Source organism: Accumulibacter sp., assembly GCF_029255145.1.
Lineage (GTDB): Bacteria > Pseudomonadota > Gammaproteobacteria > Burkholderiales > Rhodocyclaceae > Accumulibacter.
In genome coordinates this window covers 1-54,137 of sequence record NZ_JAPUVQ010000138.1, presented here as the reverse complement: position 1 = coordinate 54,137, position 54,137 = coordinate 1, and the positions used below count along the sequence as shown (strand labels likewise).

At 64.8% G+C, this 54,137-nt stretch carries 61 protein-coding genes, 1 pseudogene and 1 riboswitch (1 of these 63 running past the window's edge); of the genes and pseudogenes, 39 read left to right on the top strand and 23 right to left on the bottom strand.

What is annotated here, in order from left to right:
* The 10 genes from gshA to Q1L50_RS16855 form a co-directional block, all read left to right on the top strand.
* Positions 1–39: the end of a glutamate--cysteine ligase gene (gshA, locus tag Q1L50_RS16900; RefSeq protein WP_300340966.1), read on the top strand. 1,272 nt of this gene lie to the left of the window's left edge; only the last 39 of its 1,311 coding nucleotides appear in the window; its start codon lies beyond the left edge, outside the window; the stop codon is at positions 37–39.
* Positions 30–983 (top strand): glutathione synthase, encoded by a 954-nt coding sequence (gene gshB, locus Q1L50_RS16895; protein WP_300340963.1) that lies wholly within the window; start codon positions 30–32, stop codon positions 981–983. The genes gshA and gshB overlap by 10 nt, the downstream gene beginning before the upstream one ends.
* Positions 965–2,002 carry an FAD:protein FMN transferase gene (locus tag Q1L50_RS16890; RefSeq protein ID WP_300340960.1) on the top strand — a complete coding sequence of 346 codons (1,038 nt, stop codon included), beginning with the start codon at positions 965–967 and terminating at the stop codon, positions 2,000–2,002. The genes gshB and Q1L50_RS16890 overlap by 19 nt, the downstream gene beginning before the upstream one ends.
* A gap of 90 nt (positions 2,003–2,092) precedes the next feature.
* On the top strand, positions 2,093–2,515 hold the full coding sequence (locus tag Q1L50_RS16885; protein WP_300340957.1) for a PTS fructose transporter subunit IIA: 423 nt from the start codon (positions 2,093–2,095) through the stop codon (positions 2,513–2,515).
* Positions 2,502–2,771, top strand: coding sequence for an HPr family phosphocarrier protein (locus Q1L50_RS16880; protein WP_300340954.1), 270 nt, complete (start codon positions 2,502–2,504; stop codon positions 2,769–2,771). Before Q1L50_RS16885 ends, Q1L50_RS16880 begins: the two co-directional genes overlap by 14 nt.
* Before the next feature lie 7 nt (positions 2,772–2,778).
* The gene (ptsP, locus tag Q1L50_RS16875) at positions 2,779–4,521 is read left to right on the top strand and encodes a phosphoenolpyruvate--protein phosphotransferase (protein WP_300340953.1); all 1,743 of its coding nucleotides are present in this window, start codon (positions 2,779–2,781) and stop codon (positions 4,519–4,521) included.
* Between the two features lie 31 nt (positions 4,522–4,552).
* Positions 4,553–4,627, top strand: a riboswitch (SAM riboswitch).
* 53 nt (positions 4,628–4,680) lie between these two features.
* Positions 4,681–5,808, top strand: coding sequence for a homoserine O-acetyltransferase (locus Q1L50_RS16870; protein WP_300340950.1), 1,128 nt, complete (start codon positions 4,681–4,683; stop codon positions 5,806–5,808).
* Positions 5,805–6,428: a methionine biosynthesis protein MetW gene (gene metW, locus Q1L50_RS16865; RefSeq protein WP_300340948.1), complete on the top strand. Its 624-nt coding sequence runs from the start codon at positions 5,805–5,807 to the stop codon at positions 6,426–6,428. Before Q1L50_RS16870 ends, metW begins: the two co-directional genes overlap by 4 nt.
* Complete coding sequence (locus tag Q1L50_RS16860) at positions 6,428–7,687, top strand: AmpG family muropeptide MFS transporter (protein WP_300340945.1); 1,260 nt, start codon at positions 6,428–6,430, stop codon at positions 7,685–7,687. The genes metW and Q1L50_RS16860 overlap by 1 nt, the downstream gene beginning before the upstream one ends.
* Positions 7,654–8,385, top strand: a complete 732-nt coding sequence (locus Q1L50_RS16855) for a uracil-DNA glycosylase family protein (RefSeq protein WP_300340942.1) — start codon at positions 7,654–7,656, stop codon at positions 8,383–8,385. Before Q1L50_RS16860 ends, Q1L50_RS16855 begins: the two co-directional genes overlap by 34 nt.
* A gap of 4 nt (positions 8,386–8,389) precedes the next feature.
* On the opposite strand, the gene Q1L50_RS16850 is transcribed toward Q1L50_RS16855, so the two are convergent.
* The 4 genes from Q1L50_RS16850 to Q1L50_RS16835 all read right to left on the bottom strand — a co-directional run bounded on the left by Q1L50_RS16850 (position 8,390) and on the right by Q1L50_RS16835 (position 10,447).
* A complete protein-coding gene (locus tag Q1L50_RS16850) occupies positions 8,390–8,713 on the bottom strand; it encodes a YqjK-like family protein (protein WP_300340940.1) in 324 nt (107 codons plus the stop codon).
* 15 nt (positions 8,714–8,728) lie between these two features.
* Positions 8,729–9,133: a phage holin family protein gene (locus Q1L50_RS16845; RefSeq protein WP_300340937.1), complete on the bottom strand. Its 405-nt coding sequence runs from the start codon at positions 9,131–9,133 to the stop codon at positions 8,729–8,731.
* Between the two features lie 15 nt (positions 9,134–9,148).
* Positions 9,149–9,472: a DUF883 family protein gene (locus tag Q1L50_RS16840; protein WP_300340934.1), complete on the bottom strand. Its 324-nt coding sequence runs from the start codon at positions 9,470–9,472 to the stop codon at positions 9,149–9,151.
* A 177-nt stretch (positions 9,473–9,649) separates the two neighbouring features.
* Positions 9,650–10,447 carry an exodeoxyribonuclease III gene (locus tag Q1L50_RS16835; RefSeq protein WP_300340932.1) on the bottom strand — a complete coding sequence of 266 codons (798 nt, stop codon included), beginning with the start codon at positions 10,445–10,447 and terminating at the stop codon, positions 9,650–9,652.
* 43 nt (positions 10,448–10,490) lie between these two features.
* On the opposite strand from Q1L50_RS16835, the gene pyrE reads away from it, so the two are divergent.
* Together pyrE and Q1L50_RS16825 are read left to right on the top strand one after the other, a co-directional pair.
* A complete protein-coding gene (pyrE, locus tag Q1L50_RS16830) occupies positions 10,491–11,138 on the top strand; it encodes an orotate phosphoribosyltransferase (protein ID WP_300340929.1) in 648 nt (215 codons plus the stop codon).
* Entirely contained in the window at positions 11,122–11,748 is a 627-nt protein-coding gene (locus Q1L50_RS16825; RefSeq protein ID WP_300340927.1) for a hypothetical protein, read from the top strand. The genes pyrE and Q1L50_RS16825 overlap by 17 nt, the downstream gene beginning before the upstream one ends.
* 56 nt (positions 11,749–11,804) lie before the next feature.
* Here the strand turns inward: Q1L50_RS16825 and gatB are convergent, their stop codons facing one another.
* The 3 genes from gatB to gatC all read right to left on the bottom strand — a co-directional run bounded on the left by gatB (position 11,805) and on the right by gatC (position 15,086).
* The gene (gene gatB / locus Q1L50_RS16820) at positions 11,805–13,256 is read right to left on the bottom strand and encodes an Asp-tRNA(Asn)/Glu-tRNA(Gln) amidotransferase subunit GatB (RefSeq protein ID WP_300340925.1); all 1,452 of its coding nucleotides are present in this window, start codon (positions 13,254–13,256) and stop codon (positions 11,805–11,807) included.
* A gap of 67 nt (positions 13,257–13,323) precedes the next feature.
* Positions 13,324–14,793: an Asp-tRNA(Asn)/Glu-tRNA(Gln) amidotransferase subunit GatA gene (gene gatA / locus Q1L50_RS16815; protein WP_300340923.1), complete on the bottom strand. Its 1,470-nt coding sequence runs from the start codon at positions 14,791–14,793 to the stop codon at positions 13,324–13,326.
* On the bottom strand, positions 14,790–15,086 hold the full coding sequence (gene gatC / locus Q1L50_RS16810; RefSeq protein ID WP_300340921.1) for an Asp-tRNA(Asn)/Glu-tRNA(Gln) amidotransferase subunit GatC: 297 nt from the start codon (positions 15,084–15,086) through the stop codon (positions 14,790–14,792). Before gatC ends, gatA begins: the two co-directional genes overlap by 4 nt.
* A 99-nt stretch (positions 15,087–15,185) precedes the next feature.
* Between gatC and Q1L50_RS16805 the strand changes: the two genes are divergently transcribed.
* From Q1L50_RS16805 to Q1L50_RS16780, 6 genes are all read left to right on the top strand, one after another.
* Positions 15,186–16,229: a rod shape-determining protein gene (locus Q1L50_RS16805; RefSeq protein WP_300340920.1), complete on the top strand. Its 1,044-nt coding sequence runs from the start codon at positions 15,186–15,188 to the stop codon at positions 16,227–16,229.
* Between the two features lie 99 nt (positions 16,230–16,328).
* The gene (gene mreC, locus Q1L50_RS16800) at positions 16,329–17,210 is read left to right on the top strand and encodes a rod shape-determining protein MreC (RefSeq protein ID WP_300340918.1); all 882 of its coding nucleotides are present in this window, start codon (positions 16,329–16,331) and stop codon (positions 17,208–17,210) included.
* A gap of 4 nt (positions 17,211–17,214) precedes the next feature.
* Entirely contained in the window at positions 17,215–17,736 is a 522-nt protein-coding gene (gene mreD, locus Q1L50_RS16795) for a rod shape-determining protein MreD (RefSeq protein WP_300340916.1), read from the top strand.
* A 78-nt stretch (positions 17,737–17,814) separates the two neighbouring features.
* Positions 17,815–19,710, top strand: coding sequence for a penicillin-binding protein 2 (gene mrdA / locus Q1L50_RS16790; RefSeq protein WP_300340914.1), 1,896 nt, complete (start codon positions 17,815–17,817; stop codon positions 19,708–19,710).
* A gap of 3 nt (positions 19,711–19,713) precedes the next feature.
* Positions 19,714–20,820 (top strand): rod shape-determining protein RodA, encoded by a 1,107-nt coding sequence (rodA, locus tag Q1L50_RS16785; RefSeq protein ID WP_300340912.1) that lies wholly within the window; start codon positions 19,714–19,716, stop codon positions 20,818–20,820.
* Positions 20,817–21,965: a septal ring lytic transglycosylase RlpA family protein gene (locus Q1L50_RS16780; RefSeq protein ID WP_300340910.1), complete on the top strand. Its 1,149-nt coding sequence runs from the start codon at positions 20,817–20,819 to the stop codon at positions 21,963–21,965. The genes rodA and Q1L50_RS16780 overlap by 4 nt, the downstream gene beginning before the upstream one ends.
* Here Q1L50_RS16780 and Q1L50_RS16775 read toward each other — a convergent pair whose 3' ends face one another.
* The gene (locus Q1L50_RS16775) at positions 21,966–22,826 is read right to left on the bottom strand and encodes a GAF domain-containing protein (protein WP_300340908.1); all 861 of its coding nucleotides are present in this window, start codon (positions 22,824–22,826) and stop codon (positions 21,966–21,968) included. It lies immediately after the preceding gene.
* A gap of 253 nt (positions 22,827–23,079) precedes the next feature.
* Between Q1L50_RS16775 and Q1L50_RS16770 the strand changes: the two genes are divergently transcribed.
* From Q1L50_RS16770 to lipA, 5 genes are all read left to right on the top strand, one after another.
* Positions 23,080–24,213, top strand: coding sequence for a D-alanyl-D-alanine carboxypeptidase family protein (locus tag Q1L50_RS16770; RefSeq protein WP_300340906.1), 1,134 nt, complete (start codon positions 23,080–23,082; stop codon positions 24,211–24,213).
* Between the two features lie 136 nt (positions 24,214–24,349).
* Positions 24,350–25,210: a D-amino acid aminotransferase gene (locus tag Q1L50_RS16765; RefSeq protein WP_300340904.1), complete on the top strand. Its 861-nt coding sequence runs from the start codon at positions 24,350–24,352 to the stop codon at positions 25,208–25,210.
* Positions 25,203–25,472, top strand: coding sequence for a DUF493 domain-containing protein (locus Q1L50_RS16760; protein ID WP_300340903.1), 270 nt, complete (start codon positions 25,203–25,205; stop codon positions 25,470–25,472). Before Q1L50_RS16765 ends, Q1L50_RS16760 begins: the two co-directional genes overlap by 8 nt.
* Before the next feature lie 41 nt (positions 25,473–25,513).
* On the top strand, positions 25,514–26,170 hold the full coding sequence (gene lipB / locus Q1L50_RS16755) for a lipoyl(octanoyl) transferase LipB (RefSeq protein ID WP_300340901.1): 657 nt from the start codon (positions 25,514–25,516) through the stop codon (positions 26,168–26,170).
* On the top strand, positions 26,167–27,150 hold the full coding sequence (gene lipA / locus Q1L50_RS16750) for a lipoyl synthase (RefSeq protein WP_300340898.1): 984 nt from the start codon (positions 26,167–26,169) through the stop codon (positions 27,148–27,150). The genes lipB and lipA overlap by 4 nt, the downstream gene beginning before the upstream one ends.
* Positions 27,151–27,213: 63 nt before the next feature.
* On the opposite strand, the gene Q1L50_RS16745 is transcribed toward lipA, so the two are convergent.
* On the bottom strand, positions 27,214–27,732 hold the full coding sequence (locus Q1L50_RS16745) for a hypothetical protein (protein WP_300340895.1): 519 nt from the start codon (positions 27,730–27,732) through the stop codon (positions 27,214–27,216).
* 506 nt (positions 27,733–28,238) lie between these two features.
* Here Q1L50_RS16745 and Q1L50_RS16740 point away from each other — a divergent pair.
* The 5 genes from Q1L50_RS16740 to pssA all read left to right on the top strand — a co-directional run bounded on the left by Q1L50_RS16740 (position 28,239) and on the right by pssA (position 33,539).
* Positions 28,239–28,769 (top strand): septal ring lytic transglycosylase RlpA family protein, encoded by a 531-nt coding sequence (locus Q1L50_RS16740; protein ID WP_300340892.1) that lies wholly within the window; start codon positions 28,239–28,241, stop codon positions 28,767–28,769.
* Positions 28,770–28,997: 228 nt separating this feature from the next.
* Complete coding sequence (gene prpC, locus Q1L50_RS16735; RefSeq protein WP_300340889.1) at positions 28,998–30,164, top strand: 2-methylcitrate synthase; 1,167 nt, start codon at positions 28,998–29,000, stop codon at positions 30,162–30,164.
* A 93-nt stretch (positions 30,165–30,257) separates the two neighbouring features.
* Positions 30,258–31,700 carry a bifunctional 2-methylcitrate dehydratase/aconitate hydratase gene (locus tag Q1L50_RS16730; protein ID WP_300340886.1) on the top strand — a complete coding sequence of 481 codons (1,443 nt, stop codon included), beginning with the start codon at positions 30,258–30,260 and terminating at the stop codon, positions 31,698–31,700.
* A 92-nt stretch (positions 31,701–31,792) separates the two neighbouring features.
* Entirely contained in the window at positions 31,793–31,978 is a 186-nt protein-coding gene (locus tag Q1L50_RS16725; protein ID WP_300340883.1) for a DUF5668 domain-containing protein, read from the top strand.
* A 142-nt stretch (positions 31,979–32,120) separates the two neighbouring features.
* Positions 32,121–33,539, top strand: coding sequence for a CDP-diacylglycerol--serine O-phosphatidyltransferase (gene pssA / locus Q1L50_RS16720; protein WP_300340881.1), 1,419 nt, complete (start codon positions 32,121–32,123; stop codon positions 33,537–33,539).
* Between the two features lie 86 nt (positions 33,540–33,625).
* Here pssA and Q1L50_RS16715 read toward each other — a convergent pair whose 3' ends face one another.
* From Q1L50_RS16715 to Q1L50_RS16705, 3 genes are all read right to left on the bottom strand, one after another.
* Entirely contained in the window at positions 33,626–34,465 is an 840-nt protein-coding gene (locus Q1L50_RS16715; protein WP_300340878.1) for an ethylbenzene dehydrogenase-related protein, read from the bottom strand.
* A 110-nt stretch (positions 34,466–34,575) separates the two neighbouring features.
* Positions 34,576–35,184 (bottom strand): NapC/NirT family cytochrome c, encoded by a 609-nt coding sequence (locus Q1L50_RS16710; RefSeq protein ID WP_300340876.1) that lies wholly within the window; start codon positions 35,182–35,184, stop codon positions 34,576–34,578.
* Positions 35,185–35,353: 169 nt separating this feature from the next.
* Positions 35,354–35,527, bottom strand: coding sequence for a hypothetical protein (locus tag Q1L50_RS16705; RefSeq protein ID WP_300340873.1), 174 nt, complete (start codon positions 35,525–35,527; stop codon positions 35,354–35,356).
* Between the two features lie 533 nt (positions 35,528–36,060).
* On the opposite strand from Q1L50_RS16705, the gene Q1L50_RS16700 reads away from it, so the two are divergent.
* The 3 genes from Q1L50_RS16700 (at position 36,061) to Q1L50_RS16690 (ending at position 37,781) form a co-directional block, all read left to right on the top strand.
* The gene (locus Q1L50_RS16700) at positions 36,061–36,897 is read left to right on the top strand and encodes a hypothetical protein (RefSeq protein WP_300340871.1); all 837 of its coding nucleotides are present in this window, start codon (positions 36,061–36,063) and stop codon (positions 36,895–36,897) included.
* Between the two features lie 432 nt (positions 36,898–37,329).
* Complete coding sequence (locus tag Q1L50_RS16695) at positions 37,330–37,560, top strand: hypothetical protein (RefSeq protein ID WP_300340868.1); 231 nt, start codon at positions 37,330–37,332, stop codon at positions 37,558–37,560.
* Positions 37,557–37,781 carry a hypothetical protein gene (locus Q1L50_RS16690; RefSeq protein ID WP_300340867.1) on the top strand — a complete coding sequence of 75 codons (225 nt, stop codon included), beginning with the start codon at positions 37,557–37,559 and terminating at the stop codon, positions 37,779–37,781. Before Q1L50_RS16695 ends, Q1L50_RS16690 begins: the two co-directional genes overlap by 4 nt.
* A gap of 30 nt (positions 37,782–37,811) precedes the next feature.
* On the opposite strand, the gene Q1L50_RS16685 is transcribed toward Q1L50_RS16690, so the two are convergent.
* The 10 genes from Q1L50_RS16685 to ccmA all read right to left on the bottom strand — a co-directional run bounded on the left by Q1L50_RS16685 (position 37,812) and on the right by ccmA (position 45,473).
* Entirely contained in the window at positions 37,812–38,102 is a 291-nt protein-coding gene (locus Q1L50_RS16685) for a nucleotidyltransferase family protein (RefSeq protein ID WP_300340865.1), read from the bottom strand.
* Positions 38,103–38,136: 34 nt separating this feature from the next.
* Positions 38,137–39,357 carry a c-type cytochrome biogenesis protein CcmI gene (gene ccmI / locus Q1L50_RS16680; protein ID WP_300340862.1) on the bottom strand — a complete coding sequence of 407 codons (1,221 nt, stop codon included), beginning with the start codon at positions 39,355–39,357 and terminating at the stop codon, positions 38,137–38,139.
* Positions 39,354–39,839 (bottom strand): cytochrome c-type biogenesis protein, encoded by a 486-nt coding sequence (locus Q1L50_RS16675; RefSeq protein WP_300340859.1) that lies wholly within the window; start codon positions 39,837–39,839, stop codon positions 39,354–39,356. The genes ccmI and Q1L50_RS16675 overlap by 4 nt, the downstream gene beginning before the upstream one ends.
* On the bottom strand, positions 39,836–40,420 hold the full coding sequence (locus Q1L50_RS16670) for a DsbE family thiol:disulfide interchange protein (protein ID WP_300340856.1): 585 nt from the start codon (positions 40,418–40,420) through the stop codon (positions 39,836–39,838). The genes Q1L50_RS16675 and Q1L50_RS16670 overlap by 4 nt, the downstream gene beginning before the upstream one ends.
* 10 nt (positions 40,421–40,430) lie before the next feature.
* Positions 40,431–42,434, bottom strand: coding sequence for a heme lyase CcmF/NrfE family subunit (locus tag Q1L50_RS16665; RefSeq protein WP_300340853.1), 2,004 nt, complete (start codon positions 42,432–42,434; stop codon positions 40,431–40,433).
* Between the two features lie 26 nt (positions 42,435–42,460).
* Positions 42,461–42,940: a cytochrome c maturation protein CcmE gene (gene ccmE, locus Q1L50_RS16660; RefSeq protein WP_300340850.1), complete on the bottom strand. Its 480-nt coding sequence runs from the start codon at positions 42,938–42,940 to the stop codon at positions 42,461–42,463.
* Positions 42,937–43,155 (bottom strand): heme exporter protein CcmD, encoded by a 219-nt coding sequence (gene ccmD / locus Q1L50_RS16655; protein WP_300340847.1) that lies wholly within the window; start codon positions 43,153–43,155, stop codon positions 42,937–42,939. Before ccmD ends, ccmE begins: the two co-directional genes overlap by 4 nt.
* 4 nt (positions 43,156–43,159) lie before the next feature.
* On the bottom strand, positions 43,160–43,909 hold the full coding sequence (gene ccmC / locus Q1L50_RS16650) for a heme ABC transporter permease CcmC (protein ID WP_300340845.1): 750 nt from the start codon (positions 43,907–43,909) through the stop codon (positions 43,160–43,162).
* Between the two features lie 245 nt (positions 43,910–44,154).
* The gene (ccmB, locus tag Q1L50_RS16645) at positions 44,155–44,823 is read right to left on the bottom strand and encodes a heme exporter protein CcmB (protein ID WP_300340843.1); all 669 of its coding nucleotides are present in this window, start codon (positions 44,821–44,823) and stop codon (positions 44,155–44,157) included.
* A complete protein-coding gene (gene ccmA, locus Q1L50_RS16640; protein WP_300340840.1) occupies positions 44,817–45,473 on the bottom strand; it encodes a cytochrome c biogenesis heme-transporting ATPase CcmA in 657 nt (218 codons plus the stop codon). Before ccmA ends, ccmB begins: the two co-directional genes overlap by 7 nt.
* 163 nt (positions 45,474–45,636) lie before the next feature.
* Here ccmA and Q1L50_RS16635 point away from each other — a divergent pair, with 163 nt between their 5' ends.
* The 8 genes from Q1L50_RS16635 to Q1L50_RS16600 all read left to right on the top strand — a co-directional run bounded on the left by Q1L50_RS16635 (position 45,637) and on the right by Q1L50_RS16600 (position 54,025).
* Positions 45,637–46,056 carry a hypothetical protein gene (locus tag Q1L50_RS16635; protein WP_300340837.1) on the top strand — a complete coding sequence of 140 codons (420 nt, stop codon included), beginning with the start codon at positions 45,637–45,639 and terminating at the stop codon, positions 46,054–46,056.
* Positions 46,049–46,390, top strand: a complete 342-nt coding sequence (gene hypA / locus Q1L50_RS16630) for a hydrogenase maturation nickel metallochaperone HypA (protein ID WP_300340836.1) — start codon at positions 46,049–46,051, stop codon at positions 46,388–46,390. The genes Q1L50_RS16635 and hypA overlap by 8 nt, the downstream gene beginning before the upstream one ends.
* Positions 46,391–46,407: 17 nt before the next feature.
* On the top strand, positions 46,408–47,454 hold the full coding sequence (hypB, locus tag Q1L50_RS16625; protein ID WP_300340833.1) for a hydrogenase nickel incorporation protein HypB: 1,047 nt from the start codon (positions 46,408–46,410) through the stop codon (positions 47,452–47,454).
* Position 47,455: 1 nt separating this feature from the next.
* A complete protein-coding gene (gene hypF / locus Q1L50_RS16620; protein ID WP_300340831.1) occupies positions 47,456–49,759 on the top strand; it encodes a carbamoyltransferase HypF in 2,304 nt (767 codons plus the stop codon).
* A 13-nt stretch (positions 49,760–49,772) separates the two neighbouring features.
* Entirely contained in the window at positions 49,773–50,021 is a 249-nt protein-coding gene (locus tag Q1L50_RS16615) for a HypC/HybG/HupF family hydrogenase formation chaperone (protein ID WP_300340828.1), read from the top strand.
* A gap of 63 nt (positions 50,022–50,084) precedes the next feature.
* On the top strand, positions 50,085–51,242 hold the full coding sequence (hypD, locus tag Q1L50_RS16610; RefSeq protein ID WP_300340825.1) for a hydrogenase formation protein HypD: 1,158 nt from the start codon (positions 50,085–50,087) through the stop codon (positions 51,240–51,242).
* Positions 51,239–52,288, top strand: a complete 1,050-nt coding sequence (gene hypE, locus Q1L50_RS16605; RefSeq protein ID WP_300340823.1) for a hydrogenase expression/formation protein HypE — start codon at positions 51,239–51,241, stop codon at positions 52,286–52,288. The genes hypD and hypE overlap by 4 nt, the downstream gene beginning before the upstream one ends.
* Positions 52,289–52,300: 12 nt before the next feature.
* Positions 52,301–54,025 (top strand): hydrogenase maturation protein, encoded by a 1,725-nt coding sequence (locus Q1L50_RS16600; protein WP_300340821.1) that lies wholly within the window; start codon positions 52,301–52,303, stop codon positions 54,023–54,025.
* Here Q1L50_RS16600 and Q1L50_RS16595 read toward each other — a convergent pair.
* Positions 54,022–54,137, bottom strand: a pseudogene (locus Q1L50_RS16595) (IS1595 family transposase); the annotation flags it as partial. The gene Q1L50_RS16600 and the pseudogene Q1L50_RS16595 overlap by 4 nt on opposite strands.

Here is a 54,137-nt window from a genome sequence, read left to right as displayed (position 1 = left end):
CGCACCGCCCCACTGCCGGAGCACCTGATATGCGCATAGCGTTTGTTGTCGATCCGCTGCCGTCACTCAAGGCGTACAAGGACACCAGCATTGCGCTGATGCGCGCCGCGCAGGCCGCCGGGCACGCGATCTGGGTGGTGCAGCAGCGGGCGATTCACTGGTCGGCGCTGCATGGCGTGTGTGCCGAAGCGGTGCATCTGGAAATGCTCACCGACGACCACGACTGGTTCGTCGAGGTCGATCGCCACGTCGTCGCGCTGCGCGATTTCGCCGCCGTGCTGATGCGCAAGGATCCGCCTTTCGACGCCGAATACGTCACCACCACCTGGCTGCTAGAACGTGCCGAGGCCGAGGGCGCGCGCGTCTTCAATCGGCCGCGGGCGCTGCGTGATCATTCCGAGAAGTTGTCGGTCGCCGAGTTCGCGCAGTTTGGCGTGCCGGGCGTGGTCGCCCGCGACCCGGCCCTGATCCACGCCTTCGTAGACGTCGAGCGCGACACCATCCTGAAACCGCTCGACGGCATGGGCGGCAGCGAGATCTTTCGCGTTCGTCATGATGACCCTAACCGCAACGTGATCGTCGAAACGCTGACCCACAATGGTGCGCGAACGATCATGGCGCAGCGCTACATTCCCGAGATCGCCGACGGCGACAAGCGGATCCTGATCGTCGGCGGTGAAGTCGTTCCCTACTGTCTGGCGCGAATTCCCAAAGCCGGCGAAACGCGCGGCAATCTGGCGGCTGGCGGCCGCGGCGTGGCGCGCGAGTTGACCGCCCGTGACCGGGAAATTGCCGGCACCCTGGCGCCGGTGCTGGCGGCGCGCGGCCTGCTGCTGGTCGGTCTCGACGTAATCGGCGACTGGCTGACCGAGATCAATGTCACCAGCCCGACGTGCATCGTCGAGATCGCCGAGCAGACCGGTTACGACGCCGCCGAACTGTTCGTCGTCGCGCTGGAACGTGCGTGCGCGGCCGCCGCCTAGTTCTGCTGCTCGTTCTGGTCTGGGGTCTGGCCGCCTGCGGCAAGGCGCCGCTGCATCAGCAGCAAGCTTTCGTCTTCGGTACGCGTGTCGAAGTGTTGATCGCCGGGTTGCCGGAGGCGGTGGCGCGTCCGGCAACCGCCGCGGTGCTGCGCGAGTTCGACCGCCTGCATCGCAGCTACCACGCTTGGCAGCCGTCCGAGCTGAGCGTGCTGAATCAATCCATCGCCGCCGGTAGACGACAAGCCGTGACGTCCGAGATGGCTGCCCTGATCGGCGAAGCGCAGCGTCTGGCGAGCGCCAGCGAAGGCCTTTTCGACCCCGGCATCGGTCGCCTGATCGGCCTCTGGGGCTTTCAGTCCGACGACCTGCCGGCGGCGCTTCCCGATGCCGGCGCGCTGGCCGCGTGGCGATCTGTCCGGCCGGGAATCGCCGACCTGCAGGTCGAAGGCACCGAGATCAGCAGTCGCCAGCGCGAGGTGGCACTCGATTTTGGCGGTTACCTCAAGGGCGTTGCCCTCGACCGTGCGGCGAGCATCCTGAAGGCGCAGGGGGTCGATAACGCCTTGATCAACATCGGCGGCAATGTCCTGGCGCTGGGCAGCAAGAACGGCCAGCGCTGGCGGGTCGGCATCCAGCATCCGCGGCAGCCGGGTCCACTGGCGACGCTCGAACTCGACGACGGCGAGGCGGTCGGCACTTCGGGCGACTACCAACGTTATTTCGAGGTCGACGGCCGCCGCTACTGTCATCTGCTTGACCCGCGCAGCGGTCGGCCGGTGATGCATACCCAGGCCTTGACCGTGCTGGTCACCGCACGCCTTGCCGCCGGGACGCTTTCCGATGTCGCCTCCAAACCATTGTTCATTACTGGCGGCGATTGGCCGCGTCTGGCGCGTCAGTTGCAAGTCGAGCACGTCCTGCGGGTCGACGCTGACGGGCGCGTGCAGGTCAGCCGCGCCCTGCACACCCGTCTTGAGTACGCCGGCGGTCAGCCGAAATCTCTCGAAGTCATTCCCTGATCCGCTGCGCGCCGCCGCGGGTTGTTCGGCGATACTGCCGAGCAGCCCGGAATGACTTAGAATGGCGGCCTGTTTTGATGGGTGGGCGCAATGATCGGCATTCTTCTGATAACGCACGGTTGCTTCGGCGAAAGCCTGATCCAGAACGTCTGTCATGTGCTCAACAAGCGTCCGCCGTTGCTGGCCCAGCTCGGCGTCGCCTGGCAGGATGACCCGCTCGATGTCTTGCCGCTGGCTCGACTGCGGCTGCAGGAAGTCGACGGCGGCAACGGGGTATTGGTGCTGACCGACATCTTTGGCGCGACGCCGGCCAACCTGGCGCTCAAGCTGCTCGAGCCTGGCCGTGTCGAAGGCGTCTCGGGGCTCAGCCTGCCGATGTTGCTGCGCGCCCTGACCTATCGCGAGAAGGGCATGGAAACGATGTTGCTGAAAGCGGTCAGCGGGGGCCGTGATGGGGTCACGAAGCTGCCGCCGACACTGGCGAGAACTGGAGATTCGGATGGTGCGGGCTGAAGCGGCAATTCTCAACAAGCTGGGCCTGCATGCCCGCGCCTCGGCCAAGCTGACGCAACTCGCCGCCAGCTTCAGCAGCGAGGTGTGGATGGAGAAGGGCGAACGGCGGATCAACGCCAAGAGCATCATGGGGGTGATGATGCTGGCGGCCGGCAAGGGCTCGACGGTGGTTGTCGAGACCACCGGCAAAGACGAGCAGGCAGCCAGCGAGGCCATCCTGGCATTGGTTGCCGACCGGTTTGGCGAGGCGGAGTGAATCGTTCATGAGTTTTGTGCTGCATGGGCTGCCGGTATCCGGCGGCATCGCGATCGGTCAGGCGCACCTGATGTCGCACGCGACGCTCGAGGTGTCGCACCTGCAACTCGCTCCGCGCCAGGTGGAAAAGGAAGTCGCCCGCTTCGAGGCGGCGCTGGCGGAGGTGCGCGACGAGTTCGCCAGTCTCAAGGAGCGGATGCAGCATGCGCCCGGAGAGTTTGGCGCTTTCATCGACCTTCATTCGATGATCCTGTCCGATCCGGAGCTGGCCGAGACTCCCAAGCAACTGATTCGCGAGCGCCGCTGCAACGCCGAATGGGCGCTGGTGCAGCAGATGGAGGTGCTGGTCGGGCAGTTCGAGAGCTTTGACGACCAGTACTTGCGTGAGCGGAGCTACGACGTGCGCCAGGTCGTCGAGCGGGTGATCAAGGAACTCGTCGGCCAGCCGGGCCGGATGGCGCTGCGGACCGGCAAGGGAGTCAGGGAAGAGGAACTGATCGTCGTTGCCCACGACCTCTCGCCGGCCGACGTCATTGCCTACAAGGATCATCACTTCGCGGCCTTCGTCACCGATGTCGGCGGTTCGACCTCGCACACCGCGATCCTGGCGCGCAGCCTGCGCATTCCCGCGGTGCTTGGTCTGCACAACGCCCGGCAACTGATCCGCGACAAGGAAGTCCTGATCGTCGACGGCACCCGCGGGGTGCTGATCGTCAACCCAGACGCGCGGGTGCTCGACGAGTATCGACTGCGGAAAAGCCAGGTCGAACTCGAGCGGTCAAAGCTTCGGCGTCTCAAGACCGCCAGGTCGTCGACGCTCGACGGAGTCGACATCGCCCTGCACGCCAACATCGAGCTGCCGGGAGACGTGGCCAACGCGCTTGACGGCGGCGCCGAAGGGATCGGCCTGTTTCGCACCGAATTCCTGTTTCTCGACCGCGGTGACATGCCGACCGAGGACGAGCAGTTCGAGGCTTACCGCACGGTGGTCAAGGGCATGGCCGGTCGGCCGGTGACCATCCGCACCTTCGATCTCGGTTACGACAAGGACCTGCATCCGGAGAAGGTCGTCGGCGATCGTCTGCAAAGCAATCCGGCGCTCGGCTTGCGCGCCATCCGGCTGTCGCTGGCCGAAGCAAACATGTTCCAGACGCAGTTGCGGGCGATCCTGCGCGCATCGAAGCACGGCAAGATCAAGTTACTGATCCCGATGCTCTCGCAGGCACACGAGATCGACCAGACGCTGGCGGCGATCGAACGCGCCAAATCGAGTCTGCGCGGCGAGAACTTCGCGTTTGACGAGGCGATCGAGGTCGGCGCGATGATCGAGATTCCGGCGGCAGCGCTGGCCGTCGGTCTGTTCCTGCGGCGCCTGCATTTCCTGTCGATCGGAACCAACGACCTGATCCAGTACACCCTGGCCATCGATCGCAGCGACGAGCAGGTCGCGCATCTTTATGATCCCCTGCATCCGGCCGTGCTGATGCTCCTCGCGCACACCCTGTCCAGCGCCGAGAAGGTGCACATTCCGGTTTCCATCTGTGGCGAGCTGGCCGGCGACCCCGTGCTGACGCGCCTGCTGCTGGGCATGGGACTTCGCCAGTTTTCGATGCATCCGGCGCAGATCCTCTCGGTCAAGCAGCGCATCATGCAGAGCAACTGCTCGGAACTGGCGCCGCTTGTCCGGCGCCTGCTGCGCCACGAGGAGCCGGGGAAGATTCGCGAGCAACTCGAGAAGCTCAACGCGTGAATTGACTTTTTGCCGGGCTGCGGGTAACTTTCGCCGCCTTGGCGCCGATTTGAACGATCAGCTTGCGGGCGCCTTACAAATACGGCTAAAGCGTGGCAGGCCCGGTCGGCATTGCCAGCTGACCGGGTTTTTTCTGCCCCTGTTACCGAACCAATTGCGATGTCACCAGAGAATTCTGTCGGGCTCGTCGTGCCGCGGCGAATGCAGTTCGACGCGCCACTGACGCTGAAGAGCGGCGCCCAGCTAGCTGGCTTCGAACTGGTCTTCGAAACCTATGGCACGCTCAACGCCGCGCACTCCAACGCCGTGCTGGTCTGCCACGCGCTCGCCGGCAGTCACCACGTGGCCGGCCATTATGCCGACGACCCGGAGAACATCGGCTGGTGGGACAACCTGGTTGGTCCCGGCAAGCCGCTCGATACGCGCAAGTTCTTCGTCGTCGGGGTCAACAATCTTGGTGGCTGCTACGGATCGACCGGCCCGCTGTCGATCAGACCGGATACCGGCAAGCGCTACGGTGCCGATTTTCCGCTGCTGACGGTTGCCGACTGGGTGGCGGCGCAAGCCCGGCTGGCCGACCATCTTGGCGTCCACACCTGGGCCGCCGTGATTGGCGGCAGTCTCGGCGGGATGCAGGCGCTCGAGTGGTCGCTGCAGTTCCCCGAGCGCATCCGTCACGCCATGGTCATCGCCTCGGCGCCCAAGCTGTCGGCGCAGAACATCGCCTTCAACGAGGTCGCGCGGCAGGCGATCATTTCCGATCCGGATTTTCATGGCGGCCATTACGCGGAGCACGGCGTCATCCCGACCAGGGGATTGCGCCTGGCGCGAATGGTCGGCCACATCACCTACCTGTCGGATAGCCAGATGGCCGAGAAATTCGGCCGGCAGCTACGCCACGGCGAGCACAAGTTCAGCTACGACGTGGATTTCGAGATCGAGTCGTACCTGCGCTACCAGGGCAACAAGTTCGCCGCTTTTTTCGACGCCAATACCTACCTGATGATGACCAAGGCGCTCGACTATTTCGATCCTGCCTACGACTTTGACGGTCACTTGGCCAGCGCGCTGGCCCGCGCCAGGGCGAGGTTCTTCGTCGCCAGTTTTTCGACCGACTGGCGCTTTGCCCCGGCACGCTCGCGCGAGATCGTCTTTGCCCTGCTGCATAACCGCCTGCGCGTGGTGTACGCGGAGATCGACTGCGATGCCGGCCACGATTCCTTCCTGCTTGACGACCAGCACTACCACGCCTTGCTGCGCGCCTACCTGGGAAACATCGCCGTATGACCGAGTACGAGAGGAGAGCCAGAGCCGAGCAGCGAGAGCGCTTCGATTTCGCGGTGATCGCCAACTGGCTGTCGCCCGGTGAGCGCGTTCTCGACCTGGGTTGCGGCGACGGCCGGCTGTTGCGCTACCTCAACGAGACGCGCGACGTCACCGGTTACGGGGTCGAGATCGACCATGAAAGCGTTCTCGGATGCATCCGCAATGGCGTCGATGTGATTCAGATGGACATCGAATGCGGGCTGCTGGGCTTCGAGGATCGATCCTTCGACCACGCCGTCATTTCGCAGGCCCTGCAGACCATGCATACCACCGAGCGCATCCTGACCGAGATGCTGCGCGTTGCCGCCGAGGCGGTGGTCAGCTTCCCGAACTTTGCCTACCGCGCGAACCGCGCGGCGATTGCCGCCGGACACATGCCGGTTTCGGAAGATCTGCCATACGACTGGTTCGACACCCCGAATGTGCGCTTCTTCACCATCGTCGATTTCGAAGACCTGTGCGCCCGGCTCGAGATCGAGATTCGCGAACGCCTGGCCTTCGACGAAGCCGGGCGCGAAGTCTCCGACGATCCCAATCTGAACGGCAGCCTTGCTTTCTATCGGCTCGGGCGAAAGTCCTGATGCCCGCCTGGCTGCGCCTGCTGCTGACCCGGCAGATGCTGATTTGCGTGTTCACCGGTTTCAGTTCCGGCCTGCCGCTGTACCTGCTGCTGAACCTGTTGCCGGCATGGCTGCGCAGCGACGGCGTTGACCTGAAGATCATCGGTTTCTTCGCGCTGATCCAGTTTCCCTACACCTGGAAATTCCTCTGGGCACCCGCGCTCGATCGCTATCGCCTGCCGCTGGGTCGTCGGCGCGGCTGGATGCTGCTCTCGCAAGTCGGACTGCTGCTGTCGATCGGGCTGCTCGGCGGCTTCTCGCCGTCGACCAATCTGACGCCGGTGATCTGGCTGTCGGTGGCCCTCGCTTTCCTGTCCGCGACGCAGGACGTGGCGCTGGACGCCTTTCGGCGCGAGATTCTCCGTGACGAGGAACTCGGGCTCGGCAATTCGGTACACGTGAACGCTTACCGGGTTGCCGGACTGGTACCGGGGTCGCTGTCGCTGATCCTCGCCGACCTGATCCCCTGGGCGCAGGTGTTCTGGATTACCGCCGCCTTCATGGTGCCGGGAATGGTGATGGTGTTGCTGGTGGACGAACCGGTCGCTCTGGCCGCGCCAAAGACCTTGCGGGCAGCGGTCGTCGAGCCCTTCCACGAGTTCATCGGCCGCAAGGGCTGGCTGGGCGCGGCACTGGTACTCGGCTTCATCTTCCTCTACAAGCTGGGTGACTCGCTGGCCACCAGTCTGTCGACGCCGTTCTATCTTGACCTCGGCTACAGCATGACCGACATCGGGATGATCGCCAAACACGCCGGACTCTGGCCGGCAGTATTCGGCGGTCTGCTCGGCGGGCTGTGGATGGTACGCCTGGGGATCAACCGCGCGCTGTGGCTGTTCGGGGTGGTTCAGATGGTGACTATTCTCGGCTTCGCCTGGCTGGCATCGCGTGGTGTGCAGCCGGCGATCGACCTCCTTGACCGCGTCGCGCTGGCCGGCGTGATCGGTGCGGAGTATCTTGGCGTCGGGCTTGGAACGGCGGCGTTCATCGCCTTCATCGCGCGCGCCACCAACCCGGCCTTCACGGCCACCCAGTTCGCGCTGTTTACCAGTCTGGCCGCTGTACCACGGACCTTCATCAACGCCACCGCGGGCGCACTGGTCGAGTCCCTGGGGTGGGTCAACTTCTTTCTTTTGTGCTTCGTGCTCGCTGCGCCGGGGATGTTGCTGCTGTACAGGGTTGCCCCATGGAACGAGATCATCGCATCGCCAAAACGCTGACCGCCGCCGCCCGGCAGTTGTCGGCAAGGCTGGCGACGCTGAGCTTCGCGCCACCCGTCAGCCACACCTATGACCCGCTGACTTACGCCCGGGAGCCGCACGAATCTTACTTGCGTCGCTACGCTGCCGGTCGCCGGCGGGTGGTCTTTCTCGGGATGAATCCGGGGCCTTTCGGGATGGTTCAGAGCGGGGTGCCGTTCGGTGAAATTGCCGCGGTGCGTGACTGGCTGGGGATCGAATGCGCGGTGCGCAAGCCGGCGCTGGAGAATCCCTGGCGGCCGATCGAAGGTTTTGCCTGCACCCGTTCGGAAGTCAGCGGCCGGCGCCTGTGGGGGCTGTTTCGCGAACGCTTCGGCACCGCCGAGTGTTTCTTTCGCGAACACTTTGTCGCGAACTACTGCCCGCTTGCCTTCTTCGAGCGCGGCCGCAACCTGACACCGGACAAGCTGCCGGCCGCCGAGGCGGCAGCGCTCCAGGCGGTGTGCGACGCGCATCTGAAGACGCTGGTCATGGCGCTGCAGCCTGAATGGGTGATTGGCGTCGGTGCTTTCGCCGAAACGAGGGCACGCGAGGCGCTGGCTGGAACGACGGTCAGAGTCGGGCGCGTGCTGCATCCGAGTCCAGCCAGCCCGGCAGCCAACCGCGGTTGGGCAGAAGCCGCCAGCACGCAGCTTCGCACGCTCGGCGTTTGGGACTGACTGGCTATCGGCGGGGGGTCAGCAGGCCAAGATCGGCGATCTGGCTGCGTACCATCCGCCAGGTACGCCAGGCGACGAAGCCGCGTTTGCTCCAGCGCCAGACGCGACGGGGCTGTACGACGATCAATAGCGCCACCCCGACGGCGACCACCTCCGGGTGTTCCTGAACGTAACCGCAGCCCTTGCGCACGCTGGCCAGGACGCGATCGGCGCCTTGCAAGGCCTCGCCGATCGGTTGCAGTTCCTGGCCGAGGCGTTGCCGCTGGCTGCTGATTCGTTCGATCAGCCGGCCGCGCTCGACGGCAAGGTCGATCAGCTCCTGATTCATCGCGGGCAGCGCGTGTCAGGCTTCATCGCGGGCAGCGCCCTTGAGCTGTCGAAGGTCTTCGCCAAGTTCGGCAACACTGGCTGCGAACAGGCGGTCGGGGCGATGCATGGCCCGTTTCAGAGCGGCGTAGGCAAAACCGCTGCCAACGACGAAGAGCCCAAGGGCGCAGGCCAGGACGATCACTCTGCTCTCCCAGAAGATGACCACCAGCATGGCGACCAGCAGGATCGTGCCGACCGCCAGACAGAACGCCAGCAGTTGCGACAGGAGCAGCAGGCGGACTGCCCGCAGCTTTTCCTCCTTGAGTTCGTTGCCCAGGAGTTCGAGCCGCGTCTTGCCGGTGCCGAGCAGTGCAGCCGCACCGTTCCTGGCTCTGCCAAACAGGCCGTTGCTCCCGGTGCGGGCAGGAGTCTCGCTCATCAAGAAGGCGGATACCTAGCGGCGGCTGATGACCGCACCAAGCAGCAGGCCGACGAAAGCCGCAACGCCGACTGCCCGCCACGGATTCTCGTGGACAAAATCGTCGGTGGCGCGCGCCGCAGCCTTGGTTCTATCGACCACGGCGACCTCGGCATCCGCCAGACGGAGCTTGGCGTCGCGCAGGCGCTCACCGATGCGCTCGCGCAAGTCGCCCATCTTTTCGCCGGCAACACCAGCGGTAGCGCGCAGGATTTCCTCTGCATCGGAAACGACGATCTTCATATCGGAGACCAGTTTCTGCTTGCTAGAGGTGGAAAGTTCGTTATTGGCGTCGGGCATGATGGACCTCGCAGTGGACAGTAAGATTGAAAGGGGCGTGATGCTACAAGAGCGTCGTACAACACCGGATGATCGTCCAGCAACTCTTTCAGAGTATAGAAATTACCGGTGGAGATCAATGCAAACGATCAAGAGCATGACTCGTTGCGAGTTGCAGGTCCTGCTGAAGGACATTATTCAGCTGCTGGCTGTGTCGAAGTCATAGTCGTAGTCGATGGTCAGCGGCGCGTGGTCGCTGAAGCGCTGTTCCTTGAAGACCTCTGCGCTTCTGGCCCGCGCCGCAATGGCGGGTGTTGCCAGCTGGTAGTCGAGCCGCCAGCCGACGTTCTTCGCCCACGCCTGGCCGCGATTTGACCACCAGGTATACGCGTCGTCGGTGCTGGTCGGGTGCAGGTCGCGGAAGACGTCGCACCATCCGCCCTGGTCGAGCAATCGGCTGACCCACGCGCGCTCCTCGGGCAGGAAGCCTGAGTTGTTGCGGTTGCCGCGCCAGTTTCGGAGATCAATTTCCCGATGGGCGATGTTCCAGTCGCCACCAACGACGACGTCTCGCCCACTCGATGCGAGTTCAACGAGCTGCGGGTAGATGAACGCCATGAAGCGGAATTTGGCCTCCTGGCGTTGTTCGGAGCTGGATCCCGAGGGCTGGTACAGCGAGATCACCGACAGGCGGCCGAAATCGGCACGCAGAAAACGTCCCTCGACGTCGAACTCGGCACTTCCGAGCAGATCGATGACCCTGTCGGGTTTCTTGCGGCACCAGAGGCCGACGCCGCTATAGCCCTTCTGCGCTGCGCAATGGTAGTAGGCGTCGAAGCCATCCGGCGCCTTCATCTCCTCGCTGAGGTCTGCGTGCTGGGCTTTCAGCTCCTGCACGCAGATGAAGTCCGCATTCTGGGCGGTGGCCCAGGGCAGCAGGCCCTTGCGCCAGGCCGAGCGAATGCCGTTGAGGTTCAGGGTAATGATGCGTAACATAGGGCACCGGGCCGGAAGCGGCCTTGTTCCAGAAAAAGGCTTTATGGACTTTCGTCAGGAATTCATCGAGTTTGCCGTCAGGCAGGAGGTTCTGCGTTTTGGTGAGTTCACGACCAAGGCCGGGCGGCAGTCGCCGTATTTCTTCAATTCCGGTTTGTTCAACAACGGTGCCGCGTTGGCTCGCCTGGCGGAATTCTACGCGAAGGCGATCACCAGCAGCGGTGTCGCCGTCGACGCGCTGGTCGGACCGGCCTACAAGGGCATCCCGCTGGTCGCGGTGGTCGCCGTCGCGCTGGCACAGGCAGGATTGAATCTGCCGTTCTCGTTCAATCGCAAGGAGACCAAGGATCACGGCGAAGGTGGCTGTATTGTCGGCGCTCCGCTGGCCGGCAGGGTGCTGATTGTTGACGACGTGATTTCAGCCGGGACGTCGGTGCGCGAGTCGGTCGAACTGATTCGTGCCGCCGGGGCGACGCCCTGCGGGGTGGTCATCGCACTCGACCGAATGGAGCGGGGCCGCGGCGAATTGTCCGCGGTGCAGGAAGTCCGGCGCGATTACGGGATTCCGGTGGTCGCCGTGGCCAGCCTCGACGACCTGCTGGCTTTCCTTCATGGCCGCCCGGATTTCAGCCATAACGAAGCGGCCGTAGCGAGCTATCGGCAGGAATATGGCATTGCGCGCGGCGATTAGGCTCGTGCTGCAACTGCTGCTGGTGACGGGCGTCGGTTCGGGTATCGCCGCACCGCGCATCTTTTGCTGCCACGACGAATCGGGCAAGCAGGTTTGTGGCGACATCTTGCCGTCAGCGTGCTATGGGCGCGCCTATCGAGAGCTCGGTCAGTCGGGACGGACTTCAAGAGTGGTCGAGGCACCGCTCAGCGCCGACGAGCGTGCGGCGAAGGCGGCTGCGGAACGGCGGCGTCAGGAGCAGGAGCGCGTGCTGAGCGAGCAGCGGCGAAAGGATCAGGCGCTGCTCAATACCTATGGTAGTGAGAAAGATATCGAAGTGATGCGCAGTCGCGCCCAGAGCGATCTCGCGGCATCGGTCCAGGCCTCCGAGGAGCGCATCGCTGAAATACGCAAACACCGAAAAAAGTACGAGAACGAGGCCGAGTTCTACAAGAACCGGCCGTTGCCCGCGGAGGTCGCCAAGGGCTTGCGCGATGCCGACTACGAGATCCGCGCGCAGGAGTCGGTGATCGAGTCCAAGCGCAAGGACATGGAGGCGACCCGGCTCAAGTACGACGAGGATCTGCGCCGCTTCATCGATATCTCGAAACGCGCCTCGGAGCGCCGCTGAGGCGCTGGCGGCGGCCACCGCCGGCGCCACGCCTGCACGTTGGCTGCCGTTGGCCTTCAGCCGAGTTTCTTGCGGAGCAGTTCGCTGACTTGTTGCGGGTTGGCCTTGCCCCGGGTCCGCTTCATCGCCTGACCGACCAGGGCGTTGAAGGCCTTTTCCTTGCCGGCCCGGAACTCGGCGACCATCGCTGCATTGTCGGCGAGCAGTTCGTCAAGGGTGGTCTCCAGAGCGTTGCCGTCGGTGATCTGCTGCCAGCCGTGTCTGGCGATGATCTCGTCAGCCGATGTGCTCTCGCCGTTCCACAGCGAATCGAATACCTTCCTGGCAATAGTGGTCGAGATCGTGGCGTCGCCGACGCGGGCGACGATGCCGCCGAGTTGCTCGGCCGATACCGGCGACTGATCTATTTCCCGGTCGTCCTTGTTCAGTCGGGCGGTCAGGTCGACCATCACCCAGTTGGCGCAGGCCTTGGCGTTTGACCTGCCGGCCGCCGCTACGCTCGCTTCGTAGTAGGCCGCCAGTTCGAGCGAACTGGTCAGGAGCTTCGCATCGTAGGCCGAGAGCCCGTAGTCGGCAAGCAGGCGCTCGCGCTTGGCTGCGGGCAGTTCGGGCATCTGCGCCGCGACCCGCTCGATCCACTGCCGGTCGATCAGCAGCGGCAGCAGGTCGGGGTCGGGGAAGTAGCGGTAGTCGTGGGCGTCTTCCTTCGAGCGCATGGCGCGCGTTTCGCCGGTCGCGGCGTCGAACAGGACCGTCGCCTGTTCGACCGTGCCACCGTCTTCGAGAGTGGCGATCTGCCATGACACCTCGTAGTCGATCGCCTGCTGCATGAAGCGAAACGAGTTCAGGTTCTTGATTTCGCGCCGAGTCCCGAGCGCTGCCTGGCCGACCCGGCGTACCGAGACGTTGGCGTCACAGCGGAACGATCCCTCCTGCATGTTGCCGTCGCAGATGCCGATCCAGCGCGTGAGCGCGTGCAAGGCCCGCGCGTAAGCCACCGCTTCCGTGGCAGAACGCATGTCGGGCTCGGTGACGATCTCCAGCAGGGGTGTGCCGGCGCGGTTGAGGTCGATCCCCGAGCGTCCGTGGAAATGGTGGCCGAGGCCGTCGTGCAGCGATTTGCCGGCGTCTTCCTCGAGGTGGGCGCGGGTAAGCTTCACCTCTTTCTCACTGTCGCCGAGCTGAATCGCCAGCTTGCCGCCAAGCACCACCGGCAACTCGTACTGGCTGATCTGATAACCCTTGGGGAGGTCCGGGTAGAAGTAGTTCTTGCGTGCGAAAACCGATCGTGGCGCGATCGTCGCGCCGACCGCCAGCCCAAACCTGATCGCGCATTCGACGGCGCCCTTGTTGAGTACCGGCAGCACCCCGGGCAGGGCGATATCGACGGCGCTGGCCTGGACATTGGGCGCCGCGCCGAAAGCCGTCGAACTGCCGGAAAAAATCTTCGCCTGCGTCGACAACTGCGCGTGCGTTTCGATACCGATGACCACTTCCCATGCTTTCATCACTTCGTGCTTTCTTCTCAAGAACGGCGACTGCCGATACCGCGCCAGCGCGGGTACGGTCCGGTCATCAGGCGAACCCGCCCGGCTGCTGCAGATGCCACGAACTGGTCTGCTGGTAGCGGTGGGCGACGTTCAGCAGCCTGGTCTCGGTGAAATAGTCGCCGATCAGCTGCAGGCCAGCCGGCAGGCCGCCGGCAAATCCACAGGGGATCGAGATCGCCGGCAGGCCGGCCAGGTTTACGGCGATGGTGTAGATGTCCGACAGATACATCTGCACCGGGTCGGCCGCTTTCTCACCGAGCTTGAAGGCGGTGCTCGGGCTGGTCGGCCCGACGATCACGTCGCATTGCCGGAAGGCCTTGGCGAAGTCGTCGGCGATCAGCCGACGAATGCGTTGCGCCTGCAGATAGTACGCGTCGTAGTAACCATGCGAGAGGACGTAGGTGCCGATCAGGATACGGCGCTTGACTTCCGCACCGAAGCCCTGCGCGCGGGTCTTGCTGTACAGGTCGTTGAGATCCTGGTATTGCGGCGCCCGATAGCCATAGCGTACGCCATCGAAACGCGCCAGGTTCGAGCTGGCTTCGGCGGGTGCGATCACGTAATACGCGGCGACCGAGAGGTGCGTGCTGGGCAGGCTGATGGCGACCGTCTCGGCGCCGAGCTGGCGGTAGTCGGCGATCGCTGCTTCGACCAGTCGCATCACCTCAGGGCTGCATCCTTCGCCAAAAAACTCGTCCGGCAGGCCAATCCTCAAGCCAGCCAGTGGTTTGTCGCCGGGGGGCACGTTGAGCTCGCGGCTGTAGTCTTCGAGCGGTCGGTCGAGGCTGGTCGAATCGCGCTCGTCGAAGCCGGCCATGGTGTTGAGCAACAGCGCGCAGTCGGCCGCCGAGCGCGCCAGCGGGCCCGCCTGGTCGAGTGAGGAGGCGAAGGCGATCATCCCGTAACGCGAGACGACGCCATAGGTCGGTTTCATTCCGGTCAGGTTGCACAGGGCGGCCGGCTGGCGGATCGATCCGCCGGTGTCGGTGCCGGTGGCTGCCGGCGCCAGGCGCGCGGCGACCGCCGCCGCCGAGCCGCCGGACGATCCGCCGGGAACGCAACTGGCGTCCCAGGGGTTCTTGACTGGTCCGTAGAACGACGTTTCGTTCGAAGAACCCATGGCGAACTCGTCCATGTTGGTCTTGCCGATCAATACCGCTCCCGCCGCCGCGAAGCGGGCAATCACCGCCGCGTCGTAGGGGCTGACGAAATTGCCCAGGATCTTCGACCCACAGGTGGTCAGCCAGCCGCGGGTGCAGAAGATATCCTTGTGGGCGATCGGGATGCCGGTCAGCGGGCCGGCCTCTCCCCTCGCCAGTTGTTCGTCGGCGGCGCGAGCCTGGGCCAGGCTTCTGGTCTGGTCTACGGTGATGAAGGCGTTGAGCTGCGGGTCATGCCGCGCGATGCGATCGAGGTAGAGTTGCGTCAGTTCGACGCTGGAAATCTCTCTTGCGGCCAGTGCCTGTCGCAGGGCCTGCAGGCTGCGCTCGATCATTCGATGACCTTCGGCACGAGGTAAAGGCCAGCCTCGGTCTCAGGGGCGATGGCCTGGAAAGCGGACCGTTGATCGAGTCCGTCAGGCTCGCTGACGTGGTCGGCACGCAGGCGCTGCGCCAGGTCCTGGGCGTGCGCCATCGGTTCGACGCCTCGCGTATCAACGGCCTGCATTTCTTCGATCAGGGAAAAAATGCCATTCAGGTGGGTGAGCGTGCTCTGCCCCTCGGCCTCGCTGATTTCGATGCGGGCGAGGTGGGCAACGCGGTGGACCTGTTCTAGGGTCAGCGACATGGTTGGGAAATCACTAAGGTGTTAAACGAGGTAGCCATATAAGGTATCATAAAAGTTTTTCCCACCGCAGCCCTGCGGGCCATCACGGATTTCGCAAGCATGTTCAGTTTTCTGCGCAGTTATTTTTCGAACGATCTCGCCATCGACCTTGGCACGGCCAATACCCTGATCTACGTGCGCTCCAAGGGAATCGTCCTCGACGAGCCGTCCGTGGTCGCCATCCGGACCGAGGGTGGGCCCAGTTCCAAGAAGACCATCCAGGCTGTCGGCAAGGCAGCCAAGGAGATGCTTGGCAAGGCGCCTGGCGCGATTACCGTCATCCGGCCGATGAAGGACGGCGTGATCGCCGACTTCACGGTCACCGAGCAGATGCTCAAGCAGTTCATCAAGAAGGTGCACGACTCACGACTGCTGTCACCCTCGCCGCGAATCATCATTTGCGTGCCGTCGGGGTCGACCCAGGTCGAGCGCCGCGCCATTCGCGAGTCGGCGATCGGTGCCGGCGCAAGTCAGGTGTTCCTGATCGAGGAGCCGATGGCGGCGGCGATTGGCGCCGGCCTGCCGGTGTCCGAGCCGACCGGTTCGATGGTCGTCGACATCGGTGGCGGGACCACCGAAGTCGGCGTCATTTCGCTTGGCGGCATGGTCTACGCTGGTTCGGTGCGCGTCGGTGGCGACAAGCTCGACGAGGCGATCATGAACTACATCAGCCGCAACTACGGCATGTTGATCGGCGAGAACACGGCTGAAAACATCAAGAAGAGAATCGGTTCGGCGTTTCCCGGAGCCGAGGTGCGCGAGATGGAGGTCTCGGGGATCAACAAGGCCGAAGGCATTCCGCGCAAGTTCACCATTTCTTCGAATGAAATCCTCGAGGCGCTGACCGAACCGCTGAACAGCGTGGTTTCGGCGGTAAAGTCGGCGCTCGAGAAGACCCCGCCGGAACTCGGTGCCGACATCGCCGACAAAGGCATGGTGCTGACCGGTGGCGGTGCCTTGCTGCGCGACCTCGATCGCCTGCTGATGGAGGAGACCGGTCTGCCGGTGATCGTTGCCGAGGAGCCGCTGACCTGCGTGGCCCGGGGCTGTGGTCTGGCACTCGAAAAGATGGATAATCTCGGCAGCATTTTCGCTTCCGACTGAAGACGCGCGGCCTGAGTGCCGCGAGTCGCCGACTTCGATCCTCGATTGATAGACCATCAGCCGCCACCGTTTTTCAAGCGCGGGCCGGCGCCCGTAGCGTTGCTTTCGTTCTATGTGGCGCTTTCGATCGCGCTGCTGGTCGTCGATGTGCGCTTTCGCACGCTTGAGGTCTTGCGCCAGGGCCTGTCGATGTTCACCCACCCCGTACAGCACCTCGCCCATTTTCCGGCGCAGTTCCTGGACAACGCCGGCAGCTATTTCGCCACCCTGACGCGTTTGCAGGATGAAAACGCGGAACTGAAACGTGCTCGCCTCGAGAACGTCGCGACGCTGCTCCGCAGCCAGCAGATCGAGGTCGAGAACCAGCGTCTGCGCAAGCTGCTTGGCGTCAAGGAGCGGCAGCGGGTCAGTGGTCAGGTGGCGCAGATCCTTTATTCGGCGCGCGACCCGTACGCGCGCCGCGTCGTCATCGACAAGGGGCAACAGGACAAGGTCGTCGCCGGGCAACCGGTGATTGATGACGCTGGAATCGTCGGCCAGGTAACCCGGGTATTTCCCTTCGTGGCGGAAGTCACCCTGATTACCGACAAAGAGCAGGCGGTACCCGTTCAGGTCGTGCGAACGGGCCTGCGCTCGGTCGTTTTCGGCCTGGGCAGCGGGCAGCTGGAACTGCGCTTTGTCCCGGCCAATGCTGATATCCAGAATGGCGACGTGCTGGTGACCTCGGGGCTGGACGGGATCTTTCCGCCGGGTTTCCCGGTGGCCAAGGTGGTACACATCGAAAGCGACACCGCTTACTCGTTTGCCCGGATCTTCTGCGTGCCCCTGGCGGGCGTCGAGCACTTCAGCGAGGTGATGGTGCTCGATCCCCGTCCGCCGGTGGTCTTGCCGGAGGAGCTGGCGAGCGAGGCGACGGGCAAGGATGGCAAGGCTTCGGCCCGATCAGGACAGGCGAAGAAGAAACGCCTGAAAAGGGACTGAGGCGGTGCAGACCAGCTACTCGTCATCGCGCATCCTGCTGCCCGTAAGGCCGTGGTTCATCGGCTTCACGTTGCTGGTCGCGCTGGTGCTCAACTTCCTGCCGACTTCGGTGTGGCCCGCGGTGCCCGACTGGCTGGCGCTGGTGATCGTTTTCTGGAGTGTTCGCGAGCCGCGCCTGGTGGGCATGGGGCTGGCCTTTGTCTTCGGCCTGGCAATGGACGTTGCCGATGCCAGCGTGCTGGGTCAGCACGCGCTGGCCTATGTGCTGGTGGCCTACGGGGGGGCTTCGCTGTCGCGTCGCATTCTGTGGTTTCCGCTTGGCCAGCAAGCGTTGCAGGTCTTTCCGTTGCTGCTGCTGGTGCAGTTGGTGCAACTCGGCGTGTGGGCCATGGTTGGTGCCGACTTCCCCGGCATGGCTTATCTCCTCGGACCGTTCTTCGCCGCCCTGTTGTGGCCGCTGCTCACTTTTGTCCTCCTGCTACCGCAGCACCAACCCGTCGACCGCGATGCCAACCGCCCGCTGTGAGCCAGCGTTAGCCAGGTTGCGCGTCGCGCGACCCTCGCCTTCGGCCGCGGGCGGGGCACCGTCGTTGAGGGAGTGACCGTGCCCGCCCATCATTCGACGCTGAACGCTCCGGATGGTGAGCTTCATCGCTTCCACTTCCGAATCATTCTGGCCGGCATCGCCGTGCTGGGGGCACTGGCACTTCTGGCTACCCGGTTTTTTTACCTGCAGGTGGTCCAGCACGACTACTACACCACCCGTGCCGAGGACAATCGGATCTCGGTGGTGCCGATCGTCCCCAATCGCGGAGTGATCGTCGATCGCGCCGGTGTCGTCCTGGCGCGCAACTACTCGGCCTTTACGCTGGAAATCACGCCATCGAAGGTCGCCGACCTTGAAGCGACGATCGATGGACTGGGCCAGCTGATCGAAGTGCTGCCCAAGGACCGCAAGCGCTTTCGCAAGTTGCTGGAGGAGAGCAAGAGCTTCGAAAGCCTGCCGATTCGGACCCGATTGAGCGAGGAAGAAGTGGCCAGGTTTGCTGCCAACCGCTACCTGTTCCCGGGCGTCGAGGTCAAGGCACGCCTGTTTCGCCAGTATCCCCTGGGGCCAATCGCTTCGCATGCCGTTGGCTACATCAATCGCATCAACAAGCGCGACCTGGAGATGATCGACGAAAGCGAGCTGGCGGCGAACTACCGGGGCACCGACCACATCGGCAAGACCGGAATCGAGCAGAAATACGAGTTTCAGTTGCACGGCGAAACCGGTTACGAGCAGGTCGAGATCGACGCTGGCGGCAGAGCGATTCGCAGCCTGTCGCGCACCGCGCCGATTCAGGGTAGCAGGCTGACGTTGACGCTGGACGTCAAGTTGCAGGAAATGGCCGAGAAGGCTTTTGGCGACCGCCGCGGCGCCCTGGTGGCGATCGAGCCGGCGACCGGCGGGATTCTGGCGCTGGTCTCCAACCCGTCCTTTGACCCGAATCTGTTCATCGATGGCATTCGCAGCGATGACTGGGAACTGCTCAACAATTCGCCGGAAAGGCCGATGCTCAACCGGGCTCTCAATGGCACCTATCCCCCGGGTTCGACGTTCAAGCCGTTCATGGCCCTGGCGGCGCTGGAGACCGGCAAACGTACGCCTGGTCAGGCAATTTCGGATCCCGGGTTCTTCAACTTCGCCGGCCATCATTTTCGCGATGACAAGAAGGGCGGGCACGGCACGGTCGACATGTACAAGTCGATTGTCCATTCCTGCGATACCTACTACTACATGCTGGCCAACGACATGGGCATCGATGCCATCGCCCGCTTCATGGGTCAGCTTGGATTTGGCCAGAAGACCGGGGTAGACATCGAGGGCGAGTCGGAAGGTGTGCTACCGTCACCCGAGTGGAAAAAGCGCCGCTTCAGACGGCCCGAGCAGCAGAAATGGTTTGCCGGGGAAACGATTTCGATCGGCATTGGCCAGGGCTACAACTCCTACACGCCGATCCAGCTGGCGCAGGCAACGGCCGCTGTCGCCAACAACGGCGTGATGTTCCGGCCGCATCTGGTCAAGTACATCACCGACAGCCGGACTGGCGAGAAGACGATGATCGAGCCCGAACCGATGCGGCGCCTGGCATGGAAACCGCAGCATGTCGAGACCATCAGGAACGCCATGGTTGGCGTCAATACCCAGGGCACCGGCGCGCGCGCCTTTGCCGGTGCCGGCTACACGTCTGGAGGAAAGACCGGGACAGCGCAGGTCTTCAGCCTCAAGGGGAGCGAGTACAAGTCGTCCAGGCTGAAGCAGGAACTGCGCGACCATGCCCTGTTCATCGCCTTTGCACCGGCGGACGCGCCGAAGATTGCGCTGGCCGTGGTCGTCGAGAACGGCGGTTTTGGCGCCCAGTCAGCGGCGCCGATCGCGCGCATGGTTTTCGATTACTATCTGCTTGGCAAGCTACCCAAGGGGGCTGCCCCGGAAGACGATGTCGAGGAGGACTAACTGATGCTGCGTGAGTTCCTGGCGCGCGTCTGGCGGCGTCTGGTCGAGCATGTCGACGTGCCGCTGCTGCTGATCACGGCGGCGATCATGGCGGCCGGTCTGGCGACCGTCTTCAGCGCCACCTACGACGCCAACAACCGCTTGCTGGCACAGGCCCTGAACATGTTGGTCGGGCTCGGCGCGATGTGGGCGGTCGCGCAGTTGCCACCGCAGAAGCTGATGCGTTTCGGTGTCCCGCTCTATCTCATTGGCATTGTTCTGTTGATCCTGGTGTACTTTTTCGGGATCAAGGTCAATGGCGCCAGGCGGTGGCTGTCGCTGGGCTTCACGCGAGTCCAGCCATCCGAACTCTTGAAGATCGCGGTGCCGCTGATGCTCGCCTGGTACTTTCACAAGCACGAAGCGCTGCTCAGGTTTCGCCATTACGTGATCGCCTGTCTGCTGTTGCTGCTGCCCTTTGCTCTGATCGCCAAGCAACCCGACCTTGGAACGGCGATTCTGGTCGGCGCCGCCGGTTTCTACGTCATTTTTTTTGCGGGCCTGCCATGGGGCGTGATGGTCGGGCTGTTCGCCGGCGCCGCCGGCGCCGCACCTTTCGTGTGGACCATGCTGCATGACTACCAGCGGAAACGTATCCTGACCCTCATCGACCCGACGACCGATCCGCTCGGATCGGGTTACCACATCATTCAGTCGACCATCGCCATCGGCTCGGGAGGCAGTTTTGGCAAGGGCTGGCTGGCCGGTACGCAGACCCACCTGGAGTTCATCCCCGAGCGTCATACAGACTTCATCCTCGCCGTCTTTTCCGAGGAACGCGGTTTGCTGGGCAACTGCATCCTGCTGTTGCTGTACCTGCTGCTGATCGGCCGTGGGCTGATGATCGCCGCCAAGGCGTCGACACTTTTCGCTCGGGTGGTGGCCGGATCGGTGACGCTGAGCCTGTTCACCTACGTCTTCGTTAACATGGGGATGGTCAGCGGGATTCTGCCGGTGGTTGGCGTCCCGCTCCCGTTCATGAGCTATGGAGGGACTGCGCTGGTGACCCTGTCGGTCAGCATCGGCATCCTGATGAGCATCCATTCGCACCGCATGTTGGTCCGAACATGAGGCGTGCCAAGGCGGGATGGGCTGATCGTTGGCTGTGCCCGGCGCTCTGGCTGTTGAGCGTACCGCTGCTGCTTGCCGCCTGTGCTTCGCAGCCGTCGGGCGTGCCGGAAACAGCTGCCCGGAGCACCGCGCAGGGCAAGGCGCCGGCCAGGAAGTCCGGCGTGGTGCAGAAGCGGGGAGGGGCTTACTACAAGGACGACGGTCCAGGCGACGATATTCCGGACAATCTCGACGAGATTCCGGAGCCGCAACCGCAGCTCGAGCCCTTGCACCGCTTTGCCAACCGGCCTTATGTCGTGCTCGGCAAGGCCTACCAGCCGAACACCAGCCTTTCGCCGTATCAACAGCGCGGAGTTGCCAGCTGGTACGGGAAGAAGTTTCACGGCCAGAAGACGTCGATCGGCGAGCCCTACGACATGTTTTCGATGACCGCCGCCCACCCGACGCTGGCGATCCCGTCGTATGCCCGGGTGACCAATGTCAGCAATGGCAAATCGGTGGTCGTTCGGGTCACCGATCGCGGCCCCTTCCACGCCGACCGCATCATCGACCTGTCGTACGTCGCCGCCCACCGTCTGGGTTACGTGGACAACGGCAGCGCCCAGGTCCAGGTCGAGTCGATCCTGCCGGATGGTGCGACGACGATGACCTACGCGCAAGTGATGCCGCCGCCGCGCCCGCCGTTGGCGTCTGGTGCTCTTGCGGCTCAGTTTGCGCCGACAGCGGTGCCTGCCGACGGGCGTGACGAGATCGAGCTGCTGGCGGCAAGCCTGGGCCTGGAAGTGGCATCGGCGCCTTCGCCGACGCCGCAACTGCGGCCCGTTCCAGAACCGCCGTCCCAGCCAGTGCCACAACCACCGCCGGTGCCTCGCTCACCATCGACAACGGTGCTTGCCGGCACGGCGCCGGCGCAACCCGGAGTCTTTCTGCAGCTGGGCGCTTTCTCCAGCGCCGACAACGCCGAAAGTCTACGCCTGCACCTGATGCGTGAACTGGACTGGCTCAACGAAGGGATTCAGATCACTGCCGGCGGCGGCATGCACCGGGTGCACATGGGTCCCTATCACAGCCGAGCCGATGCCGAACGCGTCGCCGAAAGGATTCGCCTGGCGCTTGGCTACAAGCCGACCTTCGTGGCGCGCTGATCAGTCGCCGCCCGCGTCCACCGATCGCGGGCGGAACACGCCCTGGACGACCTTCCTGCCTTTTTCGAGCTGCACCTCCTGGCCGACGATCTCCACCGGGATGACCGTGCCGTCGAGCTTGACCACGTCGCTGTGGACCGCTTCGCCCGCATCGGCCTTGGCCAGTGTCAGCAACTGGCGAATATCCAGGCCGTCACCGGCGGCATGAAGCTCGCTTTGCAGAACGCCGAGCAGCTGCTGCAGTTGTCGACCGAACAGTCTCTCGGCCTGCGGGTTGGCGTCGAGAATATGCCCCGTGCGCGCGTCCGAAATAAGGATCGCGTCGCGCGCGCCAGCGAACAGTGCCTGGCGCAGGCTGTTCGCATCACGAAGCTCTTCTTCGATCAGGTGTAACTGGTGTTGCACCAGCGCCAGGCTGACCAGGCTGGCGACCGAATGCGCGAACAGTCGTTGCACCGAAGTCCAGGCGGAGTGGGGCCCGACCTGCTCGACGCAGAGCACCCCCTGCAGTTCTCCATCGACGTGGATCGGCGAGCCGATCAATGCGCTGATGCCGTTCATCAGCAGGTAGTCCTCCGTAAAAGCCTGCGTCGTCGGGTGTTTCATGGCATCGTCGGCGACGATCGGCTCGCCCCGTTCGAGTGCCCTGAAGTAGTCCGGGTAGCGTGTGGCGTGCAGAGTTATCCCGATGCTGTGCCGGTCGCGCGACAACTCATAGAGATCGATGCATTCGAGACTGGCGTGCTCCGCCGTCAACCCCCACAAGCTGACGCGCTCGATGTTCAGCATCCGCCCTGTCGCGGCGGTGAGCTGGCGCAAGGTTTCGTCTAGGCTGTTGCCGGGAAACCCGCGTCTTGACAACTGGGCAAATGCGCCTTGCAGGTCAAGAGAGCTTGAAAGTTGTCGAAAGGGTGGCAGCATGGGGTCCGGACGAATCGACCTTCACGTGGGTCGGCATACCAGCAAGTGATCGCCATGGTACGTTCCGGTCAGCTGCCCACGCTGTGCGTTACTTCACGGAGGTGTCAAATTGGTGGCCGGATCGCGTCACAAAATCCGCACAGGCCAGATCGGGCCGGCTTGCTATAATTCGCGCTTTGCCAAGAATCCAGACATGCTCAAGCTTCGATCCCTACTCTTCGTGCTGTTTTGTCTTCCCGTTCTGGCGCTCGCCCAGCAGTTGCCGACGCCGCCGTCGCTGGCCGCCAAATCGTGGCTGCTGGTCGACATGACGGCCGGGCAGGTACTGGCCGCGCAGGCGCCAGACGAGCGTCTGGAGCCGGCGTCCCTGACCAAGTTGATGACCGCTTACCTGAGTTTTGCGGCGCTCAAACAGGGCACCATTAAGCTTGACCAGGACGTGCTGATTTCCCAGAAGGCCTGGAAAACGGGTGGCTCGCGGATGTTCATCCAGGTCGGCACCGAGGTCAAGGTCGACGATCTGCTCAAGGGGATGATCGTGCAGTCGGGCAACGACGCCTGCGTCGCACTCTCCGAGGCCATTGCCGGTGACGAAGAGAACTTCGCGCAGATGATGAATCGCGAGGCGCAGCGGCTGGGCATGAAGGGCTCGCACTTCCGCAATTCGAACGGTCTGCCCGACCCCGAGCACTACACCACTGCCCGTGATCTGGCGATCCTCGCCGGGGCGCTGATTCGCGACTTCCCGGAGGAATACGCCAAGTATTACTCGCTGAAGGAATTCCGCTACAACAACATCACGCAGCCGAACCGCAACCGCCTGTTGTGGATCGACCCGACCGTTGATGGTCTGAAGACCGGGTACACCGCTGCGGCGGGCTATTGCCTGGTTTCGTCGGCAAAACGCGGTCCGCGCCGCTTGTTGTCGGTGGTACTCGGCGCCGCATCGTCCAATGCCCGCATGCAGGAATCGCTGAAGCTGCTCAACTACGGCTTTCAGTTCTATGACGGCGTGCAGCTCTATGCGAAGAACGATCCGGTGACCACCCTGAAGGTCTGGAAGGGCCAGGAAAGTGCGGTCAAGATCGGTTTCGCGAATGATCTGGTGATTGTTGTTCCCAAGGGTTTCGGGCCCAAGATCAAGACCGAACTGGTTTCACAACAGCCTCTGATGGCGCCTGTGACGCTGGGACAGACACTGGCCACGCTGAAGGTCAGCCTGGACGGCAAGCCCTACGGCGACTATCCGGTGCTGGCGCTCGAAGCAGTGCCGGCGGCGGGAATCGTCGGGCGGATGGTCGACACCGTCCGGATGTGGTTCAACTAGCAGAAGCCGCATCGCCACGGCGCATCGCCTGCGGGCGGGGCACCGTGGTCGGCGCGTAGGCGCTCCCGCTCCCGCCCGGCCGCGCGCTGCGCATCCGGCGGCTGAGCCGGAGTCGTCGCCAGGAGAAAGGTCGCCAATGACCGCCTATCTGAACGGGCAGTTCCTGCCGCTCGAGGAAGCCAGGATTTCGCCGCTGGATCGAGGATTCCTCTTTGCTGACGGCGCCTACGAGGTCATCCCGGTGTACCGACGCCGGCCGTTCCTCCTTGATTCGCACCTGGCGCGTCTGCAGCGCACGCTGGCTGGCATCGCCTTGCCGAACCCGCACACCGCCGGCGAATGGAACGAGCTGCTGCAGCGGGTGATTGCCGACAGCGCCTTCGCTGATCAGGCGCTATACCTGCAGGTGACTCGTGGTGCAGACGGCAAGCGCGACCACGCATTCCCCAGCGCCGTGTCGCCAACCGTCTTCATCTGCTCGACGGCGCTGGTGGCGCCATCGGCGGCGCAGCGCGAGTTCGGCGTCGCAGCGCGCCGCGCGGTTGATAACCGCTGGCTGCGGTGCGATCTGAAGACCGTCTCGCTGTTGGCCAATGTCCTGCTGCGCCAGCAGGCGATCGATGCCGGCTGCGCCGAAGCGATTCTCCTTCGTGACGGCCTGCTGACCGAGGGTTCGTCATCGAACGTCTTCGTGGTCAAGGATGGCGTACTAGCGACGCCGCTGCGGGACCACCGGATACTGGCCGGCATCACTCGCGATCTGGTGCTCGAACTGGCGGCGCAGCACCGCATGCCGTGCGAAGTTCGCGACATTTCGGATGCCGAATTGCGCAGCGCCGACGAGCTCTGGTTGACCTCCTCGACTCGCGAAGTGCTGCCGATCACCTCGCTCGACGGCCAGCCGGTCGGGACGGGCCGGCCCGGGCCGGTGGCAAGGCAGATGTATGACTGGTACCGCGCCAATCGTGAACAGGCGACGAGCGGCGCCGATGTCTGAGGAGCCAGAGAGCCTGTTCGAATTCCCGTGCCTGTTCCCGCTGAAGATCATGGGACTGGCCAACGCCTCGCTGGCGCAGGCGGTGCTGGATGTGGTGCGGCGGCACGCGCCGGATTTCGACGGGGCGACGATGGAAATGCGGGCCTCGACCGGCGGCAAGTACGTCAGCCTGACCTGCACCATCAACGCCACCAGCAGAGCGCAGCTCGACACCCTGTACCGGGAACTGAGCGGCCATCCGCTGGTCAGCATCGTTCTATGACCAGCTCGGCGAGCGGCTGTATTACAGGGAACTCCGGAAGGATGGCCGACGGCCAGAGCGTGGCCCTCGACACCTCGCCGCCATCGCCGCCGCTGGTTCGCTACCTGGGGCGTACCGACTACCGGCACACATGGTGCGAGATGATCGACTTCACGGCCGCGCGCAGCGAGCTGACGCGCGACGAACTGTGGTGTTGCGAGCATTCGCCGGTGCTCACCCTGGGGCAGGCCGGCAAGGTGGAGCACCTGCTGGCCGACCTGGGCATTCCGCTGGTGAACACCGATCGCGGTGGACAGATCACCTACCACGGCCCTGGTCAGGTCGTGATCTACCTGCTGCTCGACCTCGGCCGGCGGCGCCTGAAAGTCCGCGAACTGGTATCGGCGATCGAGCAGGCGGTGATCGACCTGCTGGCCGGGCACGGCGTATGCGCCGAGCGGCATGGCGGCGCTCCGGGGGTCTACGTGGGGTCGGCAAAGATCGCCGCGCTTGGTCTGCGCGTCCGCAAGAGTTGCACTTATCACGGCGTCAGCCTCAACGTCGACATGGATCTGTCGCCGTTCGCGGCGATCAATCCTTGCGGCTACCCCGGCTTGCCGGTCACCCAGACCAGGGATCTCGGCGTCGCCATGACCCCGGCGGCAGCGGCGACGGCGTTGGCAGGACATCTGGTGGCACAACTGGAGAGCAAACAATGAGCAGTCAGTACGAAGAGCGTGGAGAAGAGAGGCCGGGCGCCAGAATCGCCGGCGTCAAGGAACGCGGTGAACTGAAGACTTCGCGCATCCCGATCAAGATCGTCCCGCACACTCCCCAGCGCAAACCAGACTGGATTCGCGTAAAAGCCGGCAATGCTGCGGGCCGCTTTGGCGAGATCAAGAAGATGCTGCGCGAGCAGAAGCTGCACACCGTCTGCGAAGAAGCCGCCTGCCCCAATATCGGCGAGTGCTTCGGTCGCGGCACCGCGACCTTCATGATCCTCGGCGACATCTGCACCCGCCGTTGCCCCTTCTGCGACGTTGGGCATGGCAAGCCACTGCCGCCGGATGTCGACGAGCCGGCCAATCTGGCCGACAGCGTCGCCAGGCTCAAGCTGCGCTACGTGGTGATCACCAGCGTCGATCGTGACGACCTGCGTGACGGCGGCGCGCAGCACTTCGTCGACGTGATCAGCGCGGTGCGCCACAGTTCCCCGGCGACGACCATCGAAACGCTGGTCCCCGACTTTCGGGGACGCATGGAAATCGCTCTCGAGGTGCTCGGCAAATCCTTGCCCGATGTCCTTAACCACAACCTGGAAACGGTGCCGCGGCTCTACCGGCAGGCCCGCCCGGGTGCCGATTACGCCCATTCGCTGGCCTTCATGAAAGGCTTCAAGGCACGCTATCCGCAGATTCCGACCAAATCGGGCCTGATGGTCGGCCTCGGGGAAAGCGATGACGAGATTCTCGAAGTCCTGCGCGATTTGCGCGCCAACGGCGTCGAAATGCTGACCATCGGCCAGTATCTGGCACCGTCCGGCCACCATCTGCCGGTGGCCCGCTACGTTCATCCGGAAGTCTTCAAGATGTACGAGGGGCAGGCTTTGGCGATGGGGTTTACCGGTGCTGCCTGCGGGCCGATGGTACGTTCCAGCTACTGGGCCGATGTCCAGGCCGAAAGCGCTGGCGTCGCCTGAACGGTCAAGCCGTCGATGGTGGATGGGTCCATGGCCGGCGCATTGATGGATGCGCGACAGCGATCAGTTGTAGCCGACAAAGCGCGCCGGAAAGCGCGCCGTGGCCCAGCCCATGAACAGATACTTGGCCGTCTTGCCGACCGCCACCGCGACCAGGATGCCCAGCGAGGAGACGTTGGCGAGCGCGCAGAAGAGCAGGGCGGGGGTCTGCGGCATCGGCGATCCGGCGATGATCAGGATCGCCAGCAAGCCCCAGCGCTGCAGCCATTCGCTGGCCAACTGCCAGCCTTCCATGGTCTGCAATTCGGGGTATCTGGCGAGCACCAGTTCGCCGCCGAGGAACTGAAAGATCTCGACCAGCGCGGCGGCGCCGCAGCCGCTGGCGACGCCGGAGAGCAGGCCAAGCGATCGCCAGCGCCGCGGGGACAGCAACACCGCGGGAATCAGCACGGCAACGAAGGGGAAGCTGAAGGTGATGGTCGTGACAAAGGCGATGACCGCCACCACCAGCGAATAGTAGCGATGAGCGACGCTGCGGATCAGCAGGCCTCGCAGCCAATCGGGAACCAGGTGTGTGTTCACGGCAGGGCCCCTGTCGGGTACTGCAGGATGCCCGAGTGGCATACATCGCGGCGGGGAGCGTGCCAGCTCTGGCACCAGAGCGATCGTCGGCTGGCTTGTACGAACGTCGGTCGGCAGGCTATCCTTGGGTGCTCGTGCACTCGATCGTTGCCAATTTCCACCGGGGGTATCCTTGTCATGCGCGGTAGCAGAACGGTAGTCGTCATTCTAAGCGCTCTTCTCGCCAGTGCGCGCGCCTTGCCGCCTGCCGTCGGCGATTTGTCGCAGGAGACTGCGTCTGGCCGCCGGGCGGGGCCCGCGAGAGGCATGCGGGTGTCGCTTCACGGCCTGATCCGGTCCCGCCCGGCGCGGCAGAAGGCGATTGGTGACGCACCGGTCGGCAGCGGCTCGCCGCTCCTGCGGACGGTCTTTGGCGCCCTTGGCCAGTAGGCGGAGCCGGCCGCGCGCCGACCAGCGCGTCGGACAAGGCGCCTGGCGCTGGTGGCCGCCGTGAGAGGCGCGACGTGGTGAGGCTGATCATTGGGTTGTTGGCGTCGACCTTGTCCGGAGGGGCGCTCGGGGAGGCCGCACGCCCCCCGTACAAGGCAAGTGATTGGCCGGATACGCCGGCCATTGTTTCCGGCCGGGCGAGCTTTTACGGGAAGCGCTTCACTGGCCAGAAGACCGCCTCCGGCAAGCATTTCCATCATCGGGATGTCTCGGCGGCCAGCAACCGCTTTCCCCTGGGTACGACGGTGGCGGTCCGTCGTCCCTCGTCCGCTTATTGCATTGTCGTCCGCATCAATGACCGGATGGGGCACAAGGGGCGTGTGATCGACCTCTCCCGAGAGGCAGCCGAGCGCCTGGGAATGATCGACGTGGGCGTCACCGATGTGGAGATCGTGCTGCTGCCCAAGCCCCTGCTCGGGCATGAACGCGCCTGCACGCTGGCCTTTTCGCCACCGGTTCGCCTGCCGGCCGCCGAGGGCCGGCTGTCTGACAATGGTGACGACGGGCAGTCGGTCGACGGCCTGGCCGGTGGCGTTGGCGTCAGATAGTCCGGAGACCGCTTTCGGGCCGGCGAGCGACTGGCCGCCAGGGCTCGCTGGCGCCGTCGGCCAGCGTCGCTGGTCAGCCGTTGACCTGCCTTGGCAAACTCGGGAATACTGCTTTGCGGCGCGTCGTCGGATGGTCTGGCGGTTCGCGGCGGCGGTTGACATTCGCGATGCCCAAAGCGTCGCGCGTACCAGGCGGCTGGTTCACCAGGGGAGGAGACGATGGGGACGATGGAGACCAAAGGCGAGGCGCTGCACAGCGAAGTGCCGACAGGCAAGAAATCGGTGGCCCTGTCAGGTGTGGTGGCCGGCGACACGGCGATTTGTTCGGTCGGGCGCACCGGCAACGACCTGCACTACCGCGGCTACGATGTCATCGCTCTGGCCGAGCATGCGACTTTCGAGGAAGTGGCCTACCTCTTGCTGTACGGGCGCTTGCCGAGTGTGACGCAACTCAACCAGTACCGGAAGAAGCTCAGGACGCTGCGGGGCTTGCCGGTGCGACTGAGGCCGGTGCTCGAGAACCTGCCGGCGTCGGCACACCCGATGGACGTTCTGCGCACGGGTTGCTCGGCGCTGGGAACGATCCTGCCCGAGGCGCAGGACCACAATCCTGGCGCTGCTCGCGAGATCGCCGAACGGCTGATTGCCAGCTTCGGTTCGATGCTGCTCTACTGGTACCATTGGTCGCACAACGGCCGGCGCATCGAGACCGAGACCGACGACCCGTCGGTCGCCGCGCATTTTCTCCACCTGCTGTGTGGCAAGGCACCGTCGGCGCTGCATGCCAGCAGCCTCGACAAGTCTCTGGTGCTGTACGCCGAGCACGAGTTCAACGCCTCGACCTTTACCGCGCGAACGATCACCGGCACTGGCGCCGACCTCTATGCGGCGGTTAGTGGTGCCATCGGGGCGCTGAGCGGCCGCCGGCATGGTGGCGCCAACGAGGTCGCTTTCGAGATCCAGAGCCGCTACAGCGACCCGCAGCAGGCCGAGCAGGACATCTGCCGCCGGCTTGCCAACCGCGAGATCATTATCGGCTTCGGCCACCCGCTGTACACCGTCGCCGACCCACGCAGCAAGGTGATTCGCGCCGCGGCAGAGCAACTCTGTATCGATGGCGACAACCGCGAGTTGTTCGACATCGCCAGTCATATCGAGGCGGTAATGCGCGAGCAGAAAGGCATGTTTCCCAACGTTGACTGGTTCTCGGCGGTCGCCTACCACATGCTGGCCGTGCCGACGCCGATGTTTACGCCGTTGTTCGTCATTGCCCGCACCAGCGGTTGGGCGGCGCACGTCATCGAGCAACGCATCGACGGCAAGCTCATCCGTCCGTCGGCCAACTACGTCGGTCCCGAGGTGCAGGAATTCGTCCCCCTCGACCGACGGCGCTGAGTTCCCGCCGCGCGTCGGGTGGCGTAATAGAGACCGCCACCCGCAGCCGGATCTTTTTGATTGCCGGCGCGGTGCAGACCCGGAGAAGCAACGATGTCATCCCGAATCCCAGATACTCGCCCCGACCCGGATCAGGTTCTGGTCGATATCGCCGATTACGTCCTGAACTTCAGGATCGAGTCGAGTGCTGCCTTCAATACCGCGCGCTATTGCCTGATCGACGCGCTCGGCTGCGGGCTGGAAGCGCTTGGCTACCCGGCCTGCACCAAACTGCTGGGGCCGCTCGTCGCTGGCATGGTGGTTCCGCACGGCGCCCGGGTTCCCGGCACCAGCTTCCAGCTCGACCCGGTGCAGGCGGCTTTCAACATTGGCGCGATGATTCGCTGGCTCGACTTCAACGACACCTGGCTAGCCGCCGAATGGGGGCATCCTTCGGACAACCTCGGGGGCATCCTGGCCACCGCCGACTGGTTGTCGCGGACCCGCGTAGCCAGCGGCCAGGCGCCATTGACGATGCGCCTGGTGCTGGAAGCGATGATCAAGGCTTACGAGATTCAGGGCGTTCTGGCACTGGACAACAGCTTCAACCGCGTTGGCCTGGATCACGTATTGCTGGTCAAGCTGGCGAGCGCGGCGGTCTGCACCTGGCTGATGGGTGGCGGGCGCGAGCAGATCATCAACGCGTTGTCGCAGGCGGTGGTCGACGGGGCACCGCTGCGCACCTATCGGCACGCGCCGAACACCGGCTCGCGCAAGTCATGGGCAGCAGGCGATGCGACAGCTCGTGGCGTGCTGCTGGCCTTGTTTTCGGTGAAGGGCGAGATGGGTTATCCGACGGCGCTGACCGCCAGGACCTGGGGTTTCTACGACGCCTTGTTCAAGGGTGAGGGGTTTCGCCTGTCGCGACCGTATGGCAGCTACGTGATCGAGAACGTGCTGTTCAAGATCAGTTTTCCGGCCGAGTTTCACGCCCAGACGGCGATCGAGTGCGCAGTGGAGCTTTATCCGCAGCTGCGCGGACGGCTGGACAGCATCGACAAGGTCGTGATTCGCACCCACGAATCGGCGCTGCGCATCATCGACAAGAAAGGTCCGCTGCATAATCCGGCCGACCGTGACCACTGCCTGCAGTACATGGTCGCTTTCGCGCTCATCGAAGGGCAGCTGACCGCCGAAGCCTACGAGGACAGCGCGGCGGCAGACCCGCGCATCGACGTCTTGCGTGCCAAGATCGAGGTCGTCGAGGAGGCCGCTTTCTCGGCGGACTACCTGGATCCGGCCAAACGTTCGATCGCCAACGCCTTGCAGGTCTTTTTCACCGACGGCAGTTGCACCGCCGAGCTTGTTGTGGAGTACCCGCTGGGCCACCGCCGGCGCCGCGCCGAGGGGATTCCGGTGCTGCTCGAAAAGTTCCGGAAACATGTGGCGCGGAGATTTTCGCCCGCGCGGCAAGCGATCATCCTCGAGTCTTCGCTCGACGTGCGAGGACTCGGCGCACTGGCGGTGAACGCTTACCTTGATCACTATCTGCCGTGACCCCCTTGCCCAGGGCGCGGCCCACCGGCTCCGGCAGGGCGGACCGCGCAGGCGGCTGAAGGCATTGAGGTTGCGCACGGGGAGGACTGAAAATGAGAGGAAAATCTGGTGCCATCGCGCTGATCCTGGCGGGTGTCCTGGCACTGGCCATCAATCTGGAGGTCATCGAAGTGGACCTGGCCAGGCTGTTCCGCACTTGGTGGCCGCTGCTGCTGATCGCCCTGGGGATCGGCGTGTTTCTCGCTCCGGGGACGGATCAGCGAACGAAGCCGGATTAGCAGGTGGAGTCAGCGCCTTGCCCGTACAGCGCCAGCCCTGCATGCGACAAGGGCCTGCGACGGATGCCCGGCGAGGCGTCGCCTGGACGGTCAGGTTCTCCCCCGGCGGGTTTGGGGCACCCTCCGGGTATAATTTCGGGCGGTGAAGAAGACTCTCGAATTTCCCTCCAGAACTGCCACCTTCCTGGCAGCGATGCAACGCTGGCGTGGTCGCCGTCATGCCGCGGCGGTGCCGGGGCTCGACCGTCTGCCGTGCATCCCCGTGGTGGCGGCAGACATCGTGACCCTGGCTGCTCCCGCAGCGTTCCGCGAAACGCTGTTGCAGCTGGTTGCCGCCGCCAAAGAGCGCATTCTGATCAGCACCCTCTACCTGCAGGATGACGATGCCGGCCGAGAGGTGCTGGCGGCCTTGTATGCCGCCAAGAGCGCCCGGCCGGAGGTGGAGGTCGCGGTATTCGTCGATTGGCACCGCGCCCAGCGCGGCCTCATCGGCAAGGCCGCGAGCACCGGCAATGCCGCGTTGTACGCCGATATGGCTGCCCGTCTCGGCCCCGGTGTACCGATCTACGGGGTGCCGGTGCAGAAACGGGAACTGCTGGGCGTGATGCACCTGAAGGGCTTCGTCATCGATGGTGCGGTTCTCTATAGTGGCGCCAGCATCAACGATGTCTATCTCCACCGACACCAGCGCTATCGCCTTGATCGCTACCATCTGATCGAGAGCCGCCCGCTGGCCGACAGCCTGGCGGCGCTGATGACCGACGTCCTGCGACCGGACGCCGCCGTGCGGCCCCTGGATAGCGTGTGCAGACCACGAACGGCTTCGCTTCGCCAGGCGATAGTCAAGTTGCGACGGATTCTGGCGTCGACCAGCTATCCGACGGCTGCTGGCGCGATGATCGGCAACCAGCAGGTCGGAATCACGCCGCTGCTTGGCCTGGGTAGCAGGGCCAACCCGCTCAATTCCGTCATCGTGCAGCTGATCGAACGCGCGACGCAGCGTCTGGTGGTGTTCACGCCGTACTTCAACCTGCCGGGTCCGGTTCGCCGGGCCCTTGACGCAAAAATCAGGCAGCAATGCCGGGTGACCATCGTCGTTGGCGACAAGACCGCCAACGACTACTACATTCCAGCCGACCAGCCGTTCTCGACGATTGGCGCTTTGCCATACCTCTACGAGGCCAATCTGCGCCGTTTCTGCAAGACGCACCAGAAGGCCGTCGATCAGGGTTTGCTCGATCTGCACCTCTGGTGCCACGACCATCACAGTTTTCACTTGAAGGGTCTGCTGGTAGACGACGACTACGCGCTGCTGACCGGCAGCAATATCAATCCTCGGGCGTGGCGCCTGGACCTCGAGAACGGACTGCTGATCCACGACCCGCACCGCCGCCTGCTGGAGCAGCACCGAGTCGAAATTGAGCGGATCCTGGCGCACACGCGGCGGCTCGATCACCACCAGGGGCTCGACGGCATCGAAACCTACCCCTTGCCCGCCCAGCGGCTCCTCAAACGGCTCGCGCGTACGCGCGCAGACCGGCTGGTCAATCAGGTGCTGTGATGGCCAACGCTGTGAGCGGAAAACCGCGGACGTAAAAAAGGGCAGGACTTCGGTCCTGCCCTTTCTGCTTGGCCGAAGCCTGTCGCCTACTGCTTGGCAGACTTGACGTCGGCATCGACCCCGAAGCCCATGGTGTAACCCATCGACACGTGGTGGAAGCGGCCGGTGGCATGGTCGGCATGGACCGCGACGCCGAACGGCGTCGCCTTTCCTTCGGCGAGCGTGCCGGACAGCTTGCGGGTGAAGGTCACCGTGTACGTGTCGCCAGACTTGCTGCCTTCGGCGACGACGCCGGCGGTGCCGCCTTCCATGTTGCGCTTGTCGGTCACCGAGCCGTCAACGGCTTTGGCACCGGCGGCGCTCTTCCACTGCATCAACTCGTAGGCGCCGCCCTTGGTGTACTTGGTCTTCTTGTCGTCGGCACCAGGCATGGTCCGCGCGTCACCGTGACAGGTTCCCCAGCAGCCGATCTGGGCACCCTTGGAAACCTCGTCGTTGGCAAACATCATCGCCACCTTGACGTCGTTTTCCTTGTCCGCAGGGTCAAAGCCACCGGCCGGCGCCTTGAACGTCAGACGGATATAGGCATGATCCTTGTCGTAGGCGGACTGGACGGTGACCGGGAAGCTCATCGTCTTCGGCGCACCCTTGGGTTCAAGCTCTTTGCCGGCAAGGCGCTTCATGTCGAAGTTGAGGCCGCCCTTTTCTTCGTGACAGCCGACGCAGCTTTCGCCCTTGTTGATACCGGTGCGGCCGCTGTGGTCCGACTTCTTCATCACCCACTCGGCCGGCGTCACGCCGGCGTGGAAAACCTGAATGGTACGTTTGGGAACCTTGTTCCAGTCAGGCGCAGCGGCGTTTGCCAGTTGCGAACCGAAGGCCAGCAAAGCACCGAATAGGGCCAGGGAAACGCTTGTTTTTTTCATTTCACACTCCACTCAGGGTTGCTACGGTTATCACCGGTCGGGGGCAGGCAGATCCTTCGCGCCTGCCCCCGACCGGCTGCTCAGGTCCGATGTCGTCTGCTTCGATGTGGCTAGAAGCCACCGCCGTCGTCCTTGTCTTCTTCCTCTTCCGGCATGTTCTTCGGCTTGCTATGCGCGATACCCTTGTGGCAGTCGATGCAGGTCTGTTTGTCTTCTTGACCGATCTTGTGCATTTTGGACGCGCGTTGCTTCTGCTTCTCGATGTCCATCGCCGTGAAGGAGTGGCAGTTACGGCACTCGCGCGAGTCGCTGCCTTTCATGCGCGCCCACTCGCTGCTTGCCAGTTCGAGACGTTTGGCTTCGAATTTCTCCGGGGTGTCGATCGTCCCCATGACCTTACCATAGAGTTCGCGGCTTGCCTGGATCTTGCGCATCATCTTGTGCGTCCAGTCCTTGGGTACGTGGCAGTCCGAACAATACGCGCGCACACCGGTCCGGTTGCTGTAATGGATAGTCTTTTTGTACTCCTGGTAGACGTTGTCCTTCATCTCGTGACAACCGATGCAGAACTCGAGCGTGTTGGTTGCTTCCATGGCGGTGTTGAAACCACCCCAGAACAAAACGCCGGAGACGAAGCCGACCAATAGCAGTGTCAGTAGCGAGTACTTGATGCTGGGCCGTTTGAGTCTTGCCCAGAATCCTGAGCCGTTATCTGCCACGATAGTTCCCTCCCGTTGGACTTTCCATGCGCTGCGCGATTCGCCACGGCCAAGCGCCGAGGCAGCCGAGAGTCTAGCGGACGACCCGCGACAGGGGGTTTGATCTAGGTTAACAAACGGGAAATTCGCGCCCGCGAAAAACGGTGTTGGCCCTGGCGACGCGCCGCGTTCACGGTTGAACCTGGTCGATCAGCATGCGAAGTCCCTGGCTGCGCGGCTTGACGCCGGTCAGCGTGCCGTACAGGTCACCGCTTGAGGTCTGCGCCTGCCCAGCCTTTGCGATTCTCGCCTCGACGCTGATGGCCTTGAAATCGGAGATCTTCCGGCCGCCGGCCAGGGCCATCGAGTCATCGAAGCGGAAGGTCGGCAACCCTCGCACGCATGGCGGCTAGCGGCATCCGCGGTCCTTCCTCGGCGCGCGCAAAGACGAACAGTACGTCATTCGGACTGGCCTGCTCGGCGATCCTGCCGCTGAGCGTCACTTCGACACTGACTGCGCCGGCTGTTCGAGCGGTTTGCCGCCGGCGGTCCGGGCGGGGCAATCTCGCGCGCTTTGTCGACCGCTGCTTGCCGCCTTGGCGCGTGAGGTCAAAGCGCTACCGCCGCGGCAGCCAGCGGACCACTGGAGCGAGATCGACATCCTGGGCCACTACGAATACGGCGCGTGGTGATCGATACTTCCGCGGGACGATGGTGCGGCACCAGTCACTTGATGCCGTATCAGGCGCCCGAAAGGAGGGATATTGCTTGGCACGGTGTCGAAAAATCTTACACTGCGTTGCGTTGCGTGCAAGCAATTGTTTTAATTTGCCAAAAAAATTCTAGCATAATTCTTGCCTCCGTGTAGTGGTCACTACCCAACGGAGGAGATCTCACATGTTCAGCCAAACGTCTTGCATTAATCCGCGTGCCCGATTCCTGAGCGGACGGCGCCGTACCATCGAATTGGCCGTCGCTGCCTCGGCCATCGCGGCGAGTCTTGTCGCCACGCCGGTCGCCGCCACGACGCTGTTTCAGGAAAATTTCGAGGTCTACGCCGTCGGCAGTACTGTTACCGGTCAGGGGGGCTGGGTGCCCGATTATGTGAACAGCACGCTCAACGTCGGCAACGGTACTTTCCTGCCGACCAAGGTCTTGAACGGGCTGGCCCCTACCAACGGGGGGCAGAATTTTTCAACGCGTCCGCTGGGGCTCGGCCTCGACCCGAACCTCATCACCACACTTTCCTTTGACGCCTACGCAACATCCGGGGGTGCTCACAACGCTCTCATTGGGCTCGCTGAAACGACCATTCTGAACTTCGCAGAGAGCGGGCCTTACTGGCAACTCGACTTGAGCGGTCCGGGTGGTCGTGGCTGGCGTTTTTATGCCGGCAACCTCAACGGCACCCCTGGGGATTTCATTCACCTAGTGGGAGGCTACAACACCCCGGTGAAGATGAGCATTGTCATTGACGGCGTCGCCAACGGGGTTTACGGCGTCTATGACTTCGGCGGCGGTCCGCTGCAGACGCCGCACTACGCGGTTACTGACGCCCAGATCGCGACACTCAACGAAGTCGGTGTCGAGTTCGATTTTCGCGGAACGCTCGGTCCTGAGTTGGACAATCCGCGGGTGTTCGACAACGTTTCCGCCGTCGTGCCGGAGCCGGGTAGTGCGTTGCTCGTCGCCGCTCCCCTCGGTCTGCTCGGCTTCAACAGACGCCGCAGCTAGGGTCGCAGGATGTGCTGACCGAAGGGAAGCGCATCGGTTGCAATCGATGCGCTTCGTACTTGCTGTTCTACTACCCGGACAGGGATCAGCGTGGCGCGGGTACTGCCTCATGCCCAAGACATTCAGTCCATCGCGCGGTGGCCGCGGCAGTAGTCGTGCCGTTGTCACGAGGAAGGATACGTCGGCGCATTGGCGTCGCGTCTCTGGCCCGTCAGCACCTCGGAAAGTGCAGATTGAGCGGTTGATCGTCGGAGAGATTGCTGTGGAACTGCTGGTCACGACAAATCGACGCCAGGCTCATTACGCGAGAGATCGAACGGTAACGCATGACGGTTGCGGGCGTCCAGGAAGGCGCCCGCGCCGGTCAGCCGTTGGGTGCCGATGTGTTCGTCAAAGCATTGGCAAGTCCGAGAATCGGAGTAGCATTGATCAATGGAATTCTGTATTGTCGGAAAGATCGCGTGTGTCGCGACTATCGCCGAAGGCAGTGGTATTCGGGAGCTTGCCCTGCTGCGGCAGCGATACGGAGTTGGCTATTGGCGCAAGAAAAAGGGTATCGCCATTGTCCGCCTCCTTGATGGGACGACAGCAAGAGCCGAGCTTCACTGGTATGAGGCTCATGGCATCGGCAAGGTGAAACTGAAGATAAAGGAATGGCTATGAGGTTCGTGGTTTGCCTGTCTCGCGAGGGTTTTGGCGAGTTCTCGACGGATGATCTGACGCTTGGGCGGCTCTATGAGGTGCTTGCCCCGGCGGACAGCCACGGCATGCTGCGGATCATCGATGATTCCGGCGAGGATTTTCTTTACCCGGCTTCCCTTTTCGAGGCTGTGGAGGTGCAAGAGCAAACGGCCACCCGTCTGCACGAATTGCTGGCAGCGTAGCGCAAGAACCGCCATTCGCGCGTTGGCTGCTCAGACATGCACGGCTTCCTTCTCGACGAATGGGCGCAACTCGGGGCGCAAGGCCTTGTTCGTCACGAGATCGATTGGCACGCCAAACAGGTCTTCGAGGTACAACTGGACGCCAAAGTAACGCTCGGATGTGGCCGGACCGTCGAATGTGACCAGGACATCGACATCACTATCGCTGCGCGCTGCGTCGCGTGCGGTTGATCCCAACAAAGCAAGTTCTTTCACTCCATAGCGAGCGGTCAGCGTGGGTTTGCTTCGGGTGAGCAGCTCGATGGCGCGTGCGCGGTTCATGTCTGTCCCCATGCAATGCGGATAGCCAGTGTCATCAGGGTTGCACCTGGTCGATCAGCAGGCGTAGATTCTGGCTGCCCGGCTTGACGCCGATCAGCGTGCCGTACAGGTCACCGCTCGACGTCTGCGCCTGGCCGGCTTTGGCGATCCTCGCCTCGATGCTGATGGTCTTGAAATCGGAGATCTTCCGGCCGCCGGCAAGCGCCATCGAGTCGTCGAAGCGAAAGCGTAGCGGCAGGTCGCCAACCCGGGCCCGCGTCGCGGCGAGCGGCATCCGCGGGCCTTCCTCGGCGCGCGCAAAGACGAACAGGACGTCGTTCGGACTGGCATGCTCGGCGATCCTGCCACTGAGCGTCACTTCGCCACTGACTGCGCCGGCTGCTGTGACGCTGGGCGCCGGCTGTGCGAGCGGTTTGCCGCTGGCGGTCCGGGCGGCGATCTCGCGCGCCTTGCTGACCGCAGCCTCGAGCGCCACAGCTTCTTCCGAGCCGGGTTCGAGTTGCGCCAGCAGGCGTGCCCAGTAGTCGGCGGCGGCGGCAAACTGCTGTCGATCGGTTGCCGCGGCGCCAGCCAGGAGCAGCGCCTGTGGTTCGTCAGGGTCGATCTTCAGCGCCCGTTCGATCAACTCGGTCGGTTTGCCCTGCAGGCCGCCGCCCGTGGCACGGCTGAGAACCTCGGCATAATCGGCGAGCAATGCCGGATCCTGGTCGACCACCGCGCCGGCGCGAGCGTAGGCCTCGGCGGCCTGCGGGTAGCGCTCCAGGACCTTGTATGAGCGCGCCAGCATCACCCAGCCCTGGCGGTCGTCGGGATTCTGCCGCAGCTTCTCGACCAGGCCGGCAACCATCCCCTCGATCTGTTGCGGCGTAATCCGCGCCTGTCGCTGCAGCGGGTCGAGCGCTTGTCGGTTGCCGAGCAGCGCATAGCCGGCAGCGGCGGCGAGCGGGATCACCAGCAGCAGCGCGAGGGCGGTCTTGCGGCCAGCCGGGGCACCGGCCGGCAGCCCTGGTGGCGGCTGGACTTCGTCGAGCAGGCGACGCTGCAACTCCTGCCGGGCCTGCGCGAAGTCGTCCTCGGTCAGCGAGCCGTCGTGGCGCTCGCGTTCGAGTTCGCCAAGCTGGTCGCGGAAAATCGCCAGATTCGCTTCACGGCGGTCGCCAGCGGCAGATGGCCCTGGCTGGCGCAGCAGTGGCGGCAACAGAATGGCGACGACGACGATGACCAACAGTGCCGCGAGTAAGATGAAACTGGTCATGAGCGTCCTTGACTCGGATCCTGGTCGTGCAGCAGCAGTTCGGCCTGGCGCTGCTCTTCGGCGGTCAGGGGCGTGTCCCTGACCGCCAGATCACGGCGGCGCAGGTACCGCGCCAGCCCGGCGAGGCCAAGCACGAACAGCAGCCCCGGGCCGAACCACAGCAAGAGTGTCGTTCCCTTCAACGGTGGCCGGTAGCGGACGAAGTCGCCATAGCGGCTGACCATGAATTCCATGATTTCGTTGTCGCTCTTGCCTTCGTTGATCAGCGTCCGGATCTCGCGACGAAGGTCGTTGGCCAGCTCCGCATGCGACCCCGCCAGCGACTCGTTCTGGCAGACAAGACAGCGCAGCTCGGACGAGATGGCGATCAGGCGTTTTTCGGTCAGCTCGTCTTCGGCGAGCGGTCGGGCTTCACCGGCGTGCAGAAGATTGCCGCCGACGCCCGCCAGGGCGAGCAGCAGGATCATCAGGCCGCGCTTCATTTCGACAGTTCGGTGAGCAGTGGCAAAATCTTGCCGGAGAGAATGTCCGGAGTAATCGGACCGGTCTGCTTCATGCGGATAATGCCTGCCTTGTCGATGACATAGGTTTCGGGGACGCCATAGACGCCGTAGTCGATACCGACGCGGCCGTCGATGTCGAGCACCGACAGGGTGTACGGGTCGCCGTGTTTTTCCAGCCAGCCGGCAGCCCGCTGGAGGACCATGCCCTTTTCGCTGTCGGGCGCCACCTTGTCCATGTCGATGGCGCCGTCGCCGCGTACTTCCTTGTAATTCAGTCCGACCAGCGGCACCGCTTGCCGCCTGGCGAGTTCGACCAGCAGCGGATGCTCCTGCCGGCACGAGACGCACCACGACGCCCAGACATTGAGCATCCAGACCTTGCCCAGCATTTCTTTCGGCGAGAACTGCTGTTCCGGCGCGTGCAGCCGTGGCAGCGAGAAGGACGGCGCCGGTTTGCCGACCAGCGGCGAAGGGACGTCGCGCGGGTTGAGGTTCAGCCCGACGGCGAGCAGGGCGACGAGAACGACGAAGCCGATCAGCGGCCAGAGAAACCGGTTCATCGGCAAGTCCTCACGCGTTCTGCGCCAGCGATGCGCCGGCGACCGGCGAGGCGGGCGCGCCGATCCTGGCCTTGATCCGGTAGCGGCGGTCGCTGATCGCGATCAGGCCACCGAGCGCCATCAGCACGCAGCCGCCCCAGATCCAGTCGACGAAGGGTTTGTAATAGACGCGAACGGCCCAGGCGGCTTCCGGTTTGGCCTTGTCGATCGGCTCGCCGAGCGAGACATAGACGTCGCGCAGCAGGCCGGTGTCGATCGCCGCTTCGGTCATCGGCATCGACGAGGCGACGTAGAAACGCTTCTCGGGGAACATCTTGCGCAGCACGCGGCCGTTCTTGATCAAATCCACGTCGCCGACCAGGGCCCGGTAGTTCGGCCCCTGTTGCTGGCCAACGCCGTTGAAGCGGAAGGTATAGCCGCCGACACCGACCGTGTCGCCGACTTCCATCTTGACGTCCTTTTCGTCCTGATACGCGCCGACCATGGTTACTCCGACGATGAACACGGCGATCCCGAAGTGCGCGAGATGCATGCCGAAAAAACTTCGCGGCTGTTTGCGCGCGGCGCTGACGAAGGGCTGGCCGGCACGCGTCGATTGCACTCGGGTGACGAAATTGAGCAAGCCGCTGAGCACTATCCACGCCGCTAGTAGCAGGCTCAGTGCGACCAGCGGCTTCCACTCGCCGTGCAGCAAGGGCGTGCCGATGCCGACCACAGCCGCCGCCAGAAACGCCCAGCGCAGCGTCCGCGTCAGCTCGCCGACGCTGGCGTGCTTCCAGCGCGCAAACGGCGCGGCTCCCATCAGGAACGCTGCCGGCAACATCAACGGCACGAAAACCGCGTCGAAGTAGGGTGGGCCGACCGACAGCTTGCCGGCCCCCAGCGCGTCGATCAGCAAGGGATAGAGCGTACCGAGCAAGACCGAGGCGCAGGCGACGACCAGCAGCACGTTGTTGGTGAGCAGCAGCGATTCGCGCGACAACAGGCCGAAGCGGCCGCCGAGGCCGACTTTCGGTGCGCGCCAGGCGAACAGCGCCAGCGAACTGCCGATTACCGCGACCAGGAAAACGAGGATGAAGATGCCACGGCGCGGGTCGGTGGCAAAGGCGTGCACCGAGGTCAGGACGCCCGAGCGGACCAGGAAGGTGCCGAGCAGCGACAGCGAGAACGCCGAGATCGCCAGGAGCACCGTCCAGTTCTTGAAGCTGCCGCGCTTCTCGGTTACCGCCAGCGAGTGCAGCAGCGCCGTCCCGACCAGCCAGGGCATGAACGAGGCGTTTTCGACCGGGTCCCAGAACCACCAGCCGCCCCAGCCGAGTTCGTAGTACGCCCACCACGACCCGAGCGCAATCCCGAGGGTCAGAAAGATCCACGCGGCGGTGGTCCACGGTCGCGACCAGCGCGCCCAGGCGGCGTCGAGCTGACCCGAGAGCAGCGCGGCGATGGCGAAGGCGAAGGCCACCGAGAAGCCGACGTAGCCCATGTACAACATCGGCGGGTGAAAGATCAGGCCGGGGTCCTGCAACAGTGGATTCAGGTCGCGCCCTTCTTCGGCGCCAGGCAACAGGCGCTCGAAGGGGTTTGAGGTCAGCAGGATGAACAGCAGGAAGCCGGCGGCAACCAGACCGAGAACGCCCAGCACGCGCGCGACCATGTGGTCGGGCAACTGCTTCGACAGCAGCGCCACCGCCAGCGCCCACAGCACCAGCATCATCACCCACAGCAGCAGCGAGCCTTCGTGTCCGCCCCAGACCGCCGCGACGCGGTATTGCAGCGGCAGCAGCGTGTTCGAGTGTTGTGCGACATAGACCACCGAAAAATCGTTCTCGACGAAGGCGCTGGTCAGGCAAGCGAAGGCCACCGCCACCAGCAGCGCCTGCGCGACCGCTGCCGGGCGGGCCAGCGCGATCCACTGCCGCCGATTGGTGTGCGCGCCGATCAGCGGCAGAGTGCCCTGCGCCAGGGCGACGCAGAGCGCTAGGATGAGCGCGAAGTTGCCGAGTTCAGGGATCATGAGCTTATCTCGTCCGGAGGTCCGATTTACTGACTGAGAGTCTTGCCGGCGGCTTCCGCCGCTGCCTTGTTCGCTGCTGCTCGCTGGTGCGCGTCGCCGACCGCCTTGGCGGCTTCGGGTGGCATGTAGTTCTCGTCGTGTTTGGCGAGCACCTCGGCGGCGGCAAAGACGCCATCGGCGTCGAGTTTGCCCTGCGCGACGACCCCTTTGCCCTCGCGGAAGAGGTCCGGCAGGATCCCCCGGTAGGCAACGGTCATTTCCCGGTCGGTGTCGGTGACCACGAAGCGCATCGTCACCCCGTCGGCCTGACGCTGCAGCGATCCTTCCTTGACCATGCCGCCGATGCGAAAGCTCTTGCCGGTTGGCGCTTCGCCGGCGGCCACCTGCGTCGGTGAAAAGAAGAACACCAGGTTGCTCTGGAAGGCATTGAGTACCAGCGTTACGGCGATGCCGAGAATGACCAGACCGCCGGCGATCAACGCCATGCGCTTGTGACGAGGTTTCAAGCTGTGCTCCTGTGGTTGGACACTGCGCGCGCCCTGGTCGCTTCGCTCCTCTCGGCACGGTACTGACGCTTCAGACGCTCCAGCAGAGTCTTCCGACCCCGCAACAACAGCATCGGTTCCGCGATCATCAGCACCGCCATCACCACCACCGAGCCCCAGACGTACAGGCCGTGGTTGCCCATCGCCAGAAACTCGCCAAGACTGTTCCAGTGCATGCGCTTACTCCTGCTCGGTGAGCAGTTCGCGCACCCAGTCGGTGTGGCGTTCGCGCTCGAGCATGATCGTTCGTACCCGCATCAGCGCGATGGCGATGCTGTACATCCAGCACCCCAGCGCGCACAGCAGCATCCCCCAGAGCATCATCGCCGCCATGCTCGGCGCCCTGGTCAGGCTGACCGACGCGCCCTGGTGCAGGGTGTTCCACCACTTCACCGAGAAGTAGATGATCGGAATGTTCACCACCCCGACCAGCGCCAGGATGGCACCGGCCTTGTCGGCCCGGCGCGGGTCGTCGATCGCTGCCTGCAGGGCGATGAAGCCGATATACAGGAAGAGCAGGATCAATTCCGAAGTCAGGCGCGCATCCCAGACCCACCAGGTGCCCCACATCGGTTTGCCCCAGAGGGCGCCGGTCCACAGCGAAAGGAAGGCGAACAGCGCGCCGGTCGGCGCCAGTGCCGAGGCCATCATTCCCGACAGGCGAATGTTGAAAGCCAGCCCGATGCCGGCCCAGAAAGCCATCACCAGATAGATGAACATCGACAGCCACGACGCCGGCACGTGCAGAAAGATGATCCGGTAGCCCTCGCCCTGCTGGGCGTCGGTTGGCGCCAGCAGGAAGCCGATGCTCAGTCCGGCGACGCCGAACAGCGCGGCGAGCGCCCAGAACCAGGGGATCATTCTGCCGGCGAGCGGGTAGAAGGCCTGCGGACTGGCGTACCGGAACCAGTTGATCGCGCGCTCGGTCATCGCACGGAAAGCGGTAGTTGAACGCGCCGCCTGGCGGGCGTGCGGGCGAGACCGGCCAGGCGCGACGATGGGCCGTCGCTGCCGCTGGCTTGCGGCGCGCCAAGGCGAACAGGCGAACTACGATGCATGAGGCGTCCCAAGATGAAACAGGCGGTGAACCACGCGGCGAACCGAAGCCCGCCATTCTACCTCAAGCGGCACGGCTGGCCGTCGCCATGCGGCGGATGGGGTTCCCGGAGCCGGCTTCATTCCAGCGCCACGCGCAAGGCGGCCGCCGTCGGCCACGGGGCGAAGAACACCCCGCCAAGCGCCAGCGCGCCAAGCAGCGACAGATGCGCTTGCGGCCCGAGGCCGCTGACCGTGGCATCGACTGCGCCAGCGCCGAAGATCAGCACCGGAATGTACAGCGGCAGTACCAGCAGCGACAGCAGCACGCCGCCCCCGCGTACGCCCAGGGTCAGGGCCGCGCCGATGGCGCCGATGCCGGACAGCGCCGGCGTGCCGATCAGCAGCGACAGGGTGAGCACTGCCAGCGCGTCGCTGGCCAGATCGAACTGGACACCGAGTATCGGCGCCAGTACGACCAGCGGCAAGCCGGCCACCAGCCAGTGCGCGATCACCTTGCCGAGCACGATCAGCCCCAGTGGCTGCGGTGCCAGCGCCAGTTGTTCGAGCGTGCCGTCGCGGTGATCGTCGGCAAACAACCGTGGCAGGGAAAGCATCGTCGCCAGCAGCGCCGCGACCCACAGCACGCCCGGCGCCATCCGGCGCAGTTGATCGGGTTCGGGGCCGACGCCGAGCGGGAACAGGCTGACGACGATGATGAAGAAGAACATCGCCGCAACGATGTCGGCCTGCCGCCGCATGGCCAGTCGCAGGTCGCGGCCGATTACCGCCCGCAGCGAGCTCAGCATGTTCTTGACTGGCCGCCGCCAGGCGCTGCATGGTCGTCGCCAAGCCACAGTTCGCGGACCGCTGCGGCCGGGATGGGCACCGCCTGATGAGTGGTCAGCACGGCCAGTCCACCGCGCTGCAGGTGCGCGCCGATCAGGCCGGCAACGAGTTCGACGGCGGCCGTGTCGAGCGCGACGTAGGGCTCGTCGAGCACCCACAGCGGGCGCCTTTCATTGACCAGGCGAGCCAGGGCGGCGCGCCGCTTCTGTCCTTGCGAAAGATAGCGGCAGGGCAGATCCTCGCGGCCGCGTAGTCCGACCAGTTCCAGCGCATCCAGCGCCGCATCCGGGTCAAGCGACTCCTGCGCCAGTTGCGCCGACGAGCGCAGGTTTTCCAGCGGCGTCAGTTCTTCCTTGATCGCGTTCTGGTGGCCGAGGTAGCACAGTTCGCTGCGAAATTCCTCGCCAAGCCTGCCGATCGGCTTGCCGCGCCAGCGAATCTCGCCGCTGGCCGCTGGCGTCAGCGCACAAAGCATCCGCAGCAGGCTGGTCTTTCCCGAACCATTGCTCCCCTGCACGTAGAGCATTTCGCCCCCTTCGAGCCGAAAGCCGACGTCGGCGAACAGGCGCCGTTCACCGCGTACGCATTCCAGATTCGAGGCTTCAAGCATGCAGAGGGAGATCCCGGAAAGGGCAGTGCCGGCGACGGAGGTCGTGGCCAGCGGTCGGTGAGGGCGTATTGTGAACGCGGCAGTTTAGCCGTGGATTGATTAGAATCAAAATGGATTCAAAGGCTTTTGCTATCGTTCGGAGACCTTTTCCGGGAAGGTCACCGTGCAACAGGGCATTTTGCAGCTCGCTTTGACGTGGGACGGGCAGCAGATCGCCACCGCCGAGGTCGCTTCGACCCGGCCGGCGGCGGGCGGTCTGCGCGGACTCCCGGTCGCGCGGGCCCTCGAAATCATTCGGCGCCTGTTCAGCACTTGCCTCTGTGCGCAGGCGGCAGCGGCGCGCCCGGCCTTGCCCGCGGCGCGCGGCACCTTGCGGCACCGGGTCGAACTCGATGGCGATCGCCTTGCACGCCATGTCACCGTCGCGCCGACCGACTGGAACTTTCACCCGCAGGTGGCGTTTGTCCGCGAGCTCGGCGGTGGCCCGGCGCGGACCCGTGCCGAGGCCGGGATGGCCGCCCGCTGCCTGGCCCTGGCGCTCGATCCCTGCGTGCCCAGCGAGCTGGTGGTCAAGGATGCATGAGATGTCGCTGGCGCTGGGCATCCTGCAGATTGTCGAGGACGCGGCGCTCGTGCAGCACTTTCGGCGCGTCCGCTCGGTGTTCCTCGAAATCGGCCAGCTCTCGGCGGTCGAGCCCGAAGCGATGCGCTTCTGCTTCGACGCCGTGACCAGCGGCACGCTGGCCGAAGGCGCGGTTCTGAATGTAGTCGAGGTGCCGGGCGAAGGTTTATGTTTTAATTGCAATCAGACGGTGCCGCTCGCGGCCCGTTACGACCCCTGCCCAGCCTGCGGTCGGTACCCCGTTCAAGCGACCGGAGGGACCGAGATGCGGGTCAAGGAGCTGGAGGTTGAATAATATCGAGGAGACAGCAGATGTGTAGCACGTGCGGTTGCGGCGCCGGGGAAACTCGCGTCGGCGGAAAGCCTTTGTCGGAGCCGGAAGACGACCCTCCCCAGCGCAACGGCCACGCTCCGCCGCAGCAGGCGGCTGAGCAGGGCCGGCCGGGGCGCTCGACGATCGGCTACAGTGCGGTCGTCGCCGCCGATGGCCGGCATCGGCATGGCGCGGGACCATGGCCCCGGGCTCACCACCCCGCGGCGCGCGCGGAGCCGCACGCTGACGATGCTGCCACCGATGCCGGCGAGCCCCTTGCAGACGCACCGGCGCCGGCCACGACGCCATCCCGGATGGTCCGGATCGAGCGCGACATCCTGGCCAGGAACGACGGCCACGCGGCTCAGAACCGGCAGCGTTTCGACGAGCAGGGGATTCTTGCCCTCAACCTGGTATCCAGCCCTGGCTCCGGGAAAACCAGCCTGCTGTGCCGCAGCATCGAGGCGCTGAAGGACAAGCTGTCGATCACGGTGATCGAGGGCGACCAGCAAACCAGCCGCGACGCCGAACGGATTCGGGCCACTGGCGTCGCGGCGGTGCAGATCAACACCGGCAAGGGCTGCCATCTGGACGCGCACATGGTTGGCCATGCCCTGGACGAGCTGTCGCCGGCCGACGATTCGCTGCTGCTGATCGAGAACGTCGGCAATCTCGTCTGCCCGGCGGCCTTCGATCTTGGCGAGGCGGACAAGGTGGTGATCCTGTCGGTCACCGAGGGCGAAGACAAACCGCTCAAGTATTCGGCGATGTTCCACGCCGCCTCGCTGATGCTGCTCAACAAGGTCGATCTGCTGCCCTACGTCTCATTCGACTGCGATCTGGCGATCGGCTACGCCCGGCGGGTCAATCCGACGCTGCAGGTGATCCAGCTCTCGGCGACCACCGGCGAAGGCTTTGAGCAGTGGCTGGCATGGCTCGAGGCGGGCTGCGCCGCGCGCCGCGGGAAGAGGATGGCGACGGTGGCCGCGCTGCAGCGACGGATCGTCGAACGCGCAGCACGCCTTGCCGCCGCGACGGGAGGCTGAGATGACCGAGACCATCATTTGTCAGAACATCCGCGTCAGCGGTGTCGTTCAGGGCGTTGGCTTTCGCCCCTTCGTCTGGCGCCTGGCCAGGGAACTGGGCCTTGCCGGCTGGGTTCGCAACGACTCGCGCGGGGTCGAAATCGAGGTGTGCGGTGAGGCAGCGCAGGTGCACACGCTGATCGAACGTCTGCAGCACGATGCGCCGCCGCTGGCTCGGGTCAATACCGTGGTCGCCCGCGATGCGGCGCTGGCGGCGCACACGGGCAGCGACTTCTCGATCATCGACAGTCGGGGTGGCCGCGCAGCGACGATGATCGGGCACGATACGGCTGTCTGCCGCGACTGCCTGGCGGATGTCTTCGAGCCGAGCAGCCGCCGCTGGCGCTACGCCTTCACCAACTGCACCAACTGCGGGCCACGTTACACCATCAGCCGCAGCTTGCCGTACGACCGGGTGCGTACCAGCCTCAAGCCTTTCGTGATGTGTCCGAGGTGTCAGCACGAGTACCGGCAGCCAGCCGACCGGCGTTTTCACGCCGAGGCCAACTGCTGTCCGAAGTGCGGGCCGCAGCTGTTCCTGCTCGACGCCGAAGGGCATCCCTTGCCGGACGATCCGATCGCCGGCGCTCTGAGCCTGCTGCGGCAAGGGAAGATCATCGCCGTCAAAGGCCTGGGTGGTTTCCACCTGGCCTGCGACGCGCGCAGCGCGGTCGCCGTCGCGCTGCTGCGCGAGCGCAAGCAGCGCGACGAAAAGCCCTTCGTGGTGATGCTGGCCAACGCGCCGTCGGCGGCGATGTTCGTCCAGATGGGGATCGGCGAACCGGGGCTGCTGACCTTGCCGACGCGTCCGGCGATCCTCCTCCGGAAGCGCGGCAGCTGCGATGATGCCTTGCCCGGCGTCGCGCCCGGGTTGGCCTGGCTGGGCGTCATGCTGCCATACACGCCGCTGCAGTTCCTGCTCTTCCACGAAGCGGCGAAGCGTCCGCCTGGCCTGGGCTGGCTGGAGAGGGCGCAGGATCTGGCGCTGGTGATGACCAGCGCCAACCCCGGTGGCGAACCGCTGGTGGTCGGCAACAGCGAAGCCTTGCTGCGGCTGTACGGCATTGCCGACGCGTTCCTGATGCACGATCGCGACATCGTCACGCGTTGTGACGACAGCGTCGCGCGTATCACCAGCGGCGGCCTGCAGTTCATTCGGCGGGCGCGCGGCTACACGCCGCGGGCGATCAAGCTGCCGAGGGCCGGGCCCTCGGTGCTGGCCGTTGGTGGCTGGTTCAAGAACACGATTTGCGTCACGCGCGGCGACGAGGCCTTCGTTTCGCAGCATGTCGGCGATCTTGACAACGCTGCGGTGTGCGATTTCCTCGAAGAGAACGTCGCGCAGATGGTGAAGCTGCTCGGCGTCGAACCGGCGATCGTTGCGCACGACCTGCATCCCGATTTCCACTCGACCCATTTTGCCGCCGAGTGCGCGCAGCAGTGGAATTTGCCGCTGCTTGGCGTGCAGCATCACCATGCGCATGCCGCCGCGGTACTCGCCGAACACGGCATCCAGGGCAGCATGCTGGCGCTGTCGCTCGACGGGGTCGGGATTGGCACCGATGGCGCAGCCTGGGGTGGCGAGCTGTTGCGTGTCGATGGCGACCGTTTCCGGCGGCTTGGTTCGCTGATGCCGCTGGCGCTGCCGGGCGGCGATCGGGCGGCCAGCGAGCCGTGGCGAATGGCTGCTGCGGTGTTGCATCGACTGGGTCGCACCGGCGAGATAGTCGACCGCTTTTCGGCGCAAAAGGCTGCGCCGGCGGTTGCGCAGATGCTCACCGGCGATCTCAACTGCCCGCCGACCTCGAGCATGGGCCGTCTCTTCGACGCCGTTGCCGGCCTGCTCGGAGTCAAGGCGGTGATGGCCTACGAGGGGCAGGCGGCGATGCTGCTGGAAGGCTTGGCGCTGCGCTACGGCGACGTTCTGCCACTGGACATGGGCTGGAAAATCTCCGCCGGCCGACTCGATCTGCTGCCCTTGCTGGCGGTTCTCGCCGACGAAAAGAACCCCGAGCGCGGCGCCGCGCTGTTTCACGCGACGCTGGTCGCGGCGCTGGCCGAGTGGCTGCGGGTTCTTGTCCCCGGCGAACAGGCGGTGGTCGGCAGCGGTGGTTGCTTCCTCAACCAGGTGCTGGTGCGCGGCCTGCGCGCCCGCCTGAGTGCGCAGGGGATGCGCATCATCGAAGCGCGCCAGCTGCCGCCCAACGACGGCGGACTGAGCGTTGGTCAGGCGTGGGTCGCCTTGCAGCATCTGGCACGCCAATAGGGGCGCGGGGAGCATGTGCCTGGCGCTGCCCTGCCGGATCGTCGAACTGCGGCCCGACCAGCAGGCACTGATCGACGTCGCCGGCGTCGGCAAGGAGGTTTCGCTGGCGCTGGTGGACGACATAGCGGTCGGCGACTACGTCATCGTGCACGTCGGCTACGCGCTGACCCGGCTCGATCCGGAAGAGGCCGAAAAGACCCTGGCGCTGTTCGCCGAACTCGGCCAGGCGGCCTTGCAGGAGGCAACAGCGACGGTCGTTTGACGCGGCAGGCCTGCGGGGAGGGTGGCGGGGAATGGATTCATCGCGAGACAAGGGCGTCGGCGGATGAAGTTCATCGACGAGTTCCGGGACGGCAAGCTGGCCAGCGGGCTGGCCGCGGCGATCCGGCAGGCGGCGCGGGACGATCGCGACTACCACTTCATGGAGTTTTGCGGCGGCCACACGCACGCGATTGCTCGCTATGGGGTGAGCGACCTGCTGCCGCGTCGCGTGCGTCTGATCCACGGTCCTGGCTGTCCGGTCTGCGTGCTGCCGATCGGCCGCATCGATATGGCGATTCGCCTGGCGAGTGAATCGGGCGTCACCCTCTGCAGCTATGGCGATCCGCTGCGCGTGCCGGCGTCGGGCGGGCTGTCGCTGCTCAAGGCGAAAGCCGCGCTAAGCCGGAAATCCGGGGCTGGCGGCGGGATCCGGATGCTCTATTCGGGCGCCGACGCGCTGGCGCTGGCGCAGCGGCAACCCGACCGGCAGGTCGTCTTTTTCGCCATCGGCTTTGAAACGACGACGCCGCCGACGGCGCTGCTGATCAAACAGGCGCAGGCGCTCGGGCTCAAGAACTTCTCGGTGCTCTGCTGCCACGTGCTGACCCCGTCGGCGATCGCCAGCATCCTCGAATCGCTCGAAGTACGGCGCTGGGGAACGGTGCGGCTCGACGGTTTCATCGGTCCGGCGCACGTGTCTACCATCATCGGCACGCGGCCCTACGAGTTCTTCGCCGAGGAGTACCGCAAGCCGGTGGTGATCGCCGGCTTCGAGCCGCTCGACGTGATGCAGGCGATCCTGATGCTGATCAAGCAGGTCAACGCCGGCCAGGCGGTGGTCGAGAACGAGTTTTCGCGCGCTGTCACGCGCGACGGCAACCGCAAGGCGCAGCAGCTGGTCTGTGAAGTCTTTGAACTGCGGCGCTCGTTTGCCTGGCGCGGGCTTGGCGAACTGCCCTACAGCGCGCTGAAGATTCGCCGGGAGTTTGCCGATTTCGACGCCGAGCGCCGCTTTGCGGTCGTCTACCAGGCGGTTGACGATCATCCCGCCTGCGAGTGCGGCGCCGTTCTGCGCGGCGTCAAGCGGCCGCAGGAGTGCCGTATCTTCGGCAGCGTGTGCACCCCGGAAAACCCGGTCGGCTCGTGCATGGTTTCGGCCGAGGGCGCTTGCGCTGCGCACTATTCGTTTGGTCGTTTTGCCGACGCGGTGGTGGCGCCATGAGCGCCGGGCGCCCGGGCTATGTCCGGCCGCTGGACCTCAAACGAGGCGTCGTCGACCTGACGCACGGCAGCGGCGGCCGGGCGATGGCGCAGCTGATCGACGAGCTGTTCGCCAGGCGGCTGGGCAACGCCTATCTGCGGCAGGGCAACGACGCGGCGCTGCTGCCGATGCCGCCCGGCCGGCTGGTGATGTCCACCGACGGGCACGTCGTCTCGCCACTGTTCTTCCCCGGCGGCGACATCGGTTGCCTGGCGGTCAACGGCACCATCAACGACGTCGCGGTACTCGGCGCAACGCCGCTCTATCTGGCTGCCGGCTTCATCCTCGAAGAGGGATTTCCGCTCGCCGACCTGGCGCGCATCGTGGACTCGATGGCCGGTGCAGCGAACGCTGCCGGCGTGCCGGTGGTCACCGGCGACACCAAGGTCGTTGAGCGGGGAGCCGGCGACGGGGTGTACATCACCACCACCGGCGTCGGCGTCGTCGCCGACGGCGATGACTTCTCCGGCGACCGAGCCCGCCCGGGGGACCGGATCATCGTTTCGGGAACCATCGGCGAGCACGGCATGGCAATCATGGCGCAACGCGAAAGCATCGGCTTCGCGGCGCAGATCGTTTCCGACACTGCTGCGCTGCACGGCATGATCGCCGCGATGCGCGCCAGCGGCGCGGCGATCCGCGCCCTGCGCGACCCGACGCGCGGCGGCGTGGCGACGACGCTCAACGAAATCGCCCGCCAGTCGGGGGTCGGGATGATGCTTCAGGAAAGCGCGCTGCCGGTGCAACCCGAGGTCGCCGCCGCCTGCGAGTTTCTCGGTCTCGACCCGCTCTACGTGGCCAACGAAGGCAAGCTGCTGGCGATCGTCGCGGCGGCCGACGCCGACGCGCTGCTGGCGGCGATGCGCGCGCATCCGCTGGGACAGCGCGCGGCCTTGATCGGCAGCGTCCACGCCGACCCCCACCACTTCGTACAGATGACCACCGCCCTTGGCGGCCGCCGCATCGTCGACTGGTTGGCCGGCGAGCAGTTGCCGCGCATCTGCTGAGGCGGGACGACGATGCGCATCCTCCTGCTGTGCCACGCCTTCAACAGCCTCAGCCAGCGGCTGTACAGCGAGCTCGGTGCGCGCGGCCACCAGCTGTCGATCGAGTTCGATATCGCCCACGCGGTTGCCGAAGAGGCGGTCGCTCTGTTCCGGCCCGGGCTGATCATCGCGCCCTACCTGCGGCGCTCGCTTCCGGCGTCGATCTGGCAAGCGCATACCTGTCTGATCGTCCATCCGGGGATCGTCGGCGATCGCGGACCTTCGGCGCTCGACTGGGCGATTCAGGCGGGAGAAGCGGACTGGGGCGTGACCGTCCTGCAGGCGACCGGCGAACTCGACGGCGGTCCGGTGTGGGCCAGCGAACGTTTTGCCATGCGCGTCGCCAGGAAGTCGAGCCTGTATCGCCACGAAGTGACCGAAGCAGCCACCCGAGCCGTGCTGCGCGCCGTCGAGCGCTTCGCCGCCGGCAGTTTCGTGCCGATCCCGGTCGACCCCGCCGACGCCGGCGTACGCGGTCGCCTGCGGCCATTGATCACCCAGGCTGACCGCGCCATCGACTGGCAGCGCGATTCCGCTGCGGCGATCCTCGCCAGACTGAACGCCGGCGATGGTTTCCCCGGCGTCGCCGGCGAGCTGTTCGGCGAGCCCTGCCGCCTGTTCGACGCCTGGCCCGAAGACGGGCTGCGCGGTAGCGTGCCGGGGGCGGTGATCGCCTGGCGCGAAACCGCGATCCTGCGGGCGACGGTCGATGGTGCGCTGTGGATCGGCCATCTGCGGCGGTCGGAGCCGGCGGCCTCGTTCAAGCTGCCGGCGGCGCAGGTCTTCGCCGCGCAGCTGGCGGGCATTCCGGAAGCACCGCTGGCGAGCTTCTTCCCGGCGACCGGAGCGACCTGGCAGGATATTTGGTACGAAGAAGCCGGGGCGGTCGGCTTCCTGCATTTCGAGTTCTACAACGGTGCGATGAGCACCCGCCAGTGCCAGCGTCTGCTGGCGGCCTGGCGTTGGGCGACGCAGCGACCGGTCAGCGTCGTCGTCCTGATGGGCGGACGCGACTACTGGTCGAACGGCATCCACCTGCACAGCATCGAGGCCGCCGACTCGCCGGCCGACGAGTCGTGGGCCAACATCAACGCCATCGACGATCTCGCCGAAGCGATCATCCGCAGCGACCACCAGTTGACCGTCGCCGCGCTGCAGGGCAATTGCGGCGCCGGCGGCTGCTTTCTGGCGCGTGCCGCCGATCTGGTCTGGGCGCGCGCCGGCGTGCTGCTCAATCCGCACTACCGGAACATGGGCAACCTGTTTGGCTCGGAGTACTGGACCTACCTGCTGCCGGCGCGGGTCGGCGTCGACGGCGCGCAGGAGATCATGCGCCGGCGCCTGCCGATGAGTGCCGCCGCCGGCGTCGCGGCCGGCCTGGTCGATGCCTGCCTGGCCGGCGACCGCGACGCTTTCCGGGTCGACGTCGCGCGCCGTGCCGCCGAACTGGCCGCTTCGTCCGACCTCGGCGCGCGCCTGCACCGCAAGCGCCTGCGCCGCCACGCCGACGAGGCGCTGAAGCCGCTGGCCAGCTACCGCGCCGACGAACTCGCCGAACTGCAGCGCAACTTCTGCGGCTTCGACCCGAGCTATCACGTCGCCCGCTACCATTTCGTGCACAAGACGCCGAACTCGTGGACGCCGCGTCATCTGGCGATCCATCGCGACCTCGGCTGGCGCATTCCCCAACCTGATTAGCGCTGTGCTTCAGCCAACCGGAGCCAGACCTCGGGGCGCTTGCCGGTGGTGGCGGCGGCACGGATGAGGCGTCGCAGGATGATCTTGAGGTCGAAGCGGCGGTTGAAGCGGT

Coding starts and splice junctions, on each gene's coding strand:
- gshB (WP_300340963.1), top strand. CDS start 30: ATGCGCATAGCGTTTGTTGTCGATCCGCTGCCGTCACTCAAGGCGTAC.
- Q1L50_RS16885 (WP_300340957.1), top strand. CDS start 2,093: ATGATCGGCATTCTTCTGATAACGCACGGTTGCTTCGGCGAAAGCCTG.
- Q1L50_RS16880 (WP_300340954.1), top strand. CDS start 2,502: ATGGTGCGGGCTGAAGCGGCAATTCTCAACAAGCTGGGCCTGCATGCC.
- ptsP (WP_300340953.1), top strand. CDS start 2,779: ATGAGTTTTGTGCTGCATGGGCTGCCGGTATCCGGCGGCATCGCGATC.
- Q1L50_RS16870 (WP_300340950.1), top strand. CDS start 4,681: ATGTCACCAGAGAATTCTGTCGGGCTCGTCGTGCCGCGGCGAATGCAG.
- metW (WP_300340948.1), top strand. CDS start 5,805: ATGACCGAGTACGAGAGGAGAGCCAGAGCCGAGCAGCGAGAGCGCTTC.
- Q1L50_RS16860 (WP_300340945.1), top strand. CDS start 6,428: ATGCCCGCCTGGCTGCGCCTGCTGCTGACCCGGCAGATGCTGATTTGC.
- Q1L50_RS16855 (WP_300340942.1), top strand. CDS start 7,654: ATGGAACGAGATCATCGCATCGCCAAAACGCTGACCGCCGCCGCCCGG.
- Q1L50_RS16850 (WP_300340940.1), bottom strand. CDS start 8,713: ATGAATCAGGAGCTGATCGACCTTGCCGTCGAGCGCGGCCGGCTGATC.
- Q1L50_RS16845 (WP_300340937.1), bottom strand. CDS start 9,133: ATGAGCGAGACTCCTGCCCGCACCGGGAGCAACGGCCTGTTTGGCAGA.
- Q1L50_RS16840 (WP_300340934.1), bottom strand. CDS start 9,472: ATGCCCGACGCCAATAACGAACTTTCCACCTCTAGCAAGCAGAAACTG.
- Q1L50_RS16835 (WP_300340932.1), bottom strand. CDS start 10,447: ATGTTACGCATCATTACCCTGAACCTCAACGGCATTCGCTCGGCCTGG.
- pyrE (WP_300340929.1), top strand. CDS start 10,491: ATGGACTTTCGTCAGGAATTCATCGAGTTTGCCGTCAGGCAGGAGGTT.
- gatB (WP_300340925.1), bottom strand. CDS start 13,256: ATGAAAGCATGGGAAGTGGTCATCGGTATCGAAACGCACGCGCAGTTG.
- gatA (WP_300340923.1), bottom strand. CDS start 14,793: ATGATCGAGCGCAGCCTGCAGGCCCTGCGACAGGCACTGGCCGCAAGA.
- gatC (WP_300340921.1), bottom strand. CDS start 15,086: ATGTCGCTGACCCTAGAACAGGTCCACCGCGTTGCCCACCTCGCCCGC.
- Q1L50_RS16805 (WP_300340920.1), top strand. CDS start 15,186: ATGTTCAGTTTTCTGCGCAGTTATTTTTCGAACGATCTCGCCATCGAC.
- rodA (WP_300340912.1), top strand. CDS start 19,714: ATGCTGCGTGAGTTCCTGGCGCGCGTCTGGCGGCGTCTGGTCGAGCAT.
- Q1L50_RS16780 (WP_300340910.1), top strand. CDS start 20,817: ATGAGGCGTGCCAAGGCGGGATGGGCTGATCGTTGGCTGTGCCCGGCG.
- Q1L50_RS16770 (WP_300340906.1), top strand. CDS start 23,080: ATGCTCAAGCTTCGATCCCTACTCTTCGTGCTGTTTTGTCTTCCCGTT.
- Q1L50_RS16765 (WP_300340904.1), top strand. CDS start 24,350: ATGACCGCCTATCTGAACGGGCAGTTCCTGCCGCTCGAGGAAGCCAGG.
- Q1L50_RS16760 (WP_300340903.1), top strand. CDS start 25,203: ATGTCTGAGGAGCCAGAGAGCCTGTTCGAATTCCCGTGCCTGTTCCCG.
- lipB (WP_300340901.1), top strand. CDS start 25,514: ATGGCCGACGGCCAGAGCGTGGCCCTCGACACCTCGCCGCCATCGCCG.
- lipA (WP_300340898.1), top strand. CDS start 26,167: ATGAGCAGTCAGTACGAAGAGCGTGGAGAAGAGAGGCCGGGCGCCAGA.
- prpC (WP_300340889.1), top strand. CDS start 28,998: ATGGAGACCAAAGGCGAGGCGCTGCACAGCGAAGTGCCGACAGGCAAG.
- Q1L50_RS16730 (WP_300340886.1), top strand. CDS start 30,258: ATGTCATCCCGAATCCCAGATACTCGCCCCGACCCGGATCAGGTTCTG.
- Q1L50_RS16725 (WP_300340883.1), top strand. CDS start 31,793: ATGAGAGGAAAATCTGGTGCCATCGCGCTGATCCTGGCGGGTGTCCTG.
- Q1L50_RS16715 (WP_300340878.1), bottom strand. CDS start 34,465: ATGAAAAAAACAAGCGTTTCCCTGGCCCTATTCGGTGCTTTGCTGGCC.
- Q1L50_RS16705 (WP_300340873.1), bottom strand. CDS start 35,527: ATGGCCCTGGCCGGCGGCCGGAAGATCTCCGATTTCAAGGCCATCAGC.
- Q1L50_RS16700 (WP_300340871.1), top strand. CDS start 36,061: ATGTTCAGCCAAACGTCTTGCATTAATCCGCGTGCCCGATTCCTGAGC.
- Q1L50_RS16695 (WP_300340868.1), top strand. CDS start 37,330: ATGGAATTCTGTATTGTCGGAAAGATCGCGTGTGTCGCGACTATCGCC.
- Q1L50_RS16690 (WP_300340867.1), top strand. CDS start 37,557: ATGAGGTTCGTGGTTTGCCTGTCTCGCGAGGGTTTTGGCGAGTTCTCG.
- Q1L50_RS16685 (WP_300340865.1), bottom strand. CDS start 38,102: ATGAACCGCGCACGCGCCATCGAGCTGCTCACCCGAAGCAAACCCACG.
- ccmI (WP_300340862.1), bottom strand. CDS start 39,357: ATGACCAGTTTCATCTTACTCGCGGCACTGTTGGTCATCGTCGTCGTC.
- Q1L50_RS16675 (WP_300340859.1), bottom strand. CDS start 39,839: ATGAAGCGCGGCCTGATGATCCTGCTGCTCGCCCTGGCGGGCGTCGGC.
- Q1L50_RS16670 (WP_300340856.1), bottom strand. CDS start 40,420: ATGAACCGGTTTCTCTGGCCGCTGATCGGCTTCGTCGTTCTCGTCGCC.
- Q1L50_RS16665 (WP_300340853.1), bottom strand. CDS start 42,434: ATGATCCCTGAACTCGGCAACTTCGCGCTCATCCTAGCGCTCTGCGTC.
- ccmD (WP_300340847.1), bottom strand. CDS start 43,155: ATGCACTGGAACAGTCTTGGCGAGTTTCTGGCGATGGGCAACCACGGC.
- ccmC (WP_300340845.1), bottom strand. CDS start 43,909: ATGACCGAGCGCGCGATCAACTGGTTCCGGTACGCCAGTCCGCAGGCC.
- ccmB (WP_300340843.1), bottom strand. CDS start 44,823: ATGCTGAGCTCGCTGCGGGCGGTAATCGGCCGCGACCTGCGACTGGCC.
- ccmA (WP_300340840.1), bottom strand. CDS start 45,473: ATGCTTGAAGCCTCGAATCTGGAATGCGTACGCGGTGAACGGCGCCTG.
- hypA (WP_300340836.1), top strand. CDS start 46,049: ATGCATGAGATGTCGCTGGCGCTGGGCATCCTGCAGATTGTCGAGGAC.
- hypB (WP_300340833.1), top strand. CDS start 46,408: ATGTGTAGCACGTGCGGTTGCGGCGCCGGGGAAACTCGCGTCGGCGGA.
- hypF (WP_300340831.1), top strand. CDS start 47,456: ATGACCGAGACCATCATTTGTCAGAACATCCGCGTCAGCGGTGTCGTT.
- Q1L50_RS16615 (WP_300340828.1), top strand. CDS start 49,773: ATGTGCCTGGCGCTGCCCTGCCGGATCGTCGAACTGCGGCCCGACCAG.
- hypD (WP_300340825.1), top strand. CDS start 50,085: ATGAAGTTCATCGACGAGTTCCGGGACGGCAAGCTGGCCAGCGGGCTG.
- hypE (WP_300340823.1), top strand. CDS start 51,239: ATGAGCGCCGGGCGCCCGGGCTATGTCCGGCCGCTGGACCTCAAACGA.
- Q1L50_RS16600 (WP_300340821.1), top strand. CDS start 52,301: ATGCGCATCCTCCTGCTGTGCCACGCCTTCAACAGCCTCAGCCAGCGG.